The 55,732-nt window shown below is 67.3% G+C and carries 53 protein-coding genes and 2 pseudogenes (1 of these 55 cut by a window edge); 33 read left to right on the forward strand and 22 right to left on the reverse strand.

What is annotated here, in order from left to right; translation table 11 throughout:
* From STARVERO_RS14295 to STARVERO_RS14310, 4 genes are all read left to right on the forward strand, one after another.
* On the forward strand, positions 1–211 hold the 3' portion of the coding sequence (locus STARVERO_RS14295; protein ID WP_159599585.1) for an EVE domain-containing protein. 209 nt of this gene lie to the left of the window's left edge; only the last 211 of its 420 coding nucleotides appear in the window; its start codon lies beyond the left edge, outside the window; the stop codon is at positions 209–211.
* On the forward strand, positions 208–918 hold the full coding sequence (locus STARVERO_RS14300) for a class I SAM-dependent methyltransferase (RefSeq protein WP_159599587.1): 711 nt from the start codon (positions 208–210) through the stop codon (positions 916–918). Before STARVERO_RS14295 ends, STARVERO_RS14300 begins: the two co-directional genes overlap by 4 nt.
* 124 nt (positions 919–1,042) lie before the next feature.
* Positions 1,043–3,001, forward strand: a complete 1,959-nt coding sequence (gene acs / locus STARVERO_RS14305; protein ID WP_159599589.1) for an acetate--CoA ligase — start codon at positions 1,043–1,045, stop codon at positions 2,999–3,001.
* A 58-nt stretch (positions 3,002–3,059) separates the two neighbouring features.
* On the forward strand, positions 3,060–3,971 hold the full coding sequence (locus tag STARVERO_RS14310; RefSeq protein WP_159601789.1) for an agmatinase: 912 nt from the start codon (positions 3,060–3,062) through the stop codon (positions 3,969–3,971).
* A 51-nt stretch (positions 3,972–4,022) separates the two neighbouring features.
* On the opposite strand, the gene STARVERO_RS14315 is transcribed toward STARVERO_RS14310, so the two are convergent.
* Positions 4,023–8,891, reverse strand: coding sequence for an NAD-glutamate dehydrogenase (locus STARVERO_RS14315; RefSeq protein ID WP_159601791.1), 4,869 nt, complete (start codon positions 8,889–8,891; stop codon positions 4,023–4,025).
* Positions 8,892–9,143: 252 nt separating this feature from the next.
* Here STARVERO_RS14315 and STARVERO_RS14320 point away from each other — a divergent pair, with 252 nt between their 5' ends.
* The gene (locus STARVERO_RS14320; protein WP_418655067.1) at positions 9,144–9,824 is read left to right on the forward strand and encodes an OmpW/AlkL family protein; all 681 of its coding nucleotides are present in this window, start codon (positions 9,144–9,146) and stop codon (positions 9,822–9,824) included.
* A 78-nt stretch (positions 9,825–9,902) separates the two neighbouring features.
* Here STARVERO_RS14320 and purH read toward each other — a convergent pair whose 3' ends face one another.
* The 3 genes from purH to STARVERO_RS14335 form a co-directional block, all read right to left on the reverse strand.
* On the reverse strand, positions 9,903–11,534 hold the full coding sequence (purH, locus tag STARVERO_RS14325; protein WP_159599591.1) for a bifunctional phosphoribosylaminoimidazolecarboxamide formyltransferase/IMP cyclohydrolase: 1,632 nt from the start codon (positions 11,532–11,534) through the stop codon (positions 9,903–9,905).
* 117 nt (positions 11,535–11,651) lie between these two features.
* A complete protein-coding gene (locus tag STARVERO_RS14330; RefSeq protein ID WP_144344298.1) occupies positions 11,652–13,370 on the reverse strand; it encodes a heparinase II/III family protein in 1,719 nt (572 codons plus the stop codon).
* Positions 13,371–13,478: 108 nt separating this feature from the next.
* Positions 13,479–14,816 carry an RsmB/NOP family class I SAM-dependent RNA methyltransferase gene (locus tag STARVERO_RS14335; protein ID WP_159599593.1) on the reverse strand — a complete coding sequence of 446 codons (1,338 nt, stop codon included), beginning with the start codon at positions 14,814–14,816 and terminating at the stop codon, positions 13,479–13,481.
* Between the two features lie 155 nt (positions 14,817–14,971).
* On the opposite strand from STARVERO_RS14335, the gene STARVERO_RS14340 reads away from it, so the two are divergent.
* The gene (locus STARVERO_RS14340; RefSeq protein WP_159599595.1) at positions 14,972–15,943 is read left to right on the forward strand and encodes a glucokinase; all 972 of its coding nucleotides are present in this window, start codon (positions 14,972–14,974) and stop codon (positions 15,941–15,943) included.
* Here STARVERO_RS14340 and STARVERO_RS14345 read toward each other — a convergent pair.
* From STARVERO_RS14345 to STARVERO_RS14355, 3 genes are all read right to left on the reverse strand, one after another.
* On the reverse strand, positions 15,918–16,679 hold the full coding sequence (locus STARVERO_RS14345) for an RluA family pseudouridine synthase (protein WP_159599597.1): 762 nt from the start codon (positions 16,677–16,679) through the stop codon (positions 15,918–15,920). The genes STARVERO_RS14340 and STARVERO_RS14345 overlap by 26 nt on opposite strands.
* A gap of 49 nt (positions 16,680–16,728) precedes the next feature.
* Entirely contained in the window at positions 16,729–18,075 is a 1,347-nt protein-coding gene (locus tag STARVERO_RS14350) for a patatin-like phospholipase family protein (protein WP_280178125.1), read from the reverse strand.
* A 380-nt stretch (positions 18,076–18,455) separates the two neighbouring features.
* Positions 18,456–19,238 carry a 3-hydroxybutyrate dehydrogenase gene (locus STARVERO_RS14355; protein ID WP_159599599.1) on the reverse strand — a complete coding sequence of 261 codons (783 nt, stop codon included), beginning with the start codon at positions 19,236–19,238 and terminating at the stop codon, positions 18,456–18,458.
* A 195-nt stretch (positions 19,239–19,433) separates the two neighbouring features.
* On the opposite strand from STARVERO_RS14355, the gene STARVERO_RS14360 reads away from it, so the two are divergent.
* From STARVERO_RS14360 to STARVERO_RS14385, 6 genes are all read left to right on the forward strand, one after another.
* Entirely contained in the window at positions 19,434–19,958 is a 525-nt protein-coding gene (locus tag STARVERO_RS14360; protein WP_144344293.1) for a Fur family transcriptional regulator, read from the forward strand.
* A 79-nt stretch (positions 19,959–20,037) separates the two neighbouring features.
* On the forward strand, positions 20,038–21,342 hold the full coding sequence (gene ispG / locus STARVERO_RS14365; protein ID WP_159599601.1) for a flavodoxin-dependent (E)-4-hydroxy-3-methylbut-2-enyl-diphosphate synthase: 1,305 nt from the start codon (positions 20,038–20,040) through the stop codon (positions 21,340–21,342).
* Positions 21,343–21,346: 4 nt separating this feature from the next.
* Positions 21,347–21,745 carry a rhodanese-like domain-containing protein gene (locus STARVERO_RS14370; protein ID WP_159599603.1) on the forward strand — a complete coding sequence of 133 codons (399 nt, stop codon included), beginning with the start codon at positions 21,347–21,349 and terminating at the stop codon, positions 21,743–21,745.
* A gap of 112 nt (positions 21,746–21,857) precedes the next feature.
* Positions 21,858–22,895: an aspartate-semialdehyde dehydrogenase gene (locus STARVERO_RS14375; protein ID WP_144344290.1), complete on the forward strand. Its 1,038-nt coding sequence runs from the start codon at positions 21,858–21,860 to the stop codon at positions 22,893–22,895.
* A gap of 222 nt (positions 22,896–23,117) precedes the next feature.
* Positions 23,118–23,756, forward strand: a complete 639-nt coding sequence (locus STARVERO_RS14380; RefSeq protein WP_244616773.1) for a DUF1007 family protein — start codon at positions 23,118–23,120, stop codon at positions 23,754–23,756.
* Positions 23,753–24,739 carry a nickel/cobalt transporter gene (locus STARVERO_RS14385; RefSeq protein WP_159599605.1) on the forward strand — a complete coding sequence of 329 codons (987 nt, stop codon included), beginning with the start codon at positions 23,753–23,755 and terminating at the stop codon, positions 24,737–24,739. Before STARVERO_RS14380 ends, STARVERO_RS14385 begins: the two co-directional genes overlap by 4 nt.
* A gap of 83 nt (positions 24,740–24,822) precedes the next feature.
* Here the strand turns inward: STARVERO_RS14385 and STARVERO_RS14390 are convergent, their stop codons facing one another.
* The 7 genes from STARVERO_RS14390 to STARVERO_RS14420 all read right to left on the reverse strand — a co-directional run bounded on the left by STARVERO_RS14390 (position 24,823) and on the right by STARVERO_RS14420 (position 30,837).
* Entirely contained in the window at positions 24,823–25,563 is a 741-nt protein-coding gene (locus STARVERO_RS14390; protein ID WP_144344288.1) for an acetoacetate decarboxylase, read from the reverse strand.
* Between the two features lie 84 nt (positions 25,564–25,647).
* Complete coding sequence (locus STARVERO_RS14395) at positions 25,648–26,643, reverse strand: WD40 repeat domain-containing protein (protein ID WP_159599607.1); 996 nt, start codon at positions 26,641–26,643, stop codon at positions 25,648–25,650.
* A gap of 183 nt (positions 26,644–26,826) precedes the next feature.
* Positions 26,827–27,801 carry a CobW family GTP-binding protein gene (locus tag STARVERO_RS14400; RefSeq protein ID WP_159599609.1) on the reverse strand — a complete coding sequence of 325 codons (975 nt, stop codon included), beginning with the start codon at positions 27,799–27,801 and terminating at the stop codon, positions 26,827–26,829.
* Positions 27,802–27,921: 120 nt separating this feature from the next.
* On the reverse strand, positions 27,922–28,947 hold the full coding sequence (locus STARVERO_RS14405; protein ID WP_159599611.1) for a metal ABC transporter substrate-binding protein: 1,026 nt from the start codon (positions 28,945–28,947) through the stop codon (positions 27,922–27,924).
* An 11-nt stretch (positions 28,948–28,958) separates the two neighbouring features.
* A complete protein-coding gene (locus tag STARVERO_RS14410) occupies positions 28,959–29,825 on the reverse strand; it encodes a metal ABC transporter permease (protein ID WP_159599613.1) in 867 nt (288 codons plus the stop codon).
* Positions 29,825–30,586, reverse strand: coding sequence for a zinc ABC transporter ATP-binding protein AztA (gene aztA, locus STARVERO_RS14415; protein ID WP_159599615.1), 762 nt, complete (start codon positions 30,584–30,586; stop codon positions 29,825–29,827). Before aztA ends, STARVERO_RS14410 begins: the two co-directional genes overlap by 1 nt.
* A complete protein-coding gene (locus tag STARVERO_RS14420) occupies positions 30,586–30,837 on the reverse strand; it encodes a hypothetical protein (protein ID WP_159599616.1) in 252 nt (83 codons plus the stop codon). Before STARVERO_RS14420 ends, aztA begins: the two co-directional genes overlap by 1 nt.
* 241 nt (positions 30,838–31,078) lie before the next feature.
* On the opposite strand from STARVERO_RS14420, the gene ppa reads away from it, so the two are divergent.
* On the forward strand, positions 31,079–31,606 hold the full coding sequence (gene ppa / locus STARVERO_RS14425; protein WP_159599618.1) for an inorganic diphosphatase: 528 nt from the start codon (positions 31,079–31,081) through the stop codon (positions 31,604–31,606).
* Between the two features lie 60 nt (positions 31,607–31,666).
* Here the strand turns inward: ppa and STARVERO_RS14430 are convergent, their stop codons facing one another.
* From STARVERO_RS14430 to STARVERO_RS14440, 3 genes are all read right to left on the reverse strand, one after another.
* Entirely contained in the window at positions 31,667–32,707 is a 1,041-nt protein-coding gene (locus STARVERO_RS14430) for an Ldh family oxidoreductase (protein WP_159599620.1), read from the reverse strand.
* Positions 32,707–33,525, reverse strand: coding sequence for a creatininase family protein (locus tag STARVERO_RS14435; protein WP_159599622.1), 819 nt, complete (start codon positions 33,523–33,525; stop codon positions 32,707–32,709). Before STARVERO_RS14435 ends, STARVERO_RS14430 begins: the two co-directional genes overlap by 1 nt.
* Positions 33,526–33,591: 66 nt before the next feature.
* Entirely contained in the window at positions 33,592–33,981 is a 390-nt protein-coding gene (locus STARVERO_RS14440; RefSeq protein WP_159599624.1) for a RidA family protein, read from the reverse strand.
* 144 nt (positions 33,982–34,125) lie between these two features.
* On the opposite strand from STARVERO_RS14440, the gene STARVERO_RS14445 reads away from it, so the two are divergent.
* The 9 genes from STARVERO_RS14445 to STARVERO_RS14485 all read left to right on the forward strand — a co-directional run bounded on the left by STARVERO_RS14445 (position 34,126) and on the right by STARVERO_RS14485 (position 42,684).
* Entirely contained in the window at positions 34,126–35,154 is a 1,029-nt protein-coding gene (locus STARVERO_RS14445) for an ABC transporter substrate-binding protein (RefSeq protein WP_200837817.1), read from the forward strand.
* An 84-nt stretch (positions 35,155–35,238) separates the two neighbouring features.
* Positions 35,239–36,039 carry an ABC transporter ATP-binding protein gene (locus STARVERO_RS14450; RefSeq protein ID WP_159599626.1) on the forward strand — a complete coding sequence of 267 codons (801 nt, stop codon included), beginning with the start codon at positions 35,239–35,241 and terminating at the stop codon, positions 36,037–36,039.
* 26 nt (positions 36,040–36,065) lie between these two features.
* Positions 36,066–36,872 carry an ABC transporter permease gene (locus STARVERO_RS14455; protein ID WP_159599628.1) on the forward strand — a complete coding sequence of 269 codons (807 nt, stop codon included), beginning with the start codon at positions 36,066–36,068 and terminating at the stop codon, positions 36,870–36,872.
* A gap of 2 nt (positions 36,873–36,874) precedes the next feature.
* Positions 36,875–38,206: a cytosine deaminase gene (locus STARVERO_RS14460; RefSeq protein WP_159599630.1), complete on the forward strand. Its 1,332-nt coding sequence runs from the start codon at positions 36,875–36,877 to the stop codon at positions 38,204–38,206.
* A complete protein-coding gene (locus STARVERO_RS14465; protein ID WP_159599632.1) occupies positions 38,196–39,623 on the forward strand; it encodes an FAD-binding oxidoreductase in 1,428 nt (475 codons plus the stop codon). The genes STARVERO_RS14460 and STARVERO_RS14465 overlap by 11 nt, the downstream gene beginning before the upstream one ends.
* Positions 39,623–40,210 carry an NAD(P)H-dependent oxidoreductase gene (locus tag STARVERO_RS14470; protein WP_159601795.1) on the forward strand — a complete coding sequence of 196 codons (588 nt, stop codon included), beginning with the start codon at positions 39,623–39,625 and terminating at the stop codon, positions 40,208–40,210. Before STARVERO_RS14465 ends, STARVERO_RS14470 begins: the two co-directional genes overlap by 1 nt.
* Positions 40,211–40,373: 163 nt before the next feature.
* Positions 40,374–40,883 (forward strand): MarR family winged helix-turn-helix transcriptional regulator, encoded by a 510-nt coding sequence (locus tag STARVERO_RS14475; RefSeq protein WP_159599634.1) that lies wholly within the window; start codon positions 40,374–40,376, stop codon positions 40,881–40,883.
* Between the two features lie 72 nt (positions 40,884–40,955).
* Positions 40,956–41,939 carry a 2-hydroxyacid dehydrogenase gene (locus STARVERO_RS14480; protein WP_144344272.1) on the forward strand — a complete coding sequence of 328 codons (984 nt, stop codon included), beginning with the start codon at positions 40,956–40,958 and terminating at the stop codon, positions 41,937–41,939.
* A gap of 10 nt (positions 41,940–41,949) precedes the next feature.
* Positions 41,950–42,684: a protease inhibitor Inh/omp19 family protein gene (locus tag STARVERO_RS14485; RefSeq protein ID WP_159599636.1), complete on the forward strand. Its 735-nt coding sequence runs from the start codon at positions 41,950–41,952 to the stop codon at positions 42,682–42,684.
* Positions 42,685–42,692: 8 nt separating this feature from the next.
* On the opposite strand, the pseudogene STARVERO_RS14490 reads toward STARVERO_RS14485, so the two are convergent.
* The 3 genes and pseudogenes from STARVERO_RS14490 to STARVERO_RS14500 form a co-directional block, all read right to left on the reverse strand.
* Positions 42,693–42,857 (reverse strand): annotated as a pseudogene (locus STARVERO_RS14490) (JAB domain-containing protein); the annotation flags it as partial.
* 129 nt (positions 42,858–42,986) lie between these two features.
* Positions 42,987–43,190, reverse strand: a complete 204-nt coding sequence (locus STARVERO_RS14495; RefSeq protein ID WP_159599638.1) for a helix-turn-helix transcriptional regulator — start codon at positions 43,188–43,190, stop codon at positions 42,987–42,989.
* Positions 43,191–43,746: 556 nt separating this feature from the next.
* Positions 43,747–44,910: an MFS transporter gene (locus STARVERO_RS14500; RefSeq protein ID WP_200837819.1), complete on the reverse strand. Its 1,164-nt coding sequence runs from the start codon at positions 44,908–44,910 to the stop codon at positions 43,747–43,749.
* 573 nt (positions 44,911–45,483) lie between these two features.
* Here STARVERO_RS14500 and STARVERO_RS14505 point away from each other — a divergent pair.
* The 3 genes from STARVERO_RS14505 to bioB all read left to right on the forward strand — a co-directional run bounded on the left by STARVERO_RS14505 (position 45,484) and on the right by bioB (position 47,778).
* Positions 45,484–46,152 carry a GntR family transcriptional regulator gene (locus tag STARVERO_RS14505; RefSeq protein WP_159599642.1) on the forward strand — a complete coding sequence of 223 codons (669 nt, stop codon included), beginning with the start codon at positions 45,484–45,486 and terminating at the stop codon, positions 46,150–46,152.
* A gap of 82 nt (positions 46,153–46,234) precedes the next feature.
* Positions 46,235–46,792 carry a biotin transporter BioY gene (locus STARVERO_RS14510; RefSeq protein ID WP_159599644.1) on the forward strand — a complete coding sequence of 186 codons (558 nt, stop codon included), beginning with the start codon at positions 46,235–46,237 and terminating at the stop codon, positions 46,790–46,792.
* A complete protein-coding gene (bioB, locus tag STARVERO_RS14515; RefSeq protein ID WP_159599646.1) occupies positions 46,789–47,778 on the forward strand; it encodes a biotin synthase BioB in 990 nt (329 codons plus the stop codon). The genes STARVERO_RS14510 and bioB overlap by 4 nt, the downstream gene beginning before the upstream one ends.
* Before the next feature lies 1 nt (position 47,779).
* Here the strand turns inward: bioB and pdxR are convergent, their stop codons facing one another.
* Positions 47,780–49,285 (reverse strand): MocR-like pyridoxine biosynthesis transcription factor PdxR, encoded by a 1,506-nt coding sequence (pdxR, locus tag STARVERO_RS14520; protein ID WP_244616774.1) that lies wholly within the window; start codon positions 49,283–49,285, stop codon positions 47,780–47,782.
* On the opposite strand from pdxR, the gene STARVERO_RS14525 reads away from it, so the two are divergent.
* From STARVERO_RS14525 to pdxY, 3 genes are read left to right on the forward strand one after another with little or no spacing between them, the layout of a single operon-like run.
* The gene (locus STARVERO_RS14525; RefSeq protein WP_159599648.1) at positions 49,284–49,982 is read left to right on the forward strand and encodes a glutamine amidotransferase; all 699 of its coding nucleotides are present in this window, start codon (positions 49,284–49,286) and stop codon (positions 49,980–49,982) included. The genes pdxR and STARVERO_RS14525 overlap by 2 nt on opposite strands.
* The gene (locus tag STARVERO_RS14530) at positions 49,979–50,659 is read left to right on the forward strand and encodes an MOSC domain-containing protein (protein WP_159599650.1); all 681 of its coding nucleotides are present in this window, start codon (positions 49,979–49,981) and stop codon (positions 50,657–50,659) included. The genes STARVERO_RS14525 and STARVERO_RS14530 overlap by 4 nt, the downstream gene beginning before the upstream one ends.
* Positions 50,656–51,504 (forward strand): pyridoxal kinase, encoded by an 849-nt coding sequence (pdxY, locus tag STARVERO_RS14535; protein ID WP_159599652.1) that lies wholly within the window; start codon positions 50,656–50,658, stop codon positions 51,502–51,504. Before STARVERO_RS14530 ends, pdxY begins: the two co-directional genes overlap by 4 nt.
* A 21-nt stretch (positions 51,505–51,525) precedes the next feature.
* Here the strand turns inward: pdxY and STARVERO_RS14540 are convergent, their stop codons facing one another.
* Positions 51,526–52,287, reverse strand: a complete 762-nt coding sequence (locus STARVERO_RS14540; RefSeq protein WP_159599654.1) for an alpha/beta hydrolase family protein — start codon at positions 52,285–52,287, stop codon at positions 51,526–51,528.
* Between the two features lie 725 nt (positions 52,288–53,012).
* On the opposite strand from STARVERO_RS14540, the gene STARVERO_RS14545 reads away from it, so the two are divergent.
* From STARVERO_RS14545 to STARVERO_RS23840, 5 genes and pseudogenes are all read left to right on the forward strand, one after another.
* A complete protein-coding gene (locus STARVERO_RS14545; protein WP_139974521.1) occupies positions 53,013–53,219 on the forward strand; it encodes a DUF1737 domain-containing protein in 207 nt (68 codons plus the stop codon).
* A gap of 12 nt (positions 53,220–53,231) precedes the next feature.
* Complete coding sequence (locus STARVERO_RS14550) at positions 53,232–53,771, forward strand: RBBP9/YdeN family alpha/beta hydrolase (RefSeq protein WP_159599656.1); 540 nt, start codon at positions 53,232–53,234, stop codon at positions 53,769–53,771.
* A gap of 1 nt (position 53,772) precedes the next feature.
* Positions 53,773–54,423: a LysE family translocator gene (locus tag STARVERO_RS14555; protein WP_159599658.1), complete on the forward strand. Its 651-nt coding sequence runs from the start codon at positions 53,773–53,775 to the stop codon at positions 54,421–54,423.
* A 12-nt stretch (positions 54,424–54,435) separates the two neighbouring features.
* On the forward strand, positions 54,436–55,173 hold the full coding sequence (locus STARVERO_RS14560) for a sulfite exporter TauE/SafE family protein (protein ID WP_244616775.1): 738 nt from the start codon (positions 54,436–54,438) through the stop codon (positions 55,171–55,173).
* A 1-nt stretch (position 55,174) separates the two neighbouring features.
* Positions 55,175–55,582: pseudogene (locus STARVERO_RS23840) on the forward strand (EamA family transporter); the annotation flags it as partial.
* Between the last annotated feature and the right edge of the window lie 150 nt (positions 55,583–55,732).

Below are 55,732 nucleotides of genomic sequence, written 5' to 3' on the forward strand. Positions count from 1 at the left end.
CTATCCCGATCCCTCCGACCCGACCGGAAAGTTCGTCATGGTCGACCTCAAGGCGGTCGAGCCGCTGAAGAATCCGGTCTCGCTCGCCGACATCAAGACCGAGCCCCGCCTCGCCGAGATGGCGCTTCTCAAATATTCCCGCCTGTCGGTCCAGCCGGTCACCGACCGGGAATGGGAGATCGTGCTGGAAATGGCCGGCGGCACGCGGTGACGCCGCGCGCCGCCGACGACCCGCACGCCTTCATTCGCGAGCAGACGCGCCTCATCGCGCCGCCGCTGGTGCCGGAGATCTTGCTGCATCTCGCCGAGGAATCGCTGCCCATCTGGCAGCGCACCGAGGAGGAACTGGGCGAGATCGGCCTGCCTCCGCCCTACTGGGCCTTCGCCTGGGCCGGCGGGCAGGCTCTCGCCCGGCATGTTCTCGACCATCCCGAGATCGTGCGCGGCAAGCGCGTCCTCGACTTCGCCGCCGGCTCCGGCCTCGTCGGCATCGCCGCCGGCAGGGCGGGCGCGCGGGCGGTCGAGGCGGCGGACATCGATCGCTTCGCACACGCCGCGATAGCACTCAATGCGACAGAGAACGCTACGCGAAACGCTACTGCCGGCGCTACTCCCGGCACAACCTGCGGGATTACCGTCCTCGCCGCCGATATCGTGGGGATCGACGGCGGCTGGGACGTGGTACTGGCGGGCGACATCGCCTATGAGCGGGACCTCGCCGAACGTGTCTTCGCCTGGCTGGAAAGCCTTGCGGCACGCGGGGCCGAGGTGTGGATCGGTGATCCCGGCCGCTCCTATCTGCCGCGCGAGAGGCTGGAGAAAATCGCCGAATACGGCGTGCCGGTCTCGCGCGATCTGGAGGACACGGAGATCAAGCGTACCAGCGTCTGGCGCCCGCGCGGGCGGCCCGGCGGCTGATCCGCACGATTACATACCGACCAAAGTCGCGCGCCCACGCGCTTGTCGGCCCTGTGCCGGGTCACCATAATCCGGGCGAAGCAAGAGAGGCGCGTCAGCGCCTGCCTGAAGGGGAAGAAACGCCATGTCCGACAAGATCTACGACGTGCCCGCGGAGTGGGCCAAGCGCGCTTTCCTGGACGATCACGCCTACCGGGCGAAGTACGAGGCGTCCGTGCGCGATCCCGAGGGCTTCTGGGGCGAGGAGGGCAAGCGGATCGAGTGGTTCGAGCCCTACACCATCGTCAAGAACACCTCCTACGCCCCCGGCAACGTCTCGATCAAATGGTTCGAGGATGGCGTGACCAACGTCGCCTGGAACTGCATCGACCGCCATCTGCCCACCCGCGCCGACCAGGTGGCCATCATCTGGGAGGGCGACGACCCCTCGCAGTCGCGCAGCATCACCTATCAGGAGTTGCACGACGAGGTCTGCCGCTTCGCCAACGTGCTGCGCAATCGCAACGTGGAGAAGGGTGACCGAGTCACAATCTACATGCCGATGATCCCCGAGGCGGCCTATGCGATGCTCGCCTGCGCGCGGCTCGGCGCCATCCATTCGGTGGTGTTCGGCGGCTTCTCGCCGGACAGCCTCGCCGGCCGCATCCGCGACTGCGGCTCCAAGGTCATCATCACCACGGACGAAGGCCTGCGCGGCGGGCGCAAGGTGCCGCTGAAGGCCAATGTCGACGCCGCCATCGCCAAGGCGTCCGACGTCGAGGTCGACCATGTGATCGTGGTCAAGCGCACCGGCGGCAACGTCGACATGAAGCCCGGCCGCGACGTCTGGTATCATGAGGCCGCCGACCTCGTGACCAGCGAATGCCCCGCCGTGCCGGTGGAGGCGGAGCACCCGCTGTTCATCCTCTACACCTCGGGCTCGACCGGCCTGCCCAAGGGCGTGCTGCACACGACGGGCGGCTACCTCGTCTACGCCTCGATGACCCACCAGTACGTGTTCGACTACCACGAGGGCGACGTCTACTGGTGCACCGCCGATATCGGCTGGGTCACGGGTCACAGCTACATCGTCTATGGCCCGCTCGCCAACGGCGCCACCACGCTGATGTTCGAGGGCGTGCCGAACTACCCGACCAACTCCCGCTTCTGGGAAGTGATCGACAAGCACAAGGTCAACATCTTCTACACCGCCCCCACCGCCATCCGCGCGCTCATGCAGGCGGGCGACGAGCCGGTGACCAAGACCTCGCGCGCCTCGCTGCGTCTGCTCGGCTCGGTCGGCGAGCCGATCAACCCGGAGGCGTGGGAGTGGTATCACCGCGTGGTCGGCGAGGAGCGTTGCCCCATCGTCGACACCTGGTGGCAGACGGAGACCGGCGGCATCCTCATCACCCCGCTGCCGGGCGCCACGCGGCTCAAGCCCGGCTCGGCCACACGCCCCTTCTTCGGCGTCATCCCGCAGGTGGTGGACGCCGAGGGCGGCGTTCTGGAAGGCGCCTGCGAGGGCAACCTCGTGATCGCCGACTCGTGGCCCGGCCAGATGCGCACGGTCTACGGCGACCACGAGCGCTTCATGCAGACCTATTTCTCCACCTATCCCGGCAAGTACTTCACCGGCGACGGCTGCCGGCGCGACGCCGACGGCTACTACTGGATCACCGGCCGCGTCGACGACGTGATCAACGTCTCCGGCCACCGCATGGGCACGGCCGAGGTGGAAAGCGCCCTCGTCGCCCATCCCAAGGTCTCGGAAGCCGCCGTGGTCGGCTACCCCCACGACATCAAGGGCCAGGGCATCTATGCCTATGTGACCCTGATGGACGGCGTTGAGCCCTCCGAGGATCTGCGCAAGGAGCTGGTGAACTGGGTGCGGCGGGAGATCGGCCCCATCGCCTCGCCGGACCTCATCCAGTTTGCGCCCGGCCTGCCGAAGACGCGCTCGGGCAAGATCATGCGCCGCATCCTGCGCAAGATCGCCGAGGACGAGTTCGGCAATCTCGGCGACACCTCGACGCTTGCCGATCCGACGGTCGTCGACGACCTGATCTCGCACCGGCAGAACAAGAAGCACGCGGCAGCGTAGCGGACAGGGGGCCATGCCGCCCCCTGCGCCCGTCGACCCCACGGCCAGACCATCGGGAGTGATCGCCTCGCCTTCCTTTCTCGGCTTTCCTGATCGCCTCGCCGATGGTCGCATGCCCCGTGCGGTGATCTTCGGCGCCGGTCACGGCAGCACCTATCCCGGACAGGACAGCGGCGGCTACGCGTTGGCCGCCGATGCCGTCCGCGCGGCGAGCCAGGAAGACGCCGGGCTTGTGGAACACTGGGACTTCGATCTCGGCGGGCCGCTGTTCGACGGCGAGCCGGTCTGCTGCATCGACGCCGGCAACGTCCCGACGACCCCGCGCGACAATGCCGGCAATCGGGCCCGGATCGAGGCGAAGACGCGCGAGATCCTCGCCCTGCCGGCCGTTCCGATCCTGCTCGGCGGCGACGATTCCGTGCCCATTCCCTTCCTCGCCGCCTTCGCGGAACACGGGCCGGTCTGGATCCTGCAGATCGACGCCCATATCGACTGGCGCGACGAGGTCCATGGCGAACGCCACGGCTATTCGAGCCCGATGCGCCGGGCGAGCGAAATGGCCCATGTCGCCGGCATCGTGCAGGTCGGGCTGCGCAGCGTCGGCAGCGCGCGACGCCCGGAGATCGAGGCGGCGCGGCACTACGGCAGCCGCTTCGTGACGGCCCGCGAGATTCACGCGCAGGGCGTCGAAGCCGCCCTGCGGCATATCCCGGAAGGCGCGCGGGTCGTCGTCACCCTCGACTGCGACGGCCTCGATCCCGACATCATGCCGGGCGTTGCGGCGCGCACGCCCGGCGGCCTCACCTATACGCAAGTGATCGACCTGATCGCGGGCCTCGGCCGACGCGCCCGAATCGCGGGGTTCGATCTCGTCGAGCTTTATCCGCCCGCCGACAGGGACGGCCTGTCGGCCCTCACCGCCTCGCGGATTCTGGTCAACGTGATCGGCGCCATCGTCCGGCAGGCGTGAAGCCTGCATACGGGGAAAGAACCGGGCGAGCCTCAGCCCGCCCGGTCGGCCTCACCCACGTACCAGATCGCCGATCAGGCTCGCCGCCACCGATAGCTTGGAGACGCTGAGCCCGGACCCGGCGATCTCGTGCACGCCGTTGCGCGCACGCTCCACCACCTCGCCGCGCGCGGCCGCCCAGGCGGCGACACCTTCCGCGCCGGTGCCGTGCGCCTCGATCACCTCGGCGGTGAGGCGGCGCACCGCGATCTCGAAGGAGGCAAGCGCCCGCTCCATGGCGAGCCGGTCGTAATAGTCCGCCACCGAGAGGGTGCGTGCCGCGCCGAGCACGCGGTCGAGCCGGAACAGCAGTGCGACGGCGAAGAAAGTCACCGCCACCTCCGTCAGCGGCGCCTTCGTGCGGTCGGCGATGAGCACGATGTCGGTGGCGCTCTCCACCGCCGAGAGGCGGGCGATCTTGCGGGCCAGCACCTCGGGCACGCCCGCCTGCGTCCACTGGACGACACGGGCATCATAGAGGGTACGCGCTTCCTCGGGCAGCAGTTCGCGCACCGGACCGCTCAGCACCTGTTCCACCGGCGCGATGCCGGCCGCGTAATGCGCCACCAGCTCGTCCAAGCTGCGCCGGAGATCGACATTGCGCAGGAACCAGACGGCGCGGTCGAGCAGCATCTCCTGCACCGCGCCGTAGAGGTCGAGCTGTACCGCGCCGGGCACGCGCCCATCCAACGCGTCGATCTCGCCGTTGAGGGCGGTGAGGCCGAAACCGTCGCGCACCACCGCGAAGGCCTTGGCGATCGACTCGATGCCCGCCCCGGTCTCGTCCGCCAGCCGCGCGACGAAGGCGGGACCGCCATGGTTGATCATGGCGTTGGACAGCCGCGTGGCGATGATGTCGCGCCGCAGCCGGTGCCCCTCGATGCCTTCGGGGAAGCGCTCGCGCAGTTCCGCCGGGAAATAGGCCGCGAGTTCGCGCGCGAGATAGGGGTCGTCCGGCACGCCGGTGTCGAGCAGGTCGGCATGGGCGGTGAGCTTGGCATAGGCCAGCAGCACCGCGAGTTCCGGCCGCGTGAGCCCCTCCCCGCGCCCGCGCCGCTCGTTGATCTCGGCATCGGCAGGCAGGAACTCGACCACCCGGTCGAGCAGCCCGCGCGCCTCCAGCCGCTGCATCAGCCGCTGCAGGAAGCCCAGCTCGTCCAGGCTGTGCCGCTCGGCCAGCGACAGCGCGAGCGTCTGCAGGTAGTTGTTGCGCAGCACCAGCCCGGCCACCTCGTCGGTCATGCCGGCGAGAAGCTGCGCGCGGCTCTGCGGGTCGAGCCGTCCCTCGCGCAGCGCCGGGCCCATGGCGATCTTGATGTTCACCTCGACGTCGGAGGTGTTCACGCCGGCCGAGTTGTCGATGGCGTCGGTATTGAGCCGCACGCCACGGCGCGCCGCCTCGATGCGCCCGCGCTGGGTGACGCCGAGATTGGCGCCCTCGCCGATCACCTTGGCCCGCACCTCGCCGCCGGTGATGCGGATGGCATCATTGGCGCGGTCGCCCACCTGCGCGTCGGTCTCGCCCGAGGCGCGCACATAGGTGCCGATGCCGCCGAACCAGAGCAGGTCCACCGGCGCCCGCAGGATGGCGCTGATCACCTCCGCCGGCGAAGCGGCATTCTTGTCGAAGCCGAGGGCCGCGCGCACCTCCGGGCTGAGCGGAATGCTCTTGGCCGAGCGCGGGAACACCCCGCCGCCGGCCGAGATCAGCGCCTTGTCGTAATCCTGCCAGCTCGAACGCGGCAGGGCGAACAGCCGCTGCCGCTCGCGGAACGACAGCTCCGGATCCGGGTTCGGATCGAGGAAGACGTCGCGGTGGTCGAAGGCGGCGACCAGCCTGATCGTGTTCTCCAGCAGCATACCGTTGCCGAACACGTCGCCCGACATGTCGCCGACGCCGACCACGGCGAAAGGCGTCACGCGGATGTCGGTGTCCAGCTCGCGGAAGTGCCGGCGCACAGCCTCCCAGGCGCCGCGCGCGGTGATGCCCATCGCCTTGTGATCGTAGCCGACCGAGCCGCCCGAGGCGAAGGCGTCGTCCAGCCAGAAGCCGCGCTCCTGCGACAGCGCGTTGGCGGTGTCGGAGAAGGTCGCCGTGCCCTTGTCGGCGGCGACGACGAGATAGGGGTCGTCCTCGTCATGGCGCACGGTCAACGCCGGATGCACCGTCTCGCCGCCCTCGATATCGTCGGTGACGTCGAGCAGGCTGGAGACGAAGAGCTTGTAGGCCGCAACGCCTTCCGCCTGGATCGCCTCGCGCGGGCCGGCGGGAAGCTGCGCCGGCACGAAGCCGCCCTTGGCGCCCACCGGCACGATGACCGCGTTCTTCACCTGCTGCGCCTTGACGAGACCCAGCACCTCCGTGCGGAAATCCTGCGGCCGGTCGGACCAGCGCAGGCCGCCGCGCGCCACCCGGCCGAAGCGCAGGTGGATGCCCTCCACGCGCGGCGAATGGACGAAGATCTCGAACAGCGGACGCGGCAGCGGCAGACCCTCCACCTTGTGGCTGAGGAACTTGATGGCGACCGTCGGCCGGTGCCCGCCCTCACTGCCCTGCTGGTAGAAATTGGTGCGCACGGCCGCTTCGACGAGATTGGCGAAGCGGCGCAGGATGCGGTCCTCGTCGAGGCTCTGCACATCGACCAGCGCCGTCTCGATTTCCTCGCGGATCGCTGCCTGCCGCTCGTCGCGATGTTCGGCATGGGCGGGATCGAAGCGGGCGTGGAACAGCGCCACCAGCTTCTGCACGATGGCCGGATGGGCGTTGAGGGTCGCCCACAGATAGTCCTGGCTGAACGGGATGCCGACCTGGCGCAGATAGCGGGCGAGCGTGCGCAGCAGCACGATGTCGCGCCAGCCGAGCTGGGCGCTCAGCACCAGCGCGTTGAAGCCGTCGCTCTCGCCATGGCCGCGCAGCACCGCCATCAGCGTCGCGTGCAGGCGCGCCTCCAGCGTGTCGAGGGCGATGGGACCGCCACCCCGCCGCGCCAGCACCATGTCGTGCACATAGACCGGCGCGCCGTCTTCCGGCCGCACCGTGAAGGTGCGCTCGTCGATGACGATGAAGCCCATGGCCTCCAGCAGCGGCACGCGCTCGGAGAGCAGGCGCGGCACCTCGTAGCTGAGCACCTTCAGCCCCACGCGGTCGGGCTCGCGCAGCGCGGGCGCGCGGAAATCCGCCGCCACCGGGCTTTCCGGCCCCAGACGCTCGATGAGCCGCACATCGGCCGCCGCTTCCTCCGGCGTGTAGCTCGACTGGAAGCCGGCCGGGAACGCCTCGCCGTAGCGCTGGAGCAGACCGCTCGCGACGTTCGCCGGGAAGGCGGCGGCGACGGCTTCGCTGAAACCGTCGCCCCAGGTGCGGATGATGTCGGAGATACCCGCCTCGAGCGTGGCGCGGTCGACCTTTGGCATCGCGCCCGGATCGCGCTCGATGATGAAGTGAACGCGCGTCAGCGGCCCGTCCATGAACAGCGGCCGGAAGGTCGCGACCTGGCCGCCGAAGCTCTCCGCCAGCAGGTCGCCGATGCGCTCGCGCACCTCCGACCCGTAGCGGTCGCGCGGCACGAAGACGAGCACGGAGACGAAACGGTCGAAACGCTCGTTGAGCGCCAGGACGCGCACGCGCGGATGTTCGTCGAGCTGGAGGATGGCCAGCGCGAACTGGAAGAGCAGGTTGGTGTCGATCTGGAACAGGTCGTCGCGCGGATAGGTCTCCAGCACCTTCACCAGCGCCCGGCCGGAATGGCTGTCAGGCGCGAAGCCGGCGCGCGCCAGCACGCCCGCCGCCTTCCGGCGCAGCATCGGAATGGTGTGCACGGAGCTCGTATAGGCGGTGGCGGTGAACAGGCCGGCGATGCACAGGCCGCCGATGACCTGCCCCTGCTCGTCGTAGCGCTTGATCAGCACCACATCGATCCACACGCGCCGGTGCACCCTGGAGACCATGCGCGACTTGGTGACGAGCAACGGGCTGGGATCGGCGAGCACGTCGCGCAGGTCGGCGCTCACGCTGCGCGTGTCGTCGGTACGCCGGAACAGGCGGAAATCCTCGTCCGCCAGCAGGCCGAAGGCATTCTCCATGCGCCGCTCGAACTGCGGCGCCCCCGCCGGGCCACCGGCCGCCTGATAGTGACGGCAGCCGAGGAAGGTGAAACGCCCGTCGAGGAGCCACTCGAGGAAAGCGACCGCTTCGTCGCGGTCCTCCTGCGGCACCGGCGCGCGCGACAGATTGGCGACGGCATCGCGCAGCTGCCCCATCATCGGCTGCCAGTCATGGACGGCCGTACGCACCTGATCGAGCACGAGGGTGAGCTCGTCGACGAGCGCCGCCCGCCGACCCTCGTCCTCGATGCGCGGCACGTGGATATGGATGAAGCTTTCCCGGTGCGGGCGGATACCGGCCGCCGCCTCGCCGGTCATCGTCCCCCGCGCCTCGCTTGCCGCGACCGCCAGCAGGGCCCCTGCCCCGTCGCGCTCCACGGCCAGAATCGGGTGCACGACAAAACTCGCCGTGAGCCCCTGCGCGGTCAGCGTCGCCATGACGGAATCGAGCAGGAACGGCATGTCGTCATTGACGATCTCGACGACCGACACCCGCCCCAGCCGCTCGCCGCCCTCCACCGCGTGGGGCTGCACGATGCGGATGTCGAAACGGCCCGGCTGCCGGGCCGCGAGGTGGCCATAGGCGAGCCCGGCCAGGCTGGCGAGCTCGTGGGCGGTGTAGACCCGGGCGTCCTCGGCCACCGCCCGGCCGAACAGCAAGCTGGCGAAATGAGGCGGCGCGTGAGCGTCCGTCGCCCCAAGGACAAGATCGGCCTGTTCGACCAGCTTGCGCGCGACGCGCTCGTCTTCGCTGGCGAAGAACCCTTCGACACCCATAGCCATCCCCGATTTCCGTCACCCTGCCGCATGGTCCGCGATGCACCTGCGCATCGATCTCCTGCGCGGCTTTTCAAGCGGTGGTTTCTCTACCACCTGTCTGTTGCTGTCATGTCACAGCCGCTGAAGACTAGCCGGCCCTTGATTTCGATCAAGCTCGTCGATGCCCCCGCGCCCCACTGATAACCCATGTCCCGCTCACGGGGGCTTGGGGATTCAAGGGGTTTGGGCATGCCGATGCATCGATCAGCCATCAATCAACTCTCTGCGCTCGCAGCGCTTTTCGCACTGGCCGCGCCGCTCGCCAGTGCGCCGGCCATGGCCGCGGACGTCGCCGCCGCGCCGGTCTACAAGGCGCCGCCGCCGGTCGAGGAGCAGAGCCCGTGGCAGATTCGCGTCCGCCTGCTCGGGGTGATTCCCGATGACGGGGGCAAGGTGCACGGCGTTCAGGGCTCGGATCTCGATTATTCGAGCTCCGTCGTGCCCGAGCTCGACATCACCTACTACTTCACGAAGAACTGGGCGGCCGAACTCATCCTCGGCGTGACGCCCCACGACATCGACGGCGCCGGCACGATCTCGAATCTCGGCAAGATCGGCGAAGTCTGGCTGCTGCCGCCGACGCTGACGCTGCAGTACCACTTCACCGATTTCGGCGCCTTCAAGCCCTATATCGGCGCCGGCATCAACTACACCTTCTTCTTCGACCAGAAGGCCGCCGCCGCCGACGCGCTGGACGTGAAGGACACGTTCGGCTGGGCGCTGCAGGTCGGCTTCGACTACATGCTCGACGAGCACTGGGGCATCAACGTCGACCTCAAGAAGCTCTTCCTGCAGCCGGACTTCGACGTCACCGTCGCCGGCCAGAAGCTCACCGGCAAGGCCGATCTCGATCCGTGGATCGTCGGTCTCGGCGTGACCTACCGCTTCTGAGCCACGCGAAAGCCGTTACAAAAGCAAAGGGCCGGCATCCGCCGGCCCTTTTTCGTATCGTGCCCGGAACGCCGCGACTCAGTGGCGGAAATGGCGCACGCCGGTGAACACCATGGCGATGCCCGCCTCGTCCGCCGCCGCGATCACGTCATTGTCGCGGATCGAGCCGCCCGGCTGGATCACGGCGGTCGCTCCCGCCTCGATGGCGGTGATGAGCCCGTCGGAGAAGGGGAAGAAGGCGTCGGACGCCACGACGCTGCCCTTGGTCAGCGGCTCGGCGAGGCCGGCGGTCGCCGCCGCGTCGCGCGCCTTGTGGGCGGCGATGCGGGCCGAATCCACCCGGCTCATCTGCCCCGCGCCGATGCCGACCGTAGCGAGGTCCTTCGCATAGACGATGGCGTTCGACTTCACGTGCTTCACCACGCGGAAGGCGAAGGCGAGGTCCGCCAGTTCCTTGGCCGTCGGCGCGCGCTTGGTGACGACCTTCAGCGCCATGTCGTCCACCACCGCATTGTCGCGCGACTGCACGAGATAGCCGCCGGCCAGCGACTTCACCGCGAGCCCCGGACCGCGCGGATTCGGCAGCGCGCCGGTGACGAGCAGGCGCAGGTTCTTCTTGGCGCCGACGATCGCCGCGGCTTCCTCGGTGGCGTCGGGCGCCACGATCACCTCGGTGAAGATCTCGACGATGGCGCGGGCGGCGTCCGCATCGAGCGTGCGGTTGAGCGCCACGATGCCGCCGAAGGCAGAGGTCGGGTCGCAGGCCAGCGCCTTGCGATAGGCCTCGACCAGCGTCGCGCCCTCCGCCACGCCGCACGGATTGGCATGCTTGACGATCACCACCGCCGGGGCGCGGGCCGGGTCGAATTCGGCCACCGCCTCGAAGGCGGCATCGGTGTCGTTGAGGTTGTTGTAGGAGAGCGCCTTGCCCTGAAGCTGGCGCGCCGTGGCGACGCCCGGACGGGCCGCGCCGCCGACATAGAAGGCGGCCTGCTGGTGCGGGTTCTCGCCATAGCGCAGCGCTTCCGCGAGGCGGCCGCCGAACACGCGGCTCTGCGGCGCCGCGACCTCCTCCGCCTTGGCCTCGGCTTCCTTGGCCGCAGCTTCCTTGGCTTCGACCTCGGCGAACCAGCTCGCGATCGCCCCGTCATAGGTGGCGGTGCGGGCATAGGCGAGCTGCGCCAGCTTGCGGCGCGTCGCCAGCGTGGTGCCGCCCTTCTCCTCGATCTCGGCGAGCACCGTCTCATAGCTCGAGGAATCGACGATGACCGCGACATCGGCGTGGTTCTTCGCCGCCGCGCGGATCATCGCGGGGCCGCCAATGTCGATGTTCTCGACGCAATCGTCATATCCGGCGCCGCGCGCCACCGTCGCCTCGAAGGGATAGAGGTTCACCACCACCAGGTCGATCGGGCTGATGCCGTGCTCCTGCATCGAGGCGCGGTGGGCGGCGTCGTCGCGAACGGCGAGAATGCCGCCATGCACGGCGGGGTGCAGCGTCTTCACCCGCCCGTCCATCATCTCGGGAAAGCCGGTCAGGTCGGCGACGTCCAGCACCTTCAGCCCCGCCTCGGCGAGCGCCTTGCGCGTCCCCCCCGTCGAGACGAGTTCGATCCCCTTGGCGGCAAGCCGCTGGGCGAACGCCACGAGGCCGGTCTTGTCGGAGACCGAAAGCAGGGCGCGGGCGATGGGGCGGACGTCAGCGGGCATGGGAATGGCCAATGTGTTGCAGCGAGGAATGGCCGCCGCCCTATCACGTCTCGGCCCCGGCGTGAACCGCCGCAGGGGGCAAGGCTGGCCTGCGCATGCGGCTCCGTGGCGCCGGAATCAGTCGCGCAGCGCCTTCAGGCGGACGAAGGTCCACTCGATCCGCGGCACGTCCCGCGCCTGTCCGGAAATGACGATCTGCTCGGTGCGGCGCGGGCCGGCACCACCGGCGAGGAAGATGCTCTCCTCGATCACCACCGTGCTGCCGGGCGCGGTGAACGCCCAGTCGTCGCCATCCGGCAGCTTGAGGATCACGGTCTGCCCGTCCGACGCCCGCGACGGCTCCACGGAAGGGTGCAGGTGGAAGCGGATGGCGTAGCGGCCCGGCTGATCAGCGGGAAACTCCTCGCCCTGCGCCACGCGGAAAAGGTCCTCGCCGTCGACGCGCATGCCGTCCGGCGACAGGCGCCAGGAGCGCTGGTGCACGATGCCGAAACGCGCCGCATAGCCGTCATGGCTGGCGCGCAGCACATCGGCCCCGCCGCGCTCGCCGCGATCCACATGGATGTCGGTCGGCCCGCCCAGCACCGGCGTTCCGCACAGCCGCGCCAGCGCCCCGCCGGCCACAAAGCGGCAGGACGAGGTGTCCTCGACCACGGCGGTGGAATGCGCCGCCGTCTGCCGCGCCACCGAGCGCCACTCGTCGCGGCCCGTGGCCGGCAGGCCGCAATTGACCACGATGCGGTGCCGGCCCGCCGACAGCTCGAAGGACAGGCAGCCGGCATGCGCCTCGAGGCTCATGGAAATGGGCGGCGGCGCGCCGGTGTCGGCGATCACCACCGTGCCCCCCGCTTCCATGCGCTGGTAGCCGGAATAGGGCGCGTTGGACACCGGGCGGCCGCGCGCATCGTCATAGGCGAGCACGGTGGCGAGCGCGTCCGCCGGCGTCGGTCCCATGCCGTTGAACAGCGCGAAGGCGCCGTCGACATGCCGGAAGAAGCGCAGCATCGGCATCATCCGGTCGATGGCGTTCATCAGCGCCTGTGGCGGCGGCACATGGCGCGCGCTGAAGCACTGGCGCAGCGGCAAGAGATCGAGCAGCAGTTCGATCAGCATGCCGGGATTGCGGCTCGCATGGCCGCCATCGCCGAGAATCTGCCGCTCGATCTCGTCGACGAGGCGCTTCTGCGCCGTCTTCATCAGCCGCGCCTGATCGGCCATGCACAGGCTGGCGAAGGCGAGCGCCAGCGCGCAGGTTAGGCGCGGCCGGCCGTCGGGCGCGTTGGGCCCGACGCTCTTGATGTAGCGCACCTGCGCGGTGAGGCTGCGGATGAACCGGCGATGGAAGCCGGGATCGGCGTCCTGCAGGATGAGCGGCGACTGGCTCAGCCAGCTCATCACCCGCCGCGCCGCGACCTCCGGCGAGGAGGCCTGCGGCAGGCGGTGGCCGCGAATGGTGATCCAGTCCCCGACCAGCGCCCGCGCATGCGCCCGCGCGATCGGCGAGGCAGCGGCCTGCAGATGCCGCAGCCAGCCGAACGAATAGAGCTCGCGCGCCCATTCCGCCGAGGGCGGCTCCATCTCGAACGGCGAGGAGCCGTCGGTGAGCACCAGCTTGCCGGCGAAGGAGAACCGCCCGGCATAAAGCTCTCCCGCGCGGGCCGGGTCGCCGGTGCGCAGGTCGTGCGGGGCGAACATCAGGCGGGACGGCACCGGCACGGAAGCCGTGCGCCAGGGGAACCACGGGTGCGCCATGGCGCGTGCCACGAGGCTGTTCCAGCCGGTTTCGCTCGCGAACAGCGCCAGACGGGCGCGGTCCGCGTAGATCTCGCGGGCCATCAGCGCCTCAGTTCTTCTCGACGCGATGGGGAATCACCCTTCGCCATGCGGGGAGCTTAGCGGAGCCGCCGGTCACGTCCAGCCGCGCGCGGGAGCGCTTGTGGATGCTCATTTCCGGCGCAGGCGCGCAGCGAAGAAGCCGTCGAGGCCGGCAAAGCGCGCATCGGCGGCGGGCAGGTGAGTCGGCAGCGTGCGGACCTCGCCGGCGGCGTTGATCCATTCGGGCGCGATGCCGCATTCGCCGGGCGTCACCGGCTCGCGGACGAAATCGGTGTGCCGGGCGAGAAGGGCCTCCACCTGCCGCTCGCCCTCCTCCGGCTCCAGCGAGCAGGTGGAATAGACCAGCCGCCCGCCCGGCTTCACCAGACGCGCGGCGTGGGCGAGGATACGCGACTGCAGATCGGCGAGGCTGGCGATGTCCGCCGGCACCTTGGTCCAGGCGACATCCGGATGGCGGCGGATGGTGCCGGTCGCCGAGCAGGGAGCGTCGATCAGCACGCCGTCGAACGGACCGCCGCGCCAGTTCGTGGCGTCCGCCTCGACGATGTCCGCCGTAAGACCCAGGCGGGTCAGATTCTGCCGCAGACGCCTGAGGCGGGGCGCCGAACGGTCGAGCGCCACCACCTCGGCGCCGGTGACGGCGAGCTGGGCGGTCTTGCCGCCCGGCGCGGCGCAGAGATCCGCGACGCGCTGCCCCTCCCCGGCGTGCAGCAGCCGCGCCGGCAGCGCCGCCGCTGCGTCCTGCACCCACCACGCCCCCTCGGCGAAGCCCGGCAGCGCGGTGACGTTGCCGGCATCGACGAGGCGAATACTCCCGGTCGGCAGCAGCCGGCCGCCGAGCTTCTCGGCCCAGCCGGCGGCATCCTCCTTCGCCGTGACGTCGAGCGGCGCCTCCGCCGCGAGCGCCCGTGAGATCGCCTCGGCGGCCTCCCCGCCATAGGCGCCCGCCCAGCCCTCGACCATCCAGGTCGGCTGGTCCGGCACGTCCGGCAGCACGGCGCGCCCCTCGCGGGCGATCCGCCTGAGCACGGCGTTCACCAGCCCCTTGAAGCCGGCCGTCCCCGGATTCTCGCCGGCGAGGGCGACGCTGGTGCCCACCGCCGCGTGGTCCGGCACGTCCATGAACAGGATCTGCGCCGCGCCGATGACGAGCAGCGTCTCGACGCGCCGCGCCTTGTCCGGCACGCCGCGCTCCAGCAGCGTGCGCAGCAGCGCCCGCAGGCTGCCGAGCCGGCGCAGCGCGGTAGCGGCGATCATGCGGGTGAGCGCCCGGTCCCGCTCGTCGAGATCGCGCGTCAGCCGTTCGAGGCTTTCCTCCAGCGGCCGCCCCTTCTCCAGCACGGTGTCGACGGCGTCGGCCGCGGCGCGGCGGGCGGCGAGGCCCGGCGTGTCCGGCGCAGGGGCGGGAGCCTTCGGGCGACGGGAGGAATGCGGAGCATCTTTCATCTCGCATGCCACTAGGCCCGCACGTCCGCGAAGGCAACTCCCGCGCCGCGCCGCCATGGCCGATCGAACCGAATTGTCGGCCGGGACTTGTGGAAGCAGGCGAGATTGGTTCCTATCCGATCCCGCCCCGTGCTTCGCTCCGTAGCGTCTGGATCATGCCCCATCTCATCCTCATCGCCGATATCGGCGGAACCTCCTCCCGCCTGGCGGTCGTCGGCACCGACGGCGTGCCCCGCGACATCCAGATTCACCGCAACGACGACTTTGCCGGCTTCAAGCAGATGATCGAGGCCGACCTCGCCCGGCGTGGCGACGGCGCGCGCCGGGCGGTGGGCGGTGCCGTGCTGGCGGTCGCCGGGCCGGCGGACGGCGAGGTCATCAAGCTGACGAATCGCGACTGGTCCTTCACCAAGCGCGACATGCGCCGGCATTTCGGCTGGCAGAAATTCGCCGCCGTGAACGATTTCGAAGCCCTCGCGCTCGGCGTTCCCGCGCTCGGTCCGGAAGACCTCGTGGCCGTGGGTAGCGGCATCGCCGAACCGGATGCGCCCATCCTCGTCTGCGGCCCCGGCACCGGCTTCGGCACCGCCATGCTGGTGAAGCAGGGCCGCAACCGCCACGTCCTCACCGGCGAGGGCGGGCGTGTGCGGCTGGGTGCGGCCGATGCGGAGGAAGCGCTGCTGCTCGGCCATATGGTCCGCGAGCTCGGCCCCGTTGTGGTGGAGCATGCCGTGTCGGGCTCGGGCCTCGCCCGCATCCACCGCATATTGACAGGCGCGACGCAAAGCCCCGAAGACGTCATCACCGCCGCCAAGCGCGGCGATGACGCGGCGCGCGAGACGTGCAACGTTTTCCTGCGCCTGTTCGGCCGCATCGCCGGCGACCTCGCGCTCATCACCAATGCACGCGGCGGGGTTTATCTCGCCGGCGGGGTCTCGGCGGCGCTGGCGCCTCTCTTCGCCGGTTCACCCTTCCGTGACGCCTTCGCGGAGCATCCGCCCTTCGAGGCGCGCCTGATCGACACGCCGGTGCACATCATCGTGCACGCGACGCCGGGACTGATCGGCTGCGGCCAGTTCGGCGCGCGGCTCGCCCGTACTCTCAAGCCCGGCCTGCACGTGGTGTGAAATCGGCGGCATCCGCCGCCGCCTCCAGCGCCGCCGGGTCGAGGCCCGCCCGCTCCAGCGTCGCCCGCATATGGGCCGGCAGCGGCGCGCGAACGTCGACCGGCTCCCGCCCCTTGTGCTGGGGGATCACGACGCGGCGCGAATGCAGGTGCAGTATCGGGCCGCCCGGCAGGCGCGAAGCCCCGCCATAGATGCTGTCGCCGAGAATCGGATGGCCGATGGCATCGAGATGCACGCGCAGCTGGTGCGTCCGGCCAGTCAGCGGAGAGAGCGCCAGCACGGCAAAGCCCTCGCCCTCGGCGAGCTTGCGCCATTCGCTGATCGCCTCCTGCCCGCGCGGATCGACGGTCATCCACCAGCCACGGGTCGGCGAGCGCTTGGAGAGCTTCAGCTCGATGCGCCCGCCCGCCTCGGCCGGCACGCCGCGCACCACCGCCATGTAGGTCTTGCCCACCGTGCCGTCGGCGAAGGCCTTGCCGAGGTCGGCCAGCGCCTTGCGGTGACGGCCGAGCACGAGGCAGCCGGACGTGTCCTTGTCGAGCCGGTGCGCCAGCTCCGGCGCGTTCGGCAGGCCGAAGCGCAGGGCGTCGAGGTGGTCGGCAAGCGTCTCGCCGCCCTTCGGCCCCTTGTGCACGGCGAGACCTGCCGGCTTGTCGATGACCAGCATCATCCCGTCGCGGTGCAGGACGCGGGAGGCGATGTCGAGAGCGGGTTCGGATGCGACGGTCGGGTTCATCCCGCCGTCACACCACAAAGCCGCCAGCGCGTCGAGAGGTGCGCGCGCCTCAACCCCTGTTCAGCTCCTCGCGCACGTCGAGCGTCGAGCGCACACCGATATCGTCGAAGTGCTTCTCCAGGAAGCTCTCCGCCGCCTCGCGGCCAATGGCGTTGAGATAGAGCAGGAACTCCCATTCCGCGTTCATCTTGGTGGAGGCGTCGAGCGCGACCAGCTTCTCCGCCCCGTCGATCCGGTGGATGCGCAGGTCGCGATAGCCGTCGATGCCGTCGCCGCCCTTCTTCTGGAGGCTGCCATGCTTGAGCAGGCGGGTGACGAACTCGGCCGCGCGCAGCTGCGCCAGCAGCGAGGCGTTGAAGGTGATCTCGTTCATCCGGTTGTTGATGTCGCGCGCCGTCTTCGGCGTCTCGCGGCGGATGATCGGGTTGATCTGGACGAGCAAGATGTCGTCGGTCTTCACCGCATTGTAGAAGGGGAACAGGGCGGGGTTGCCCATGTAGCCGCCGTCCCAATAGGGCACGCCGTCGATTTCCACCGCCTGGAACATGAAGGGCAGGCAGGCGGAAGCCATCACCGCCTGCGCCGTCAGCTCATGCTTGGCGAAGACGCGCACCTTGCCCGTGTGGACGTTGGTGGCGCTGATGAAGACGTGGACATGGCTGCAGGACTGCAGCGCCTTGAAATCCACGTGCTCCTCGATGAGGTCCATCAGCGGATTGATGTTGAGCGGGTTGAAGTCATAGGGCGACAGGAACCGGCTCATCACGTCGAAGGCGATGTAGCTCGGATTGGTGTTGAGCGACCAGTTGCCCATCAGCCGGTCGAGCAGCGTGCGCTGCAACGGGCTGGTCCGCCCGTCCTTCGACACCGCGCGCCAGTAGCGGTTGAGCGCCTCGCGCCCGCCTTCATTGCCGCCGCGCGCGATGCCGGTGGCCAGCACGGCCGCGTTCATCGCCCCGGCGCTGGTGCCCGAGATGCCCTCGATGGCGATGCGCCCGTCCTCCAGCAGCCGGTCGAGCACGCCCCAGGTGAAGGCGCCGTGCGCGCCGCCGCCCTGAAGCGCGAGGTTGATCGGCTTGATGACCGGGCCGGTCGCCTTCGACGCCTTCTTCGCCTCCTCGGCCGGGCCCGGCTCGCGCTTCACCTCGCCCGATCCGGCGGGGGTGGCGAGCGCTCCGGCCGCCGCTTCCGCCTTTTCCTGGTCGGAGGCCGACAGTTTCCGGACCTCCGCCGCCACCTTGGCAGCCGGCTTGGTACCAGACGTCTTGGTACCAGACGTCTTGGTACCTGACGTCTTGGGACCTGACGTCTTGGCGGCGGCAGGTTTGGCGGCGGCAGGTTTGGCGGCAGCAGGTTTGGCGGCCGCCGGTTTGGACGACGCGGGTTTGGCGGTCACTGGCGTGGGAGCCGTTGCCTCGGCCCGCTCACTTTCGACCGCGGCGTCCTTGGCGCCCGGAACCCTCTGCGCGGCGGGTTTTGACCCTGCGGGCTTGGCAGCCTCGGCCTTTGCCGGCGCTTTCGGCTGCGCCGCTCTCGGCCCGGCAGCCGCCAGTTTGGCAGCCACCGGTTTGGACGGCGCGGGTTTGGCCGCGGCTTCCGGCTTGGGAGCAGGCGTTACGACAGACGTCACCTCGGCCGCAGCGGCCTCCGCGACGGGGGACGGCGTCGCAACGGGAGTCTGCGCCGCCTTGGCGCGCCCGCGTCGGGGCGCGCCGGTGGCCGGCTTTGCGGTGCCGGGCGGTTTCGGGCTTCGGGCCACTCTCTACCTCCGGAACGCTATTCGGCGACCCAGCCGCCGTCGATCTGCTGCAACGAGCCGGTGATCGAACGCGCCGCATCCGACGCGAGGAACACGGCAAGCGCCGCCACTTCCTCCACCGTCACGAATTCCTTGGTCGGCTGGGCGGCGAGCAGCACGTCGCGCTTCACCTGCTCCTCGGTCATGCCGCGCGCCTTGGCGGTGTCGGGAATCTGCTTCTCGACCAGCGGCGTCCAGACATAGCCGGGGCAGATGGCGTTGCAGGTGATGCCGAAGGTCGCCGTCTCCAGCGCCACCGTCTTGGTCAGGCCGGCAATGCCGTGCTTGGCCGAGACATAGGCCGACTTGAACGGCGAGGCGACGAGCGCGTGCGCCGAGGCGGTATTGATGATGCGGCCCCATTTGCGCGCCTTCATGCCCGGCACGGCGGCCTTGATGGCGTGGAAGGCGGCGGAAAGGTTCAGCGCGATGATGAGGTCCCACTTGTCATCAGGGAACTCCTCGATCGGCGAGACGTGCTGGACGCCGGCATTGTTGATGAGGATGTCGACCGAGCCGAGCGTGTCCTCGGCGAACTTCACCAGCGCGGCGCATTCCGAGCCCTTGGTGAGGTCCGCGCCGGAATAGATCGCCTTGACGCCGAACTCGCTCTCGATGCCGGCGCGCTCCTTCTCGATCGCCGCCGCGTCGCCGAAGCCGTTCAGCGTCACGTTCACGCCCTCGGCGGCCAGCGCACGCGCATAGGCGAGGCCGATTCCGCTGGTCGAGCCGGTGACGACCGCGTTCTTCCCCTTAAGCATCCAAGAGCTCCTCACACGAGATGACGGCCGGCGCGCCCGTTCCGGGCCTCGCGCCGTGCCGCAGGAATTCCTACATGTCGCAGGCTAGCACGCCGGTGTGCGGTGCAAAGAGGTCTTTCCTTCCCATGGCACCGTACCCCGCGTCACATGCGAGACATGGTTTTCGGTTTCCTAGCGCTGGAGTACGATTGCGCGATGACGACGAACGCCCACCCTCACGATGACCACGACCACAGCGCCTGCGTCGCCGACGCGCTGGCGCGGGCGGAGGCGTCGTGCGGCGAGCGCGGCGCGCGGCTGACCCCGCTGCGCCGGCGCGTGCTGGAAGGGCTGGCGGACAGTCACGTGCCGCTCGGCGCCTATGATCTGGTGGAGCGGCTCGGCGCCTCCGGCGAGAAGCCGCCGCCCATGTCCGTCTATCGCGCGCTCGATTTCCTGGTGTCGGAAGGCCTCGCCCACCGCATCGAGAGCCGCAACGCCTACATCGCCTGCGGGCGCGACCACGGCACCGATGACGTCATTGTGTTCCTGATCTGCGAAGCCTGCGGGCTGACCTCGGAAGTCGCCTCGCACGCCATCGGCCGCGATCTCGCCTGGGCGACGCGCGCCGCCGGCTTCACCCCGCGCACCCCGGTCATCGAGATCGCCGGCACCTGCGCCCGCTGCCGCGCCGCGGCGGAGGCCGCGCCGGCCATCGAGGGTGCGGGGAGCCCCCGTTGACGGCGGCCGGACGCCGGCTTACCCCCTTCGCCGCCCGCATGCGGCAGCTTTCGCCGCGCGCCGCCGGATCTGATCGCCCATGAATAGCCCGACCGACGCCCCCGCCCCCATCGTCGCGCCCGAGCTGGAAGCCGCCGGCCCGGCCGCGCGCCGCCTCACCGTCGCGGTGAAGGTCGGCGGCGTCACCGTCGGTGGCGGCGCGCCGGTCGTCGTGCAGTCGATGACCAACACCGACACGGCGGACGCGGCCGGCACCGCCCTGCAGATCGCCGCGCTGGCCCGCGCCGGCTCGGAGATGGTGCGCATCACGGTGGACCGCGACGAATCCGCCGCCGCCGTGCCCGAGATCAAGGAACGCCTGCTCAAGATGGGCCTCGACACCCCCATCGTCGGCGATTTCCACTATAACGGCCACCTGCTGCTGACGAAGTACCCGGACTGCGCCGCGGCGCTCGACAAGTACCGCATCAATCCCGGCAATGTCGGCTTCGGCGAGAAGCGCGACCGCCACTTCGCCACCATCGTCGAGCAGGCGATCGTGCACGACAAGCCGGTGCGCATCGGCGCCAACTGGGGCTCGCTCGACGGCGACCTGCTCACCGCGCTGATGGACGAGAACGCCCGCCTGCCGCGTCCCGCCGATGCCCGCGCCGTCACCCGCGAGGCGCTGGTGCGCTCGGCCCTGCTGTCGGCCGCTCTCGCCGAGGAAATCGGCCTGCCCAAGGAGAAGATCATCCTCTCGGCCAAGGTCTCGGCCGTGCAGGACCTGATCACCGTCTATGCCGAGCTCGCCCGCCGCGCCGACTACGCGCTGCATCTGGGTTTGACGGAAGCTGGCATGGGCTCGAAGGGCATCGTCGCCTCCTCCATCGCCATGGGCGTGCTGCTCCAGCAGGGCATCGGCGACACCATCCGCGTCTCGCTCACCCCCGAGCCCGGCGGCGACCGCACCCGCGAGGTGACGGTGGCGCAGGAAATGCTCCAGACCATGGGCCTGCGCACCTTCGTGCCGCTGGTCGCCGCCTGCCCCGGCTGCGGGCGCACCACCTCCACCACCTTCCAGGAACTGGCCTTCGAGGTACAGGACTTCATCCGCACCTCCATGCCCGAATGGAAGAAGCACTATCCCGGCGTCGAGACGCTGAACGTCGCGGTGATGGGCTGCATCGTGAACGGACCGGGCGAGAGCAAGCACGCCGATATCGGCATCTCGCTGCCCGGCACCGGCGAGTTCCCCACCGCCCCGGTCTATCTCGACGGCAAGAAGGCCATGACCCTGCGCGGCCCGACGCTGCGCGAGGACTTCAAGAAGATCGTCGAGGACTATGTGCAGCGGCGGTTCGGCGTCGGGCGTCCGGCTTCGGGCGTCGACGCGGCGGAGTGAGCCGATGAAGAAGGGCTACAAGCAGTTCCTGGCCGAAGCGGAGGCCGAGATCGCCGCCATCGACGTCGCCGAAGCCGCGACGCTTCGCGGCCGGGACGACACCGTCTTCGTCGACCTGCGCGATCCGCGCGAACGCGAGCGCGACGGCTCCATCCCCGGCGCCTTTTCCTGCCCGCGCGGCATGCTGGAATTCTGGATCGACCCGGAAAGCCCCTACGCCAAGCCGGTCTTCCAGCAGGACAAGCGTTTCGTTTTCTTCTGCGCCAGCGGCTGGCGCTCGGCGCTCGCCACCAGGACCGCGCAGGACATGGGGCTGGAGAAGGTCTGCCACCTCAAGGGCGGCTTCGGTGCGTGGAAGGCCGCGGGCGGCGAGATCGAGAGCCTGCCCCGTCGCGAGGGTTGAGCAGCGCGCCGGGGTGCTCTCCGTCCGGCGCCCGTTGCCTCGCTTCGCCTTATCGCGTAAAAGCCCGCGCTCGCCCGAGCCTGTGAATGGCAGGGCCTTCAGGAGAAACGACATGGGCTACAAGGTCGCCGTCGTCGGTGCCACGGGCAATGTGGGCCGCGAAATGCTCGACATCCTCTCCGAGCGGGGCTTTCCCGCGGACGAGGTCGTTGCGCTTGCCTCCCGCCGTTCGGTCGGGACGGAAGTCTCTTTCGGCGACAAGACGCTCAAGGTCAAAGCCCTCGAAAACTACGATTTCTCCGACACCGACATCTGCCTGATGTCGGCCGGCGGCGAGGTGTCCAAGGAATGGTCGCCCAAGATCGGCCGGCAGGGCTGCGTCGTGATCGATAACTCCTCGGCCTTCCGCTACGACAGCGACGTTCCGCTGATCGTGCCGGAAGTGAACGCCGACGCGGTGAAGGGCTTCACCAAGAAGAACATCATCGCCAACCCGAACTGCTCGACCGCCCAGCTCGTCGTGGCCCTCAAGCCGCTGCACGACAAGGCGACGATCAAGCGCGTCGTGGTGGCGACCTACCAGTCCGTCTCCGGCGCCGGCAAGGACGCCATGGACGAGCTGTTCGCCCAGACCCGCGCGGTGTTCGTCTCCGATCCGGTCGAAGCCAAGAAGTTCCCCAAGCGCATCGCCTTCAACGTCATTCCTCACATCGACGTCTTCATGGAAGACGGCTACACGAAGGAAGAATGGAAGGTGATGGCCGAGACCAAGAAGATTCTCGACCCGAAGATCAAGCTCACCTGCACCGCCGTGCGCGTGCCGGTGTTCATCTCCCATTCCGAGGCGGTGAACGTCGAGTTCGAGAATCCGATCACCGCCGAGGAAGCCACCGAGGTCCTGCGCAACGCGCCGGGCGTGCTCGTCGTCGACAAGCGCGAGCCGGGTGGCTACATCACGCCCTACGAGGCGGCCGGCGAGGACGCCACCTACATCTCGCGCATCCGCGAGGACGCGACGGTGGAGAACGGCCTCAGCTTCTGGTGCGTCTCGGACAATTTGCGCAAGGGCGCGGCGCTCAACGCGGTGCAGATCGCCGAAGTGCTGGTCAATCGCAAGCTGCTCCAGCCCAAGTCCCAGAAGGCGGCGTGAGCCGACTTCGGGGACGGAAGCAAGCGGTGTCCCGGAAGGCGGCGTGAGCGGGAACAGCGTCATGCCCGGGCTTGTCCCGGGCATCCACGCTTTCTCTTCTCGGCAGGAATTGATGCGGCCGCCTCCGGGCGGCCGTTGCCGTTTCTGGCGGTCGCCGTCACCATTCCGCCGAACTCGGCAGCCACCAATCGACCAACGCGGCTGCTTCGGAGAAGGCCCACCGTGATCCGGCGACTTCTGGCGACCATCCTCGCGCTCGGCGCGCTCATCGGGCCGGCGCTCGCCCATCCGCATGTGTGGGTGGAGGTGCACTCCGAGCTCGACTACACGCCCGACGGCAAGCTCGCCGGCGTGCGCCATCACTGGAAGTTCGACGAAGCGTTCTCGACCTATGCGCTGCAGGGGCTGGAGACCACGCCGGACGGCAAGCCCAGCGACAAGACGCTGAAGGAACTCGCCCAGGTGAACATCGAATCCCTGCACGAGTTCGATTTCTTCACCTACGCCAAGCGGAACAAGCAGGACGTGAAGTTCCTCCAGCCGAAGGATTATTCCCTCAGCTATGACGGCACGCAGCTCACCCTGCACTTCACCCTGCCCTTCGCCGAGCCGCCGGTGAAGGCGGGAGCACTGACGCTCGACGTCTACGACCCGACCTATTTCGTTTCCTTCCAGCTCGCCGACAAGGATCCGGTCACGCTCGCCGGCGATGCGGCGGGCTGCGCGCTCGCCCTGCACCGGCCGGACCCGGCCGTCGGCACCAGCTCGGCGACGCTCTCGGAGAGCTTCTTCAACGCGCTCACCTCCGCGAGCGAGTTCGGCTCGCAATTCGCCAACCGCGTCACGGTGACGTGCTCGTGAAGCACCGCCTGCTTCTGGCGCTGCTGGCCGTCGCGGCCGGCTGGCTCAGCCTGCATCCCGCCCTCGCCCAGAGCCCCTTCGGCGTCGGCGCCCCGCCCGCGCCGGATGCGGGCGGCGGCCAAATGGGCGGCCAAATGGACGGCATCGCCGGCTTCATCCTCGCCAAGCAGGCGGAATTCTACCGGCTGCTCACCGCCGCGGTGCGCGCCTCGAAGGAAGACGGCAACGCTCTCTTCCTGCTGGGCGGCATCTCTTTCGCCTATGGCATCTTCCACGCCGCCGGCCCCGGTCATGGCAAGGCGGTGATCTCCTCCTACCTGCTCGCCAACGAGGCGACGCTCAGGCGCGGCATCGGCCTCGCCTTCGCCAGTGCGCTGGCGCAGTCGCTCACCGCTATCCTCGTCGCCGGCGTGTTCGCGGTGCTGCTCGGCACCACCGCCGCCTCGATGAGCCGGGCCGTCTCCATTATCGAGATCGCCGCCTATGGGCTGATCGTGCTGATCGGCCTGCGCCTCGCCTGGACCAAGGGCCGCGCGCTGGCCGCCGCCTGGCGCGGCGTGCCGGCGCATGTGCATGGCGCGGATTGCGGCTGCGGCGACGATCACGCCCACATGCCCGGACCCGAGGCGCTGCCCAAAGGCTCGGGCTGGCGCGAATGGTGGGGGGCGGTGCTGTCGGTGGGGCTGCGGCCCTGCTCCGGCGCGATCCTCGTGCTGGTCTTCGCGCTGGCGCAGGGCATTTTCTGGGTGGGCGCCGCCTCGACCCTGCTGATGGGTGTCGGCACCGCGCTCACCGTGAGCGCCATCGCCGCGCTCGCGGTCTTCGCCAAGCATGCGGCGGTACGGCTCGCCGCCAACCGGCCGGGCTCGGCCGGGGCGGTGGTGCTGCGCGGCGTGGAATTCCTCGCCGCGCTGGCCCTCGTCGCCTTCGGCCTCGCGCTGCTGCTCGGCTTCATGGCGAGCGAGCGGCTGACGCTGGGATAGCGGCACCCCTCACAGCGCCACCGTCATGGCCGGGTTTTGGCCCGGCCATCCACGTCCTCGGTTCGAGGCCGGCAAGGAGGGCCTCAGTCCTTCAGATAGTCGAAGACCACCTTGCCGAGGCCGAGGGTCAGGTCGGTGCGGAAATGCGCCGCCGAAAGTACCTCCAGCACCGGCAGCTTGGCCACGTCGGCCAGCGCGTGCGGGAACAGGCCGAGCGCGGCCGGACCGGTCCAGGCCTCCTTCACCACGAGATTCTCGAGATAGTACTCGACCAGTTCCAGTACCCGCGCCGAGCCATCGACATGGGGGATGATCTTGAGCATCCAGTTCGGCGCCAGCAGCGACTTGTGCAGCGCCTCCAGGTCGAGCTCCTGATATTTGTAGCCCATGGTGGCGGAGGTGCAGAGCACGCTGCCGTAATGCAGCGTGCCGACCAGCGTGTCGCTCTCCACGCGCAGGCTGGGCTTGGCGATCTTCTTGGGGAAGCCCCACAGCTCGCGCCCCCCGGCGGTGGGAGCCTCGTCGTCGAGATACATGGAGTGGACGTAGCCGCCCTTCACGCCGTTCAGCTCGACCGGGATCACCTGCCCCGTCTCGGTGTAGTCCCCGAAGCCGGTCGAATCCGGCATGCGGATGAACTCATACTTGACGATGGGCTCCACCACCTTCAGCGGCTCGGGCACCACCTTGGCCAGCGCCGCCGGATCGGTGCGGTAGGTGATGACGAAGAACTCGCGGTTGAAGAAGCGGTAGGGCCCCTTCGGGTAGGAGGGATTGGTCAGCGGCATGGAATAGGCGGTGCGGCGGACGTCCTCGATCTTCATGTCTGGCGATCCTCGGCTGAACGGACGTGGTAAGCCTATCCGACCCTGCTGCGCCGCAATAGCGCAAACCGCGTCACCATGCCGTCACAGCTCGAGCAGGCCGCCCGTCTCGCCCTCGGTGCCGATGGCGAGCGCGCCGCCGTCGGCCCGCCACGCCATGGCGCTGACGGGCTGCCCGTCCGGCGCGCGCAGGAGAATCTCCGCCGCGTCCGAGATGCGCACCATCAGCACCAGGCCGTCCTCATAGCCGCAGGCGATCACCTCCTCCTTGGGATGCGCCGCCACCGCCGAGACCCGCACGTCGCGCGGGGCCAGCATGGTCGGCTGCTTGCCCATCGGTCCTTCCTTGGAGGCGAACGGCCAGAGGATCGCCTCGCCGGAACCGGAGGTCGCGAGATAGCGCCCGCCGGCGGTGAAGGCCATGGAGCACACCCGCGAGGGATAGCCGGACATGCGCATATGCGCGCCGTCGGGCAGGCGCCAGCCATGCAGCGCTGCCTCCTGCATGGTCGTGACCACGAAGCGCCCTTCCGGGTGCCAGAGCACGCCGCGATGCGAGCCCTTCCACTCCAGCAGCTCCGGCTTGGCCACGGCATTGGGGAACCACAGCGTGGTCCCGCCATAATGGGCGACGGCAAGCCGCGTGCCCTTCGGCGCGAAGGCGAGCCCGCCGACCGTCGAGGGCAGCTCCAGCGACTTGGCTTCGCCCCTGGCCGGCTGGAAATAGGCCGTCTTGCCGGCGGAGAAGGCGACCGAGCCGTCCGGACCGGCCGCGACCTGGTCGATCCAGCGGCCCTTCTGCTCGAACAGCGTCTCGCTGGTGCCGTCCGCGAGCGTCGCCGCCACCCGGCCGTCGTCGCCACCGGTCAGCAGCCGCTTCGCGTCGCCGGAAACGGAGAGGATGGCGCCCCTGTGCGCCGCGACCCGCTTTTGCTCGGCACCGACGAGCACCACCTCGCGCTCGGTGAGCGCGAAGGCCGCCGTGGTGCCGAGAAAGCGCACGCCGGCAACGCCGCCGCCGAGATCGACCGGACGCAGTTTCGAAGTGAGCGAGGAGGGAGCGGAAGACAGGGCGGCCATGGGCTTACCGGCTTTCTGGGAGACGGTGTCGGGTTAGCCCAATTCGCGCCCGGCGTCACGCAACCCGAAGGTCGGGGGTGCCCCCCGACGACCCGCCCGGAGGAAAAGAGGCCGAAGAATCGTTGCCGGGCTGGGCAACGTTTCTTCGGCCCCATGTTCAAATCCGCCGCTGACCGGCCCCTGCTAGGCCACGCAGGAGAGGAAGCCCGCCTCCAGCGCCTTGGGATCGAGCTTGCGGCCGATGAAGACGATGCGGCTGGTCTTCGCCTCGTCGTCGCGCCAGGGGCGCTGGTGGTCGCCGTCGAGGATCATGTGCACGCCCTGGAACACGAAACGGTCCGGGTCGTCCTTGAAGGCCAGAATGCCCTTGGAGCGCAGGATGTTCGGCCCCTCGCGCTGGGTCAGTTCCTGGATCCACGGGAAGAACCGGTCGGGATCGAGCGGCTTGTCGGACGAGAACGAGTAGGACTGCATGTCCTCGTCGTGGAAGTGCTTGTGCCCGCCCTCGAGGAAATCCGGGTCGATCGCCTGGATGCGGTCGAGGTCGAACGCGCCCTGCCCCAGCACCTTGTCGATGGCGATGTCGGACTTCTGCGTGCGGTGGATGCGGGCGAAGGGGTTGATGGCGCGGATGCGCATCTCGACGTCCTTCAGCTCGGTCTCCGAGACCAGGTCGGTCTTGTTGAGCAGGATGACGTCGGCGAAGGCGATCTGGTTCTTGGCCTCCGGCGCGTCCTTCAGCCGGTCCTTCAGCCACTTGGCGTCGGCGACCGTCACCACCGCGTCGAGCGCGGTCTTGGCGCCGACGGTCTCGTCGACGAAGAAGGTCTGGGCGACCGGCGCGGGGTCGGCGAGGCCCGTGGTCTCGACGATGATGCCGTCGAAGTCGTTCTTGCGGCGCAGCAGGCCGTCAATGATGCGGATGAGGTCGCCGCGCACGGTGCAGCAGATGCAACCGTTGTTCATCTCGAACACTTCCTCGTCGGCGCCCACCACGAGGTCGTTGTCGATGCCGATCTCGCCGAACTCGTTGACGACGACGGCGAATTTCTTGCCGTGCGGCTCGGAGAGGATGCGGTTGAGCAGCGTCGTCTTTCCGGCGCCGAGATAGCCGGTCAGCACGGTGACGGGGATCTTGTTGGGCTGCACGTCGGACATTGTCGACCTCGATCTTTCAGAACGTCATGCCCGGGCCTGGCCCGGGCATCCACGCCTTGCGGCGGGAAGTCGTGGATGGCCGGGACGAACCCGGCCATGACGGTGTGGTGAACCGCGAACTCAGCTCGACAGGGCCGAGGACAGCTCACGGACGTTGTTGTTCATCATGTCGATGTAGGTGCTCGCCGGGCCTTTGTCATCGGACAGCGCGTCGGAATAGAGCTCGCCGCCGATCTTCGCGCCGGTCTCTTCCGAGATGCGCTTGACGAGGCGCGGGTCGGAAATGTTCTCGACGAACACCGCCGGAATCTTTTCCGTCTTGATCTGGCGAATGATCCGGGCAACGTCCTTGGCGGAGGCCTCCGCCTCGGTCGAGACGCCCTGCGGGGCGACGAACTCGATGCCATAGGCCGCGCCGAAATAGCCGAAGGCGTCGTGCGAGGTGATGATGCGGCGCTTGTCGGCGGGGATCTTCGCCACCGCCGCCTTCACCTCGGCGTCGAGCGCCTCGAGCTTGGCCGTGTAGGCGGCCGCATTCGCCTCATAGGTCGCCTGGCCCGCCGGGTCGGCGGCGATCAGCGCGTCGCGGACATTGGCGACGTAACGCTTCGCATTGCCGACCGACTGCCACGCATGAGGATCGATGCCGCCATGGTCATGGGCGTGATCGTGGGCATGATCGTGGTCCTGCGCCTTTCCCTCGGCATGCTTGTCGTGGTCGTGGTCGTGGTCGTGCGCCTTGTCGTGGTCATGGGCGGCCTCGTGGCCGTCTTCCTCCTCGGCCATTTCGCGGGGCTCGATGCCCTTGGTCGCGACGACCACGTCCGCCTTGGTGCCGGAGGCTTTCACGAGCCGGTCGATCCAGCCCTCGAAGCCGAGGCCGTTGACGAACACCACCTTGGCGCCCGCCACCTTCTTGGCGTCGGCCGGCGCCGGCTGGAAGACGTGCGCATCGCCATTGGGGCCGACCAGCGTCGTCACCGCGACGCGATCGCCGCCAACCTCCTTCACGAAATCCCCGAGGATCGAGAACGAGGCGACGACGGGAATCTGGGTCGCGGCGGCGGGCGTGGCGTCCTGCGCGGCGGCAGGCGCGGCAAGGCCGAGCGCAAAGGCGGCGGCGAGCCAGGGGCGACGGGTCAGCATGGGCTTACTCCTCAGGCTTCGAGATGACGGCGCGGCATCAGGCGGAGCAGCAGCCCGCCGACCGGCCCGAACAGCACCGACAGCGCGTAGGCGCCGCCGGCGACAAGGATGATGGCGGGGCCCGAAGGCACGCCGGAATGGTAGGAGACCAGCAGTCCGACGACGCCGGAGACGCAGGCGACGAGCACCGACACGCCGACCAGCGCCGTCAGCTCGCGCGTCCAGAAGCGCGCGGCGGCGGCCGGCAGCATCATCATGCCCACGGCGAGCAGCGTGCCGAGCGCGTGGAAACCGCCGACGAGGTTCGTCACCACCAGCGCCAGGAAGACGAGGTGCGAGGGCGCTCCCGCCCGGCTGACCGAGCGCAGGAAGCCGGGATCGACGCTCTCCAGCACCAGCGGCCGCCAGAGCAGCGCCAGCACCGCCAGCGTCAGGGTGGAAATGGAGACGATCAGCAGCAGCGTGGCGTCGTCGAGGGCCAGCACCGTGCCGAACAGCACATGCAGCAGATCGACGTTGGAGCCGCGCAGCGAGACCAGCAGCACGCCGAGAGCCAGCGAGATCAGGTAGAAGGCGGCCAGCGCCGCGTCCTCCTTCATCTGCGTGGCACGCGCCACCGCGCCGGCGCCCAGCGCCACCGCGAAGCCGGCGACGAGACCGCCGATCGTCATGGCGAAAAGGTTCAGTCCAGCGGCGAGGAAGCCGACCGCCGCCCCCGGCAGGATGGCGTGCGCCATCGCATCGCCGGCGAGGCTCATGCGGCGCAGCATCATCAGCACGCCGACCGGCCCGGCACCCACGCCGAGCGCCAGCACGCCGACAAGCGCGCGGCGCATGAAGTCGAATTCGGCGAACGGCCCGACGAGAAGATCGTACATCACGCCACCCTCACGCCGTGCGAGGGCATATCCGGCGCGCAGGCCGGCGCGTCCTCGTCCCACGCCTCGCACATGCGGCGCGCCTCGGCGAGATTGCGCGTGGTCAGCACCTCGCGGGTCTCGCCCCAGGCGACCGACGTGCGCGCCAGCAGCAGGGTCTGCGGGAAATGCACCCGCACCAGTTCGAGATCATGCAGCACGGCGATGACGGTCCGGCCTTCGCCGTTCCAGCGCTCGATCAGCGCCACGAGGTCGGACACCGTGCCGGCATCGAGCGCGGTGAAGGGCTCGTCGAGCAGGATCAGCCTTGCGTCCTGCAGCAGCAGCCGTGCGAACAGCGCGCGCTGCATCTGCCCGCCGGAAAGCGTGCCGATGGGCCGCGTCTCGAACCCCTCCAGCCCCACCGCCGCGACGGCTTCCTCGATGCGCCGGCGGTCGGCACGGCCGATGCCGCCGAACAGCCCCGCCCGGCGCCACAGTCCCATGGACACGAGGTCGTAGACGTCGATGGGAAAGGAACGGTCGACCTCCGCCGCCTGCGGCAGATAGGCAATGGCGTGGTCCGGCAGCTTTCCCTCGATGCGCCCCGCAAGCGGGGAGAGCACCCCGGCGATCCCCTTGAGCAGAGTCGACTTGCCGGCCCCGTTCGGCCCGCAGATGGCGAGCAACGCGCCATCCGGCACATCGCCGTCGAGATGGTGCACCGCCGGGTGCCGGTCATAGCCCAGCGTCAGGTCGCGGAAGGAGAGAACGTTTCCCATCACGCGCCCGCCCCGATCACGGCGAGTGCCGCCACCCAGAGAAGCGCCGCCAGCGGCAGCGCGATGGCGAGCCGCTGCCAGGCCGACAGGCGCAACAGCGAGAAGCCCGGTCGCGCCGCCGGATGCCGCTCTCCCGCCGCATGCGAATGATGGGAATGCCCGTGATCGTGCGGGGCGTGATCGTGCGCGGCATGATCGTGCGAAGGGGCGTGAGGCTCGTGGACGTGCAGGCGGGGGGACGCGGCAGGCATGGAAATCTCCGTCGAGAGAGATTGATACAGTATATCAGGTCGTCCCGTCCAGCCGAAAGATACACTGTATCAGGCCTCGCGCGACCGCCTCTCCACGACCCCGCATCCCGGCTGGAATCCGCCCCGCCGAATTGATGGGGCCCTTTCGTCTCGACGCCACGCCCGCCACGCCTTATGAGAAGGCGCCTTGCCCGCCGGCGCGGGCCAGCCTGTTCGATCCGGAGCCCGTTGGAGCCCATTCATGGATATTTCGCGCATTTCGATCGGCCCGAATCCGCCTGACGAGATTCACGTCATCATCGAGATCCCGGCCGGCGGCGCGCCGGTGAAGTACGAGATCGACAAGGAGTCCGGCGCGCTGTTCGTCGATCGCTTCCTGCACACGCCGATGTTCTATCCGGGCAATTACGGCTTCATCCCGCAGACGCTCGGCGACGACGGCGACCCGCTCGACGTGATCGTCATCTCGCCGATCCCGCTGCTCGCCGGCTCCGTGATCGCCGCGCGCCCGATCGGCGTGCTGATGATGACCGACGAGAAGGGCGGCGACGAGAAGGTCCTCGCCGTGCCGGCGGACTCGGTCTATCCCTACCACTCGAAGGTCGTGAGCTATGCCGACCTGCCGCCGCTCGTCGTCGAGCAGGTGGCGCACTTCTTCACCCACTACAAGGATCTGGAGAAGGGCAAGAAGGTCTCGGTGGCCGACTGGGAAGGCCCGCAGCGCGCCCGCGAGATCATCGTCAAGGCGATCGAAGCCGCCAAGAAGTGATGTGAGCCGCACGGCCACGGTTCACGGAATGGCCCGGGTCGCTCCCGGGCCTTTTGCGTTTCAGCCCGCGAAGCCCATGCCGGCCAGCGCCCGCTGCAGCGCCGCGCCGAGCGTCACGCCCTCGCGCGCCGCCCGCTCGCGATTGGCGAGGCGCCGGGTGCCCGGCAGCCGCGCGCCCGGCTCGCGCTCGATGGCGAGCGCCAGCCGTTCCAGATGGTCGAGATAGGCGTCGCCCGCGATGCGCGCCGGATCGATGGCGATGACCACATGGCCGACGGCGGCCGGCGGCCCCTTGCCGTCGAAGAAGCTCGGCGCATCGAAGGAGAAGGTGGAGGCCGTCAGCGCCGCCGCCATCACCTCGATGACGAAGGCGAGCGCGGTACCCTTGGCCTCGCCCATCGGCACCATCGTGCCGGCGAGCCCCGCCTTGGCATCCGTGGTCGGGTTCCCCTCCGTATCGAGCGCCCAGCCCTCCGGGATCGTCGCCTCGCCCCGCTGCACGGCGGCGAGCAGGTTGCCGCGCGCCACCCTGGCGACGGACAGGTCCACCACGGCCGGCGCGCGGCCCTTCAGAGGCGTGGCGAAGGCGATGGGATTGGTGCCGAAGACGGCCCGCCGCCCGCCCCACGGGGCGATGGAGGCGGAGGCGTTGGAGAAGGCAAGCCCCACCAGCCCCGCCTCCGCCAGCTTCTCCACCGGCTGGCCGGCGACGCCGAAATGGCTGGAACGGCGGATCGCCATCAGCCCCATGCCGGTCTCGCGCGTCATCGCGGCGAGTTCCGGCAGGCCGTGCTCGATGGCCGGATAGGCGAAGCCGTTGCCGGCATCGACCGCCAGCACGGAAGGCGCGACCCGCATCGTCCTCGGCACCGCGTGGCCGTCGATCTTGCCGGCTGCCGCCATCGCGCCGTAGCTCGGCAGCCGCGTCAGCCCGTGCGTGCCGAGCCCGTCCGCCTCGGCGCGCACCAGCGCGGCGGCGGTGAGGCGGGCGTTCTCCGGCGCCGTGCCGAAACGCTCCAGCACGCGGGCGGCATAGGCCCGCGCCTCGTCGAGGCTGAGCGTTCGGTCATGGAAGGCCTCCGCGGCGATGGAGCCCTCCATCACAGCGCGCTCCCGCCCAGCGGCCCCGCCGGCAGACGGGCGAGGTCGAAGCGATGCACGTCCGCCAGCAGCTCCACGAAGGCGCGCGCGCCGTAGAGCGCGCAGGTCTCGCCCTTCTCGAGGCTGGCCTCGGTGGCATTGCCCATGGCGCCGGCGGGCTGGATATCCTGCGCCATCCAGCCGAAGCCGGCCGGCGTGCCGGCGCGCAGGAAGGCGAATTCCTGCTCCATGGCGAGCGTCACCGGCGGGAAGTCCCGCACTTCGCCGGTCCGCACCATGTCGGGGCGGAAAGCCATCATCAGCGAGGTCTCGATGCCGCCGGCATGGATGCCGTGCTGGCGCTCCTGCGGCGTGAACAGCCCCTCCGGATAGCCGAAGCGATGCCAGGACACCGTCACCGCCAGCATGCCGAGCCGGGCGCGCAGGTCGCGCGCCACCACGTCGAGGATCGGCACGTTGCCGCCATGCGAGTTGACGATGACGATCTTGCGCAGCCCCGCTCGGTGCACGCTTTCGCCGATCTCCGTCCAGGCGCGGATCACCGTCTCGGCGGAAAGCGTCAGCGTGCCGGGGAAATGGATGTGCTCGTTGGACTTGCCGATCGCCTGCAACGGCAGGAAGACGGCCGGGACGTCGTCGGGCAGCAGCCGGGCGACTTCCTTCAGATAGCCCTCGCCGATGAAGGCATCCACGCCGACCGGCAGATGCGGCCCGTGCTGCTCGACCGCCGCGACGGGAAGCACGGCGATCCAGTTCTCCGTGTCGCCATCGGCGAAATCGGGCCAGGTCAGTTCGGTCCAGAAGCGTTTGGGCGGCATGGCGGCAGGTCCGGAAGCACGAGGTCGGCGAAGGGAGGCGGGTGAAGGGAGGTGGCCGTTCTAGGCTCAATCCGCCCGTGCCGCCAGCGCCTCGATCTCCACCTTGAATTCGGGGCGGGTGAAGCCGGAGACGATCATCAGCGTCGAGGCCGGCGGCGGGTCGACGACGAAGCGGTCGCGCGCCGCCATGTAGCCGGCCATATGGGCCCGGTCGGTGACATAGGCGTTGAGGCGCACGACATCGGCCGGCTCCATCCCGGCCTCCCTCAGGCAGGCGGCGATGGCGGCGAAGCACAGCTCCGCCTGCTCCTCCACCCCTTCGGGAATCGCGTCGTCGGGCGCGATGCCGAGCTGGCCGGAGGTGAGCAGCAGCCGCGCGCCGGCCGTCACCTCGACGGCATGGCTGTAGCGGGCGAAGGGACGGCGGACGGCGGCAGGGACGAAATGGCGCAGCATGGTCGCGAAAAATCCGGCGGGAAGGAAAGCGGCAGGCGTTCACAGACTTGTCGCCGCAGCATATGTGCATGGCGATTAAGCTCGCCTATCATGACGGCACGGATCCCGTAACGCACTGCCTTTCGCACCCGGATGGAGACATCGATGCGCCTGCGTTTCCTGCGCTTGCGTTCCTTCTGCTCCCGCTCTCTCCGCATGCTTGCGGCCCTGGCCGCGCTGGCCGCCACGGCGATGCCCGCCTTCGCCGTCGACAAGGTGACCTTCGGCACCAACTGGGTGGCCCAGGCCGAGCATGGCGGCTTCTACCAGGCGGTCGCGGACGGCACCTATGCGAAATACGGGCTCGACGTGACCATCGTTCCGGGCGGCCCGCAGGCCAACAACCGGCTGCTGCTGCCGGTCGGCAAGATCGATTTCTACATGGGCGCCAACATGCTGCAGGCGTTCTCCTCCGTGGCGGAAGGCATCCCGACGATCATCGTCGCCGCGCTGTTCCAGAAGGACCCGCAGGTCTTCATCGCCCATCCGGACGTCACCGCGTTCGAGCAGCTGAAGCAGAAGACCCTCTTCGTCTCCAAGGAGGGGCTGGCGAGCTATTTTCAGTGGCTCGTCGCCGATTACGGGTTCAGCGAAAATCAGGTGAAGCCCTACACCTTCAACGCGGCGCCGTTCCTCGTCGACAAGAACAGCGCCATGCAGGGCTATGTCACCTCCGAGCCCTATTCGGTCGAGCAGCAGGGCGGCTTCAAGCCGGCGCTGTTCCTGCTGGCCGATTACGGCTTCGACACCTACGCCACCACCATCGAGACCCGCAGCGAACTGGTGAAGCAGAACCCCGATCTCGTGCAGCGCTTCGTCGATGCCTCGATCATCGGCTGGTACAATTATCTCTACGGCGACAACACCAAGGCCAACGCCCTGATCAAGCAGGACAATCCGGAGATGACGGACGCGATGATCGCCTTCTCCGTCGCCAAGATGAAGGAATATGGCATCGTCGATTCCGGGGACACCAAGACCCTCGGCGTCGGTGCCATGACGGACGCGCGGGTGAAGAGCTTCTATGACAAGATGGTCGAGGCCAAGGTGGTCAAGCCGGGCATCGACTATGTGAAGTCCTACACCACCCAGTTCGTGAACAAGGGCGTCGGCAAGGAGCTGGCGCCGAAATGACGGAGCGTCCATGACGCCGCGCCTTTCGCCATCATCCCGGCCGCTCCAGCCGCCGTGCACCTCGCACACCGCCGCACGCTGCGCATGAATGACGTGATCGCGGAAGCCGACGCCGGCACGGTGCTGCTCAGCCTCAGGGGCGTCGGCAAGCGCTTCGCCAATAATGTGACGGCGCTCGAAGGCCTCGACATGGAGGTCCGGCAGGGCGAATTCCTCTCGCTGCTCGGCCCCTCCGGCTGCGGCAAGTCGACGGCGCTGCGCCTCATCGCCGGCCTCACCGAGCCGACCGCCGGCCGGCTGGACTGGAACGGCGGGGAAGCGACGCGCCGCACCACCGGCCCGCGCTCCATCGGCTTCGTCTTCCAGGAGCCGACGCTGATGCCGTGGGCCAGCGTGTTCGGCAATGTGCACCTGCCGCTCAAGCTCGCCGGCATCGGCCGCCGCGAGGCCGAGCCGGCCATCGCCGAGGCGCTGGAGATGGTCGGGCTGTCGGGCTTCCGGGACGCCTATCCGCGCGAGCTGTCCGGCGGCATGAAGATGCGCGTCTCCATCGCCCGCGCGCTCGTCACCAAGCCGCGCCTGCTGCTGATGGACGAGCCCTTCGCGGCGCTCGACGAGATCACCCGCTTCAAGCTCAACAACGATCTCCTCGAAGTCTGGCGGCAACTGGGCTGCACCATCGTCTTCGTCACCCATTCGGTGTTCGAATCGGTGTTCCTGTCCTCGCGCATCCTCGTCTTCCGCGCCCGGCCGGGCCGGGTCTCGGCGGAACTGTCCATCGACCCGAACCAGCCGCGCGACGAGGCGTTCCGCACCTCGCCGGAATATGCCGGCCTGTGCCGCGAGACCTCCCTCGCCCTCGCCCGGGCGATGGAAGCGCGCTGACGGCCGGGAGGGAGATGGAGCGGCGCATGGAGCGGCACCTCGAACATTCCTCCTCCCGGCCGTTCCCCTTCCGCTGGCTGCTGCCGATCGGCGTGCTCGCCGCGCTCGTCGCCCTCTGGGCGCTGGTGGTGCGGGTCAACAACCTGCCGCCCTATGTGCTGCCAAGTCCGGGGCAGGTGCTGGAAACGCTCGTCAGCGACCGCGTCGTGCTGTTCCAGTCCATGCTGGTCACGCTGGAGACGACGGTGCTGGCGCTCCTCCTCGCCGCTGCGGGAGGCGTCGCTCTGGCGCTCATCTTCGCCAGCGCGCGCATCGTCGAGTTCTCGCTGTTTCCCATCGCGGTCATCCTGCAGGTGACGCCGGTCATCGCGGTGGCGCCGCTGATGCTGATCTATCTTTCCACCGACACCGCGGTGCTGGTCTGCGCGTGGATCGTCGCCTTCTTCCCGGTGCTCTCCAACACCACGCTCGGCCTCAATTCGGTGGATCCGAACCTGCGCGACCTGTTCCGCCTCGCCGGCGCCTCCCGCTGGCAGACGCTGCTGCGGCTCAAGCTGCCGACCGCCCTGCCCTATTTCCTCGGCGGCCTGCGCATCGCCGGCGGGCTGGCGCTCATCGGCGCGGTGGTCGGCGAGATCGCGGCGGGCTCGGCGGGACAGGGCTCCGGCCTCGCCTTCCGCATCGTCGAGTCCGCCTACCGGCTGAACATTCCGCGCCTCTTCGCGGCGCTGCTGCTCATCTCGCTGGCCGGCATCCTCATCTATGCCGCGCTGAGCCTGCTCTCCTGGCTCGTGCTCCGCCGCTGGCACGAGAGCGAACTCGGCGGAGCATGACCATGCAGGAATTCGATCTCGCCGCTCCCCCCTCCGCCTATGTGCTCGGCCGCGTCCGCGTTCCCGCCTGCCTCGTATCGGACGAAGCAGCCCTCCCCGCTCCGGTCGACGCCGAAGGATTGGTCGAGCTGGACATCGCGGTCGAGGCGGGACGCATCGCCCGTCTCGCACCCGCCGGAACTCTCCTCGATGGCGCCGCGCGGCTCGAGCTCGCCGGCCGGCTGGTCCTTCCCGGCCCTGTCGACGTGCACACTCATCTCGACAAGGGCTTCATCTGGAAGCGCGCGCCGAACCCCGACGGCACCTTCGCCGGCGCCCTTGCCGCCGCCGATGCCGACCGGCGCGCCAACTGGAACGCGCAGGACGTGCGCCGGCGCATGGATTTCGCCCTGCGCTGCGCCTATGCGCACGGCACGGTGGCGATCCGCACCCATCTCGATTCCATCGGCCCGCAGACCGCCATCAGCTGGCCGGTCTTCGCGGAGATGCGCGAGCGCTGGGCGGGGCGCATCGCGCTGCAGGCCGTGTGCCTCACCCCCATCGATCTCGTGCTGGACGACGCCGAGTTCCTGCCGCTCGTCGACACGGTACGCGCCCATGGCGGCGTGCTGGGCGCCGTCACCTACATGTCTGCGGCGCTACCGGCGGGGCTGGAGCGACTGTTCGAGACGGCCGAACGCTACGGTCTCGATCTCGATCTCCACGTCGACGAAAGCGCCGATCCCGGAGCCCGTTCCCTCGCCCTGATCGCCGAGGCCGCCCTGCGCCGAAGCTTTCAGGGTCAAGTGCTTGTCGGCCATTGCTGCTCCCTCGCCCGTCAGGAGACGTCGGAGGCCGACCGCACGCTCGACCGGGTAGCGGAGGCCGGCATCGCCGTCGTTTCGCTACCCACATGCAACCTTTACCTCCAAGACCGCCACCCCTCCCACACCCCGCGCTGGCGGGGGATCACGCTGCTGCACGAGATGAAGGCGCGCAGCATCCCGGTCATGGTCGCGAGCGACAATGCCCGCGATCCCTTCTACGCCTATGGCGACCTCGACCTCGTCGAAGTCTATCGGGAGGCCAGTCGCATCGCCCATCTCGACCATCCGCATGGCGACTGGCCCTCGATTATTGCGCGCGCGCCGGCCATGCATATGGGCATCGAGGCCGGCCTTCTCGGCCCCGGCCGTCCTGCCGACCTCCTGCTCTTTCGTGCCCGCAGCCTCAACGAGGCGCTGTCCCGTCCCCAGCTCGACCGCCGCGTGCTGCGCGAAGGGCGGGCAATCGACACCACGCGGCCCGATTATGCCGAACTGGACGACCTGATGGAGCGCTCCGATGCCATCTGATGCCTACGACATCGTCGCCCTGAAAACCCGGCTGGGCGACATCCGCACCGAGGACAATCCCGCCCTGGTGCGCCAGAAGAGCCGCGACTTCTACTGGTACTCACCGACGCTCAAGCGCCAGCTCGACGGCGTGAATGGCGACATCGTCGCCTTTCCAACCACCGAGGAGGAGGTGCTGCGCGTCCTCGCCATCTGCGGGGAGCTCGGCGTCCCCGTCACTCCGCGCGGCGCCGGCACCGGCAACTACGGGCAGGCGATGCCGCTGGCTGGCGGGCTGGTACTGGACCTCTCCGGCCTCGACAAGGTGCTGGAGATCGCCCCGGGCCGCGTACGCGCCCAGGCTGGCGCCATCCTCGCCGACATCGACGCCGCCTGCCGCCTGTCGGGGCAGGAGCTGCGCCTGCATCCCTCCACCTATCGCACCGCTTCCATCGGCGGCTTCATCGCCGGCGGTTCGGCCGGCGTCGGCTCCATCACCTGGGGCGGCCTGCGCGACCTCGGCAACATCGTTTCCCTGCGTGTCGCCACCATGGAGATGCCCCCGCGCATTCTCGAACTGACAGGCGAGGAGGTGCAGAAGGTCGCGCATGCCTACGGCACCAACGGCATCATCCTGGAAGCCGAGATGCCCCTCGCCGGCGCCTGCGACTGGATCGAGGCCATCGTCGGCTTCGACGATTTCGCTGATGCCACCGCCTATGCCAACGCGCTGGGCGAGCAGGACGCGATCCTCAAGAAGCTGATCTCGGTCATCGCCGCCCCCGTCCCGCAGGACTATTTCCTGCGGCATCGCAAATACCTGCCCGACGGCACGCACGCGGTGCTGGTGATGCTGGCGCCGATCGCCCGTACCGCCTTCGACGACTTCACCGCCTCGCGCGGCGGACAGATGCTCTACCGTTCGGATCTCGTGCCGGCGGAGGAGGCCAAGGGCCTGCCGCCGCTCTACGAACTGACCTGGAACCACACGACCCTTCGGGCGCTGCGGGTCGACCCGACGATCACCTATCTGCAGACGCTCTATCCGTTTCCAAACCAGCTGGCCCTCATCGGCCGCATCCATGCCCTGCTCGGCGAGGAAGTGCCGGCGCATCTGGAATTCGTGCGCTTCGACGGCAAGATCACCTGCTTCGGCCTGCCGCTGGTGCGTTTCACCACGGAGGAGCGGCTGGAAGAAATCATAGCGCTTCACGAAGCGGAAGGTATTCCGGTATTCAATCCGCATCGCTACACGCTGGAGGAGGGCGGCATGAAGCAGACTGATGCGGCGCAGCTCGCCTTCAAGCGCGAGGCCGATCCGGCCGGGCTTCTCAATCCCGGCAAGATGATCGCGTGGGAGGACCCGGCGTTCGATTTCAGCACGCGGCGGACCTACCTCTTCCCCGGCCTCGAACGCGACGTGACGAGAGAGGCGTGATGCAGGCGCTCGTCGTCTATTGCCATCCCGTCCCTGAAAGCTTCAGCGCGGCCATACGCGACGCGGTGCTGCGCGGCCTCGGGACGGCCGGGCACGAGGTCGACCTGATCGACCTCTACGCGGAAGGCTTCGACCCCACCATGGGCCGGGAAGAACGCCTCGGCTACCACACGCCGGGCACCAACGTACTGCCCATCGCCGCCCATCTCGAACGGGTGAAGCGGGCGGAGGCACTGATCTTCGTGGCCCCGACCTGGTGGTACGGCCCGCCGGCCATGCTGAAGGGCTGGCTCGACCGGGTGCTGGTGCCGCACGAGACCTTCGGCATGCCCGAGCCGATGCGCCCGCTCGAGCGCCGGCTGACCAATATCCGCCTCCTCGCCACCGTCACCACGCTCGGCTCGCCCTGGTACTGGTGGCTATGGATCGGCCAGCCCGGCCGGCGCATCCTGCTCGACGGCGTGGGAGGAATTGTTCACCCCCGCGCCCGCAAGGTATGGCTGGCGCTGCACAGCATGGACTCGGTGAGTGAAGGCCGGCGTGCCGCATTCCTCGCCCGGGTGGAAGCACGCTTTGCGCGCATATGAACTTGGATCCGGGTGTGAATTCTCGGTCGAAATATAAAAATCTTGCTGTGATTTATCGGAACTTTGACGAAATTGCCAATTGCGGCCATGTTCGTGTCACGGCAAGCCGCTTCTATCGCAACAAATAGTTGTTGCCTTGGCGTTTCGGATCGCGGGGGCACCCATGAAGGACGGCTTCGAAAAGAAAATCGGCCAGAGACTGCAGCATACGGCGCGTCTCCAGCGCGCCCTCGCAGCGCGTCGTCTGCAGGAAATCGGGTTGTTTCCCGGTCAGGAATCGGTGCTCAAGCTGCTCGCCGACACGGACGGGCGCACCATGACCGAACTGGCGGCGGCGCTGAAGGTCCGCCCACCCACCGCATCGAAGACCGTCGGCCGTCTCTCGGCTCAGGGCCTTCTGGTGCGGCGCGCCTCGGAAGGCGACGCCCGCCTCGTGCGGGTCTATCTTACCGATGAGGGGCGCACGCGCGCCGGCGCGATCGACGACATCTGGGATTCGCTCGAGGGGACGATGACCGCCGGCCTCGACGGCAAGGATCGCAAGCGCCTGCGCAAGCTTCTGCGCAAGATGGAGCGCAACCTGTCGACCGAGCTCGGCACCGTCGTCAACGACACGGCCGAGGACGCTGATGGGGCCGACGAGGCGGAAGGCGCCGAGGAAGAGACGGTCTGACCAAGCGCGCGGGGGCTTGAAACCGCCTCCGCTTTGGTGAGGAATACCGGCCCCTTCGCTCAGGAGTTCCTCATGTCCGCTCGCCCCGACCTTCTCCAGACCGGCCCCATGATGGCGATGATCGAGGCGCAGCTGAACGAGCACTTCACCGTTCACCGCCTCGACGCACCCGACGCGGAGGCGGTTCTTGCCGAGATCGGCCCGCACATCCGCGCCGCTGCCACCGGCGTCGGCTCGACCGGCGGCGGGGCCCGCCGTGTCACGGACGCGCTGATGGCGCGCCTGCCAGCGCTGGAGATCGTCGCCAACTTCGGGGTCGGCTACGATTCGGTGGACGCCGAGGCGGCCGGGCGACGCGGCATCGTCGTCACGAATACGCCCGGCGTGCTCGACGATGAGGTGGCGGACCTGACCGTCGGCCTCGTCCTCTCCACCATCCGGCAGCTACCGCAGGCCGAGCGTTATCTGCGGGCCGGCAAGTGGCCCTCGGGGGCTTTCCCGCTCACCGCCACGCTGCGCGACCGCACCATCGGCATCGTCGGCATGGGTCGCATCGGCAAGGCTATCGCCCAGCGCCTCGAAGGCTTCGGCCGGCCGATCGCCTATCACAGCCGCCGGCCCGTCGAAGGTGTACCCTACAGGCACTATCCCGACCTGCTCGGGCTGGCGCGCGACGTCGACGTTCTGATCGTCATCGTTCCCGGCGGGCCGGAAACCAATCACATGATCAATGCCGAGGTTCTGGCAGCACTCGGCCCCACCGGCTCGCTGATCAACGTGGCCCGCGGCTCAGTGGTGGACGAGGAGGCGCTGATCAAGGCCCTCCAGCAAGGTACCATCGCCAGCGCCGGCCTCGACGTCTTCGCCAACGAACCGCATGTGCCGGAGGCGCTTATCGCGCTCGACAACGTTGTGCTGCTCCCGCACGTCGCCTCGGCCACCCATCTCACCCGGAATGCCATGGGCCAGCTCGTCGTCGACAACCTGACCGCCTGGTTCTCCGGCCGGCCGCCGCTGACGCCGGTGCCGGAAACGCCCGTCAAGACGCCCGCCTGAGGAGGCACGCATGAGACTGCGGCCGCGTCTCGCCATCCTTGCCGTCGTTCTTGCCGGCTTCCCCCTGTCGGCGCAGACGCAGGAAACGCCCGCGCCGGAGCCGGACATCGCCGGGCGCGCGACGGCACTGGCCGACAGCTATCAGCTCACCAATGCCGATGGCGACCGCGTGTGCCCCATTGTCCTCACGGACAAGCCCTATGGCCGCAAGGGCGCCGAGCCGGCGCTGTTCGATGTCACCCTCGACAAGGAAGCCTGCGCCTCCAGCATACTGTTCAGCGTCGATGTCGCCGCATGGACGCCGGGACCGGGCGAATCCATCCGCCTCCACGGCGCGACCGGCGGGCTCGTGGCCGAGTTCACCGAGGGCGTCGGCGGCACATGGGAAGCCCTGCGCGAGGGCGACGGCGTGTACTTCCTCGTCAATCCCCGTCTGGCTGATCCAGCCATCCGCCCGGCCGACCTCGTCGGCAACTGGGACCTCGCACAGACCGCCGGGCAGCCAATCTGTCGCGTCGAGCTGACGGACACCAATGCGGGTGAGAACACCTTCCGCGCCACGCTCCTGCCGGGCTGCGCGGCCGGCATCGTCGCCCTGGCGCCCGATCGCTGGCGGCTCGACGGCAACAATCTGGTGCTTCTGACCGCCAAGGGCGAGGGCCTGCGTTTCGCCCCGCAGGAGGATGGCGGCTGGGAGAAGGTGCCGCCCGATGAAGGCACGCCGCTGCTGCTCACGCGTCCCTGAGCACCGGCTCAGATCAGCCGCAGCCCGCGCAGGCTGGCGTGTCCGTCCTTGCCGACAATAATGTGATCGTGCACCTCGATGCCGAGGGGCTTGGCCACCTCGATGATGGTCCGCGTCATCTGGATGTCGGCGTTCGAAGGCGTCGGGTCGCCGCTCGGATGGTTGTGCATCAACCTAATCAATCAGAAAAAGTCTTGTTTTACAGTATGTTGCCATATCATCGAGATGAGATGGTGCCGGTATTTGGGAGCGGGGCTTGATGCGCTCCCGTGATCCTCACATTGGATCATGGGAGCGTTCAATCAATTCCCGTGATGCACGCATTTCACCCTATTCTTTTCATCCCAGGCTTCAAGCTCCTCGATTCGGTAGAGGACCGCTTTGCCAATTTTGACATAAGATGGGCCAATTTTCATCGCCCGCCAGTTTCGCAATGTGCCAACCGATACGCTGCCGCGATAGCGTTCGGCGACTTCTTCAGGTGTAAGAAACCTCGTTTCTGACATACATCCTCCTTCGACACGCTTATCGGTGTCGTCTTCTGATCAGTGGAGGCGAGCGTTGAGAATTTCGTGGTGAGTTTGATCCTGTTGGGCCACGAACAGGCTACCCGAGATCAGATGATACACGCCTCTGCATGAATGAACATGAGCGTGGAACTGCAATTGGTGAAGTCCCAACCGTGGAGCGTAGGGAATACGGCTAGCGACGGATACATATAGGCGGGAATGATTCAGGTCCATCCGAACGCCGCCGATTTTTCGCTAAAATTCTATATAATCAACTGAAAATAAAAAATAAATTCCTTCTATGCCTATCGATATCTATCGGTGTGCATGGATTGCGTTTAGTAGCCTCGCTGACTGGCCTCGCCCGATTGATCAAACGAAAAAACGATAGAAGCTGAATGTGAAAAGTCCTTGCAGGCGCTTGTGCGGTAATATCGCGCTATGTCGTGCAAATCGGATTGGTCTTGGAAGAAACGCCTCCCATAACCGTCCACGCAGTTATGCAGCCCGCCTGTCACGTTCCCAGCCGTCTTCTCGATCGTATGATGTTTAATCAATTCGATCCCGAAAGGTCGAGGGGCTTTGATTGCTCGGCCGAGACCGGTCGCGAAAGGAAGCCATCAATCAACGTCAGAATTATTCCAACAAAAAGGCCCGTACCCAACACCAATATGAGAGAAATATTGTCACCGCGATCGATTGACCGTATTGCCGCGGGGAGCACTGCAAAAATTGTCACGTTATTGAGCGTTTCAGCAAAAGAAAGTACCATACCTTTGCTATGCCCAGATCGCTCCGCCAATATCGTTGTACTGCTTGGCGCACCGGCGCCGAGTGCAAATCCCCATAGGACTAGGCAAGTTACGGTCCCGATGAAAGGGAGGGGGACTGTGGTGAAGGCTGCGATCGACAGCGCAAGTAATGCAGTTATCGTGATGAGTGATACTTCTTCTCGGCCGCACACGCGGCGTATCCAGCCCGCAGACAGATTTCCGATGCCTAGACCGAAACCAAACGCAGTAACCGTGACGCCAATTTCTGCTGTGTTTAAGTTGTAGCGTTGCTTGAGTATTTCCCCCGAGAGTAGGAAAGCGGCCACGCCTGTTCCATTCCAGGCACCCTTGGCTATCAGCGGGCGGATTACATTCCATTTCTTCATCCAATGAAAATGCACTGTAGTTCTGGCGAATGAGGGTGAATAATTACCGGGGGTCGTTCTGGCGCCGATAATGAACGCCAAAACGCATCCGCTTGCGCTCGTGAGAAAAGGCAGTCGCCAACCAGCCCATTCGGTGAGCACGCCTGCGAGGGCTGGACCCAGCGCAATGCCGAACGTCATTCCAAGCATGACGAGGCCCATCGCACCAGCCTGCCTTTCCCTGGGGACGATTTCGGAAACCAGGGCGAACGCCGTTGGAATGATTACAGCAGACGCTAGCCCACCGAAGACTCTAAGAACCATTGCAATTTCGATAGTCGGCGAAAATGCAATTCCAATTCCATCGATAGCAAAGGCCAGAAGAGCAAAGAGTAGGAAACGAACACGGTCGATACGGTCTGAAAGATATCCCAGAATAGGAGCCGCCAAAGCGTAAGTGAAGGCGTAGCCGGAGATTAGCCACGAGGCACGAGCCGGAGACGTGCGGAATGCTTCAGCTAGCGGTCCAAGCATCGCCGAAAGCATGAACTCGCTTGCGCCGACGAAAAAAACCGCCAAGGCTAGGATAGCGAGAAAGGGTCTGTGCTGGTTGGACGTCTCCGACGTCTTTTCTGATGTCCTTACCATTGGTCTCTTGCTCTCTTTGAAGCTGTTTCAGACAAAAATACGTCTTCGCGATCGCGATCGCGTTTGGGCGGGATGAATTGACGGCGGGAGGGGTCGAGAGATGGATCTCGCGACAAGGCCAGATGGATCAATATTCTATCTGGATCGGCTCAGAAATGTTTGTGAGTATATCGACGAAAAGCAGCTTAAAATTAGCTGTCCACGCTGGTCCGCGTTCCGATACAAGTCATCGTATAAGTCGACCTTAGTGCTGCTGTCAACGTGCTGAGGTCGGAACAGTGATCGGGACCTGGCCTTCTCTTGGGATTGCTTGCCACCAGAATGGGCGACTTTAGCCGCTGGTGTTGGGATAGAGCACATAAAGGTGCCCGATAGCGCGGCCGATGATCACGGTCGAATGCTTGCGCCTCAACAAACCGAAGCCAGTTCGTCGCTCGCCGTGCCCTAGGTCCAATTCGAGCTACTAACGTCGACTTCATATGTGACATCGATTATCTATAATCTATGACCAAAGAGACAGACGAGACCATTTCCGACCGGATCGCGCGTATTCTCGCGGATCGGATCATATCTGGCGCAATACGGCCCGGCGCGCGGTTGCGGCAGGATCATGTCGCGGCGGAGTTCAGCGCCAGCCACGTACCGGTGCGCGAGGCCTTTCGCGCGCTGCAAAAGCAGGGGCTGGCGGAGAGCGAGCCTTGGCGCGGGTTCCGTGTCACCGAGTTCGATATCGCAGAATTGCGCGAGGTCGCCGAGATGCGGGCGAGCCTCGAATCGCTAGCCCTACGCCATGCTGTGCCAAACCTGACGCGGGCAATTCTCGATGAGGCAGCAGAGGTTACCCGGCATGGCGATCGCGCCGGCAATGTCCGCGACTGGGAGGCCGCGAACCGCAGATTTCATCATCTGATCCTCACACCGTGCCACATGCCGCGCCTGCTGCGCACGATCGACGACCTGCAGGCGGCGAGCGCGCGCTTCCTGTTTGCCGCTTGGCGCAGCGACTGGGAGGCACGCACAGACCACGACCACCGTGCCATCCTTGATGCCCTGCGGAAGGGCCAGACCGAATTTGCCTGTTCGACCCTGGCACGCCACGTAGGCTGGATCGGCAAGCGCAAGCCGACATCAAAAAATGGCGATCTCAGAGAGACTTATGAGATTCCTGGCTGATTATCTATAATCTGTATTGATCGCATGAGAATGACTCCGGAATTATAGATAGTGTCGAAACCTATCTTCGGAGAACAGCCACATGGCTTTGCTCACCCCTTCTCTGACCCGCCCGACATCACTCTGGCGCGGTGTCGCCCTCACGCTCTTCGGCGCGGCACTGATCACGATCGGCGCCAAGGTGCAGATCCCGTTCTGGCCTGTGCCGATGACACTGCACACGCTCGCGGTGTTCTTTCTGGCTGCGGCTCTCGGTCCCCGTCTCGGCTTTGCAGCCATGGCCGCCTATCTCGCCGCCGGGGCGGTGGGCCTTCCGGTATTTTCCGGCTCGCCGGCGCGCGGGATCGGGCTTGCCTACATGGCGGGGCCGACCGGCGGCTATCTCATCGGCTACTTGCTCTCGCCCCTCGTGATCGGCAGGCTGGCCGAAGGGAATGGCCCGATGCGGCTGGCGCTGGCGATGCTCTCCGGTCTCGCCGTGGTCTATGCCTTCGGCCTGGCATGGCTCGCATTGTTCGTGCCGGCCTCTGGCCTGATCACCGCCGGCTTCGCTCCGTTCATCCTCGGCGATCTGATCAAGATCGCGCTGGCGGTCGCCCTGATCACCGGCCTCGGCCGCCTCAAGGGTCGCGCGGCATGATCGGCGCCAAGATCAGAACCGACTGGACCATGGACGAGGCGCGAGCGATCCACGCCCTTCCGTTTCCCGACCTGATCCACCGGGCGCAGTCCCTGCATCGGACCCATTTCGACCCGACCGCGATCGAGACGGCGAGCCTCTTGAGCATCAAGACCGGCGGCTGCCCGGAGGATTGCGGCTACTGCTCGCAATCGGCCCACCACCAGACCGGCGTGAAGGCGACCAAGCTGATGGCGACCGACGATGTGCTGGAGGCCGCCCGGCGCGCGCGGGACGCGGGCGCGCAGCGTTTCTGCATGGGTGCTGCCTGGCGCAGCCCCAAGGACCGCGACATGGACAGGCTCTGCGCCATGGTGCAGGGCGTCTCGGAACTCGGGCTCGAAACCTGCATGACGCTCGGCATGCTGAAACCGGATCAGGTGGCGCGGCTGAAGGCGGCCGGGCTCGATTTCTACAACCACAATATCGATACCGCGCCGGACTATTACCGCGAGATCGCCACCACGCGGACGATGGCGGACCGGCTGGAGACGGTCGAGCATGTCCGCAAGGGCGGCATCAGGGTCTGTTGCGGCGGGATCGTCGGCATGGGCGAAACGGAAGAGGATCGCATCGCCATGCTGGTGACGCTCGCGACCCTGCCAGCCCATCCCGACAGCGTGCCGGTTAACCTGTGGAACCCGGTCGAGGGCGTGCCGGTGCAGGAAACCGCAAGCCCGATCGATCCGTTCGCGCTCGTCCGTCTCGTGGCGCTCGCGCGCATCCTGATGCCGGCCTCCGTGGTGCGGCTTTCCGCCGGACGCACGGGGATGAGCGATGAGTTGCAGGCGCTTTGCTTCCTTGCCGGCGCGAATTCCATTTTCGTCGGCGATCAGTTGCTGACGACCGGGAATCCTGCGTCCTGGAAGGACCACGACCTGTTGCAACGGCTCGGCATGCATGTGGCGCCCGCCAGACCGCAAGGCTCCGCCATGGCGGCCGAATAGTTCAATCGGGCAGGCTTCGGGCGAGGATATCCACCGCCCGGGCGATCTGCTCCTCGTCCAGCGCCGCATAGCCGAGACGAAGGGCTTGCGGCGCTGGACGATCAAGGGCGAAACGCGTTCCGGGCAGCAGCGCAAGTCCGGCCGCGCCGGCGCGCTCCGCCCAGATGTCGGCGGAGACGTCCACGCATCGCAGCCACAGGGCTAGCCCGCCCGCAGGGCTGTCGAAGATGATCCGCCCGCCCAGATGGGCCGACAGCCCCGCCGCGAGGACATCGCGCCGGGCCCGATAGATGCGACGGGCCTTCCTCGCATGGCGGCCGAGATCGCCGTCGCGGATCAGGTCCGCCAGCGCGGTCTCAAGCGGCGCATCGCCCTGCCGGTCGATGGCCGCACGGGCGGCCGCCATGCGGCCGAGCAGCGGCTCCGGGGCCATGGCATAGCCGAGACGGATACCGGGCGAGAGCAGTTTGGAGAGCGAGCCCACATAGATCAGCGGCAGGTCTGCCGGGGCCCGGGCCGCAAGCGGCAGGATCGGGCGCCCTTCGAAGCGGTACTCGTGATCGTAGTCATCCTCGATCAGCGTGATGCCGTGACGCTCGACGGTGTCCAGAAGCTGCAGCCGCCGCGCCGCGCCCATGGTGACCGTTGTCGGATACTGGTGATGGGGCGTGACATAGACCGCCGCGATGCGCGGATCGCTTTCAATCGCCGCCTCGAGCGCCGCGACCGACAGCCCGCCCGCATCGACGGGAATGCCAAGCACGGCAGCGCCCGCGGCCTGGAAGGCCTCCCAGGCCAGCGGGTAGCCGGGTTCTTCCACGGCAATCGCCTGACCGGGCTTCACCGCCGCCCTGGCTGCCAGGAACAGCGCCATCTGGCTGCCGCGCGTGATCAGCAGTCGCGCCGGATCGGCGACCACGCCCCGGTCCGTGGCGAGATAGGACGACAGCGCGTGACGCAGGGCCGGCGTGCCCCGGGCATCGCCATAATCCGCGCCGCTGCGAAAGGCCGGAGACAGCAATGCCCGGCGGAAGGCGCGTGCCAGCGCCTTGTCCGGCACCAGCCTCGGATCGGGAGCACCATCGCTGAAGGTCAGACGCGGGCGGATGGTTGCGGGCTCTCTGGGCACGGACACCGAAACCGGCTCTGCCATGCTGTCGGGCAGATCCTCTGCGACGAATGTGCCGCGTGCGGGTTCCGCATCGAGCCAGCCCTGCGTCATGAGCTCCTGATAGGCGGCGTCAACCGTATTGCGGTGAACGCCGAGCTGGCGCGCCAGCGCCCGCGTCCCCGGCAGACGGGCGCCGGGCTTCAGGCGGCCACGCATGATGTCGCGGGTGATCGCGTCGGCGATCGCCAGAAACAGCGGGCCGGAAGGCTCCTTCTCGATATCCAGCGCAAGCGGTTCCGATGCCATGACGACCGGCCTATCAAAGTTTTCAAAACTGGCTCTTTTGTTCAGGCCGGATTTTCGCGAGACACATGCAAAAACGCAAGAGGCCTGCATGTCGAAATCCGCCCTGATCCTGCGCCATCTCGCTTTCGAGGACCTTGGCAGCTTTGGCCCGGTGCTTGAGGAAGAAGGCTACCGGCTCAACCATGCCGAAGCTGGCATCGATGCCTTGCCGGTGTCGCGCGGCCCCGATCTCGTGGTGGTGCTCGGCGGCCCGATCGGGGTGAATGACACGCAAGCCTATCCCTGCATGAAGACAGAACGCGACTGGCTGGCCCCGCGTCTGGCCGCCCGCCGCCCGACGCTCGGCATCTGCCTTGGCGCGCAGCTCATGGCCGCGGCGTTCGGCGCGAAGGTCGCCCCGATGCCGCGCAAGGAAATCGGCTTTTCCGCCCTGACGCTGACGGAGGCTGGCATCAACAGCCCGCTTCGTCACCTGCGGGATGTGCCCGTTCTCCACTGGCACGGTGAAGCCTTCGATATCCCGGATGGAGCGGATACTCTCGCAGGAACGGCGGCCTCAGCAACGCAGGCCTTTGCCATGGGCGCAACTATTCTGGGGCTGCAATTCCACCCGGAAGCAGGCGAACTGCCCGCCTTTGAGCGCTGGCTCATCGGCCACAGCGTGGAACTGGCTGAGGCCGGCATCGACCCGGCCAGCCTGCGTCGCGACGCCATCGCGCATGGTCCGGCGCTGAGGCATGCCGGCCAATCCATGCTCCGGGCATGGCTGCAGGACTTGGCCGCATGACCGTGATCACCCTTCTGACAGGGCGCGCCAGACCGCTGCCGGGCAGCGACGCGCAAAGCGGCATCATGAAGGCGCCGGTGACGGGGCCGCTTCGGCTCGGCCCTGAAGGGTTCGAAGGCGATGAGCAGGCGGACCGGCGGGTGCATGGCGGCGTCGAAAAGGCCGTGCATCACTATCCGCTGGATCACTATCCGCTCTGGCGCGGAGAGCTCGGCGATCTGCCGGCGCTTGCCGCTCCCGGCGGATTTGGCGAGAACATCTCGGCATCCGGCCTGACCGAGACCACGGTCGCCGTCGGCGATATCTTCAAGCTCGGCACGGCGGTGGTGCAGGTCTCCCAGGGGCGGCAACCCTGCTGGAAGCTCAACCACCGCTTCGGCGTGCCGGACATGGCCCGCCGCGTCCAGCAGACCGGCCGCACCGGCTGGTATTACCGGGTGCTGGAACCCGGCGCCGTGAGCCCGGGCGACCGGCTCGAGCGTGTCGACCGCGTGGCGCCGGACTGGACGCTTTGCCGGCTCTGGCATGCGCTTTATGTCGACCGGCTGAACCTGGACGAACTGAAGGGCATCGCAGCCCTCGACGTGCTCGCCGAAGGCTGGCGGAAATATGCGGTTCGGCGGCTCGAGAGCGGTCGGGTGGAGGATTGGCGCAACAGACTGGACGGCACTCCATGACCTCTCCTCCCTTCGTGATATCGATCCAAAGTCAGGTCGTGTTCGGCCATGTCGGCAATTCCGCGGCCGTGTTTCCGATGCTCGCGGCTGGGCTGGAGGTGGCGGCGATCCCGACAGTCATCTTCTCCAACACGCCCGACTATCCGACGTTGCGTGGCCGGGCGCTGCCGCCGGAATTCTTCTCGGACCTGTTGCAGGGCGCACGCGAGCGCGGCCTGCCGCAACGCGCGGATTTCATCCTGACAGGCTATATCGGCTCGCTCGATGTGGCGCTGATGGTCGCGGATTTCGTGGCCGAGGCCAAGGCCGTCAATCCGCGCCTCACTTACGTCTGCGACCCCGTGATGGGCGATACCGGCCCCGGCCTCTATGTGCCGGAGGCGATCGCCGACGTCATGCGCGACCGTCTGCTGCCGATGGCCGATATCGCGACGCCGAACCCGTTTGAACTGAGCTGGCTGACCGGGCAGCCGATCGCGTCCATGGCGGACCTCAAAGCCGCGCGAGCCTTTCTCCGCATCGCGTCCGAAGCCCATCTGATCGCCACGGGGTGCGCGCTCGAAGATACGCCCGCCGGCCACATTGAAAGCGTCATTCTCGGAGCCGCCGGCGCAAGCCGTCATCCGGTGGAGCACCTGCCGGTCACGCTTCCAGGAACCGGCGATCTGTTCGCCGGTCTGATCGTCGCGGGGCTCGCGCGCGGATTGCCCCTGACGCAAAGCGTCGAGTCAGCCCAGCGCCTCACATCGCGCGCGCTGGACCACGCCCGTGCCCTCGGCGCTGGCGAAGTGGTGTTGAGCGAACCGGAGTTCCGCCGCGAACTCCTGACGCTTGCGGTACCGTAAAAAGGAACTTTTCCATTCGCATCACGGGCATGCCGAAGGCCGGCCGGTGCGCGTCAGAAGCCAGTGCCTGGACAGTTCCAGTATGTCCGCCAGCCGGCTTGTCCCCGTTCCGTCGACCATGCCATGGTCGAGCCCCGCCTCTTCCCAATAGGTGAGGTTGCACTTGCCGCTCTGCTCAAGGAGCGCGACGGTCAGGCGCGCGGAGGCGACCGGCACGGACCGGTCGGCGCCCCCTTGAATGAGAAGCATGGGGGCATCGCTTTCCATCATGAAGTCTGCGGCGCGGCGATCGATACTGTCGGCCCAATAGACAAAGCTCGATCCGCCCCAGATCTCTGCGCTTTTAGGGTTTTCGCGGATATTCTGAAACGCCAGATCGATATCAGGCAGTTGCTCCGCCGGTACGCCCGAGCGTTTCATGTCGTCGAGCATGACCTCCCGGACATCTTCTCCAAAGGTGCGCCCGCCACCGAGCGACATCAGGATCGCAGCATCGACAGGATGGGCGGCGATAAAGCGTGCCGCCACCTCTGCCCCTTCAGAACCGCCAAATACGAACAGCCGGCCATCCCACCACGCAATGTCGTCGAGTTCTTCCACGACAAGCAGATAGTCTTCGGCGCGTTGGCTATTGGTGCTGTGGCGATAGAAGGCTTCAGAGCAGGCCTTCGGGTCGCCGGCGGGCGATACCCATATTTCTCGAGGGTCACGGCGGCGAAGCCATCGAAAACCGCGCGGGCCAGCGCGATTCCGGCGCTGGCGCTGGCGCTGACCGGCGCGCAACCCGATCCCTGCATGAAGATCATGATTGGAACTTCTGCGTCACCCGACGGACGCTCGATCGACCAGTCTAGAACGCTTCCATCCGACCTAGTAAGCTGACGATCCTGGGCCTCCGCCAATGCAGCGAAAACACACAATGCGGCAACCAAGGGAGCCGTAAATCTCCAAGCGTGTTGAACCAATCTCATTGCGTGCCTTTCACATGGGGTCCGTTGAAGAAACGTCGCAATCGACGAGACAAGCCAAAGCCGCTCTTTGAGCAGCATCTTGCGCATACGGCCTAATAAATCGGGTCGACTACCAGTCTCCAGCAATTGGTGGCCGGCCGAGCGGAATGGCTCGGCGTCCGAGGAAAGAAAACTCAGGCGACCGAATCGTAACAGGCACCGTGTGCAGGCGTCGAGTTCTTGATCTGTCGGGCTGCCGCAAAATGGATTGATGAGCTCCTCGTCGACGAATGTCTCCCATCGCCAACCAAGAGCGCCGGCCCCCTCCGGCCAATCCCGTCGGGAAGCGGCAAGGAGTGGATCCTCTTCCAAAAGGCGTAGCGCCGTAACCCTTACGGAGCCGTCGGATATCTCGTTCATGTCCCTTGCGTACTACGCACTGCTCGCCGGTCCAAGAAATGGCGAAATGAGAAATACTGCGGATCGGCTGAGATGACTTCAGTTTAGCGCTTCCCGAAGACGCTTATGATTTCGAGCAGGAAATTGGGAACCCGCACGATGAGAGCTTATCGTCTGCTGACCGGCGTCGATGACGCTGCCTTCTGCCACCGCATTACTGAGGCCCTCAACCTGGGCTGGAGCCTGCACGGGAGCCCGGTCCTGACCTACGACGGCGTGCGTCAGGCCGTGATTTGCGGGCAGGCGATCACGAAGGATGTTCCTGACCGCAGTTACGAGCCTTCGATGGATCTTTCCCGACAATAGAAGGGCGACGGAATGACCTCATTCATCACATTGCCAGGTATCGGCGGTTCCGGTGAAACCCACTGGCAAACGCATTGGGAGGCGTCAGATCCTCGCTTTACCCGGTTCCATCCTTCCGACTGGGAGAAGCCCCATCTTGTAGACTGGCAAGAGGCGCTGGAACGGCAAATCGACAATTCACCATCGCCGCCTGTTCTCGTCGCGCATAGTCTGGCCTGCCTGCTCGTCGCGCACGCGGCAGAGATGGTCGCGGGCCGGGTTATGGGTGCTTTTCTGGTCGCAGTCCCTGATCCTGCTTCCGCTGCATTCCCGGCAGCAGCGGTCAGCTTCGCAAGTCCGCCACGTCATCGTCTGCCGTTCCCGGCCCTCATCGTCGCAAGCGCCAACGATCCCTATGCCACCCCGGACTATGTGAAGGCACGCGCTGAGGAATGGGGTGCCGGTTGCATCGAGATTGGCCCGTGCGGCCATATCAATGGCGCAAGCGGCCTCGGTATCTGGGACCAGGGGCGGATGCTCTTCGGTGCATTCTGCGCTGGCCTGAGGTCCTGACATGGATGCCTTTTCCGCCGTTGCCGCGTTTTCGATCGCCGCCGCTCTTTTGACAATTACGCCTGGGCTGGACACGGCCATGGTCTTGCGCACTGCCACTGTTGAGGGCGGCAAGCAGGCCATGCAGGCTGGCGCCGGGGTCGTAACCGGTGTTCTGGCGTGGGGACTGTTGGCTTCGGCGGGTCTTGGAGCCGTTCTCACCGTATCGGAAGTCGGCTACCGGCTTCTTCAATATCTCGGCGCTGGCTACATCATCTGGCTGGGCGCGCGGATGATCCGGAGCGCAATCCACAGAAGCGTCGAGGAGGGACGGGCGCTTCACAGCGTGCCGGCAGGCAAATCGGCTAATAAAAGTGCCAACTGGTTCTGGCGCGGTCTGATGACCAATCTTCTCAATCCGAAAGTCGGCGTGTTCTACGTCAGCTTCCTGCCGCAGTTCATTCCACAGGATGTCCCGGTTGTCATGCTCAGCATGGCCCTGGCGGCTATTCATGCGCTCATGGGGCTCATCTGGTTCGCGGCCATCACGGCGGCGACGCGGCCATTCACGCGCGTTTTCCATAGTTCAGTATTCAAGCGTGGCGTCGATGGAGTGACTGGCTCGGTCCTGATCGCCTTCGGTGTCCGGCTGGCTTTCGAAGAGCGGGGTTGATCAGGTATGGATATGAATACCACGGCCCTTTTGGTCGCCGCCGGTCTTGTTGGCGGAGCCTGCAATGCAGTCGCCGGGGGCGGCACTTTCTTTACTTTTCCGGCGCTCCTTGCGGCTGGCGTTCCTCCGGTTGTCGCCAATGCCACAAGTGCGATTTCGATCTGGCCTGGACATGCGACCAGCCTGTTCGGTTATCGGGAGGAATTGCGCCGGAATGCAGGGCGACTGAAATCCAGCGCGCCTGCTTTCGTTCTCGGTTCCCTTATCGGCGCGGTACTTCTTTCGATCACTGGGAATGCAATATTCCGCCAGCTTATACCATGGCTTTTGCTTGTCGCGACGATCCTGTTCGCACTCGGCCCTAGGCTACGCTCTTGGATAAGAAGGGACCGCCCCGGAATGCTGCCGAGGCCAGTCATCTTTGCGACAGATCTGCTCGTCGCAATCTATGGCGGATATTTCGGTGCGGGCCTCGGTATCCTGCTCATGGCTGTTCTGACGTTGATCGGGCTTAGCGACGTGAACGAGGCCAACGCGGTAAAAAATGCACTGGCAACAATCGTCTCGAGTCTCGCGGTCACAGTTTTCATTGCCACAGGGATCATAGCCTGGGGGCCCGCATTCGCGGTTCTGGTAGGCGCTATTGCGGGCGGCTATCTCGGTGCGCGCTTCGCTCGCTGGATCAATCCGACCATCCTGCGCGGCATCGTCATTGCCGTCGGGTTTGGCCTGACCTGGTTCTATTTCTGAGATGCAGCGGCCAGAGGAACAGAGTGGAGAACGGCGCGTCTACGGTCTGATACTGGTTGGCGCAGGAACCGTGCTCTGGAGCCTTGCTGGCCTGTTCGTACGCGCAATTGATCTTGGGCTTTGGGATCTGATCCTGTGGCGTTCTCTCTTCGCCTGCCTTTGCCTTGTTGCCATCGCCATCGCAAGGCCGGCGGAAGCGGTGCGTTTCGACTGGCGCTTCTGCCTGGCCGCCTGCTTCTCCGCCACCGCAATGTTCTGCTACGTCGCCGCCCTCACGATGACGACGGTCGCAAACGTTTTGATCATCTACGCGACACTTCCCTTCGTGACAGCCGTATTGGCCTTCGCGGTCGGTCGGGAAGCGGCCTCGCGACGCCTGTTGATGGCGAGCACGGTATCTATGATCGGGATCGTGCTCGTTGCGGGGGCGGCACTGGGGGCGAGCGATATCAAGGGTAACTTGCTGGCCTTCGGTAAGCATCCGAACAGCCACGCGGTATCTGCGCGCGCGGATGAGAACCAACCGGTTTATGGTGGTGAGGTTCGGTTCGGAGTTGGG

Origin of the sequence: Starkeya nomas, assembly GCF_902703545.1 — a bacterium.
Lineage (GTDB): Bacteria > Pseudomonadota > Alphaproteobacteria > Rhizobiales > Xanthobacteraceae > Ancylobacter > Ancylobacter moscoviensis.

Excerpts from the sequence above, each read along its gene's own strand:
- acs (WP_159599589.1), top strand. The coding sequence starts at position 1,043 with ATGTCCGACAAGATCTACGACGTGCCCGCGGAGTGGGCCAAGCGCGCT.
- STARVERO_RS14315 (WP_159601791.1), bottom strand. The coding sequence starts at position 8,891 with ATGGGTGTCGAAGGGTTCTTCGCCAGCGAAGACGAGCGCGTCGCGCGC.
- purH (WP_159599591.1), bottom strand. The coding sequence starts at position 11,534 with ATGCCCGCTGACGTCCGCCCCATCGCCCGCGCCCTGCTTTCGGTCTCC.
- STARVERO_RS14330 (WP_144344298.1), bottom strand. The coding sequence starts at position 13,370 with ATGGCCCGCGAGATCTACGCGGACCGCGCCCGTCTGGCGCTGTTCGCG.
- STARVERO_RS14335 (WP_159599593.1), bottom strand. The coding sequence starts at position 14,816 with ATGAAAGATGCTCCGCATTCCTCCCGTCGCCCGAAGGCTCCCGCCCCT.
- STARVERO_RS14340 (WP_159599595.1), top strand. The coding sequence starts at position 14,972 with ATGCCCCATCTCATCCTCATCGCCGATATCGGCGGAACCTCCTCCCGC.
- STARVERO_RS14345 (WP_159599597.1), bottom strand. The coding sequence starts at position 16,679 with ATGAACCCGACCGTCGCATCCGAACCCGCTCTCGACATCGCCTCCCGC.
- STARVERO_RS14355 (WP_159599599.1), bottom strand. The coding sequence starts at position 19,238 with ATGCTTAAGGGGAAGAACGCGGTCGTCACCGGCTCGACCAGCGGAATC.
- STARVERO_RS14360 (WP_144344293.1), top strand. The coding sequence starts at position 19,434 with ATGACGACGAACGCCCACCCTCACGATGACCACGACCACAGCGCCTGC.
- ispG (WP_159599601.1), top strand. The coding sequence starts at position 20,038 with ATGAATAGCCCGACCGACGCCCCCGCCCCCATCGTCGCGCCCGAGCTG.
- STARVERO_RS14370 (WP_159599603.1), top strand. The coding sequence starts at position 21,347 with ATGAAGAAGGGCTACAAGCAGTTCCTGGCCGAAGCGGAGGCCGAGATC.
- STARVERO_RS14375 (WP_144344290.1), top strand. The coding sequence starts at position 21,858 with ATGGGCTACAAGGTCGCCGTCGTCGGTGCCACGGGCAATGTGGGCCGC.
- STARVERO_RS14390 (WP_144344288.1), bottom strand. The coding sequence starts at position 25,563 with ATGAAGATCGAGGACGTCCGCCGCACCGCCTATTCCATGCCGCTGACC.
- STARVERO_RS14395 (WP_159599607.1), bottom strand. The coding sequence starts at position 26,643 with ATGGCCGCCCTGTCTTCCGCTCCCTCCTCGCTCACTTCGAAACTGCGT.
- STARVERO_RS14400 (WP_159599609.1), bottom strand. The coding sequence starts at position 27,801 with ATGTCCGACGTGCAGCCCAACAAGATCCCCGTCACCGTGCTGACCGGC.
- STARVERO_RS14405 (WP_159599611.1), bottom strand. The coding sequence starts at position 28,947 with ATGCTGACCCGTCGCCCCTGGCTCGCCGCCGCCTTTGCGCTCGGCCTT.
- STARVERO_RS14410 (WP_159599613.1), bottom strand. The coding sequence starts at position 29,825 with ATGTACGATCTTCTCGTCGGGCCGTTCGCCGAATTCGACTTCATGCGC.
- aztA (WP_159599615.1), bottom strand. The coding sequence starts at position 30,586 with ATGGGAAACGTTCTCTCCTTCCGCGACCTGACGCTGGGCTATGACCGG.
- STARVERO_RS14420 (WP_159599616.1), bottom strand. The coding sequence starts at position 30,837 with ATGCCTGCCGCGTCCCCCCGCCTGCACGTCCACGAGCCTCACGCCCCT.
- ppa (WP_159599618.1), top strand. The coding sequence starts at position 31,079 with ATGGATATTTCGCGCATTTCGATCGGCCCGAATCCGCCTGACGAGATT.
- STARVERO_RS14430 (WP_159599620.1), bottom strand. The coding sequence starts at position 32,707 with ATGGAGGGCTCCATCGCCGCGGAGGCCTTCCATGACCGAACGCTCAGC.
- STARVERO_RS14435 (WP_159599622.1), bottom strand. The coding sequence starts at position 33,525 with ATGCCGCCCAAACGCTTCTGGACCGAACTGACCTGGCCCGATTTCGCC.
- STARVERO_RS14440 (WP_159599624.1), bottom strand. The coding sequence starts at position 33,981 with ATGCTGCGCCATTTCGTCCCTGCCGCCGTCCGCCGTCCCTTCGCCCGC.
- STARVERO_RS14445 (WP_200837817.1), top strand. The coding sequence starts at position 34,126 with ATGCGCCTGCGTTTCCTGCGCTTGCGTTCCTTCTGCTCCCGCTCTCTC.
- STARVERO_RS14450 (WP_159599626.1), top strand. The coding sequence starts at position 35,239 with ATGAATGACGTGATCGCGGAAGCCGACGCCGGCACGGTGCTGCTCAGC.
- STARVERO_RS14455 (WP_159599628.1), top strand. The coding sequence starts at position 36,066 with ATGGAGCGGCACCTCGAACATTCCTCCTCCCGGCCGTTCCCCTTCCGC.
- STARVERO_RS14460 (WP_159599630.1), top strand. The coding sequence starts at position 36,875 with ATGCAGGAATTCGATCTCGCCGCTCCCCCCTCCGCCTATGTGCTCGGC.
- STARVERO_RS14465 (WP_159599632.1), top strand. The coding sequence starts at position 38,196 with ATGCCATCTGATGCCTACGACATCGTCGCCCTGAAAACCCGGCTGGGC.
- STARVERO_RS14470 (WP_159601795.1), top strand. The coding sequence starts at position 39,623 with ATGCAGGCGCTCGTCGTCTATTGCCATCCCGTCCCTGAAAGCTTCAGC.
- STARVERO_RS14475 (WP_159599634.1), top strand. The coding sequence starts at position 40,374 with ATGAAGGACGGCTTCGAAAAGAAAATCGGCCAGAGACTGCAGCATACG.
- STARVERO_RS14480 (WP_144344272.1), top strand. The coding sequence starts at position 40,956 with ATGTCCGCTCGCCCCGACCTTCTCCAGACCGGCCCCATGATGGCGATG.
- STARVERO_RS14485 (WP_159599636.1), top strand. The coding sequence starts at position 41,950 with ATGAGACTGCGGCCGCGTCTCGCCATCCTTGCCGTCGTTCTTGCCGGC.
- STARVERO_RS14495 (WP_159599638.1), bottom strand. The coding sequence starts at position 43,190 with ATGTCAGAAACGAGGTTTCTTACACCTGAAGAAGTCGCCGAACGCTAT.
- STARVERO_RS14505 (WP_159599642.1), top strand. The coding sequence starts at position 45,484 with ATGACCAAAGAGACAGACGAGACCATTTCCGACCGGATCGCGCGTATT.
- STARVERO_RS14510 (WP_159599644.1), top strand. The coding sequence starts at position 46,235 with ATGGCTTTGCTCACCCCTTCTCTGACCCGCCCGACATCACTCTGGCGC.
- bioB (WP_159599646.1), top strand. The coding sequence starts at position 46,789 with ATGATCGGCGCCAAGATCAGAACCGACTGGACCATGGACGAGGCGCGA.
- STARVERO_RS14525 (WP_159599648.1), top strand. The coding sequence starts at position 49,284 with ATGTCGAAATCCGCCCTGATCCTGCGCCATCTCGCTTTCGAGGACCTT.
- pdxR (WP_244616774.1), bottom strand. The coding sequence starts at position 49,285 with ATGCAGGCCTCTTGCGTTTTTGCATGTGTCTCGCGAAAATCCGGCCTG.
- STARVERO_RS14530 (WP_159599650.1), top strand. The coding sequence starts at position 49,979 with ATGACCGTGATCACCCTTCTGACAGGGCGCGCCAGACCGCTGCCGGGC.
- pdxY (WP_159599652.1), top strand. The coding sequence starts at position 50,656 with ATGACCTCTCCTCCCTTCGTGATATCGATCCAAAGTCAGGTCGTGTTC.
- STARVERO_RS14545 (WP_139974521.1), top strand. The coding sequence starts at position 53,013 with ATGAGAGCTTATCGTCTGCTGACCGGCGTCGATGACGCTGCCTTCTGC.
- STARVERO_RS14550 (WP_159599656.1), top strand. The coding sequence starts at position 53,232 with ATGACCTCATTCATCACATTGCCAGGTATCGGCGGTTCCGGTGAAACC.
- STARVERO_RS14555 (WP_159599658.1), top strand. The coding sequence starts at position 53,773 with ATGGATGCCTTTTCCGCCGTTGCCGCGTTTTCGATCGCCGCCGCTCTT.
- STARVERO_RS14560 (WP_244616775.1), top strand. The coding sequence starts at position 54,436 with ATGAATACCACGGCCCTTTTGGTCGCCGCCGGTCTTGTTGGCGGAGCC.